Annotated in this window: 42 protein-coding genes and 1 pseudogene (2 of these 43 cut by a window edge); 26 read left to right on the top strand and 17 right to left on the bottom strand. The window is 49.1% G+C overall.

Annotated features, from left to right (window positions below):
• A protein-coding gene (locus ABWH99_RS08465; RefSeq protein WP_375585850.1) for a DUF4221 family protein crosses the window boundary here: on the bottom strand, positions 1-1,042 show its 5' portion. The gene continues 116 nt to the left of window position 1, outside the view; 1,042 of the gene's 1,158 nt are visible here — the first part of the coding sequence; its start codon is at positions 1,040-1,042; its stop codon lies beyond the left edge, outside the window.
• Positions 1,043-2,041: 999 nt separating this feature from the next.
• Here ABWH99_RS08465 and ABWH99_RS08460 point away from each other — a divergent pair.
• From ABWH99_RS08460 to ABWH99_RS08430, 7 genes are all read left to right on the top strand, one after another.
• Positions 2,042-2,230, top strand: coding sequence for a hypothetical protein (locus ABWH99_RS08460; RefSeq protein ID WP_375585849.1), 189 nt, complete (start codon positions 2,042-2,044; stop codon positions 2,228-2,230).
• A gap of 178 nt (positions 2,231-2,408) precedes the next feature.
• On the top strand, positions 2,409-3,545 hold the full coding sequence (locus ABWH99_RS08455) for an alpha/beta hydrolase family protein (RefSeq protein ID WP_375585848.1): 1,137 nt from the start codon (positions 2,409-2,411) through the stop codon (positions 3,543-3,545).
• Positions 3,546-3,695: 150 nt separating this feature from the next.
• Entirely contained in the window at positions 3,696-4,613 is a 918-nt protein-coding gene (locus ABWH99_RS08450; RefSeq protein WP_375585847.1) for an endonuclease/exonuclease/phosphatase family protein, read from the top strand.
• A gap of 498 nt (positions 4,614-5,111) precedes the next feature.
• On the top strand, positions 5,112-5,621 hold the full coding sequence (locus tag ABWH99_RS08445; RefSeq protein ID WP_375585846.1) for a tail fiber domain-containing protein: 510 nt from the start codon (positions 5,112-5,114) through the stop codon (positions 5,619-5,621).
• A gap of 1,435 nt (positions 5,622-7,056) precedes the next feature.
• Positions 7,057-7,989: a heme-binding protein gene (locus tag ABWH99_RS08440; protein ID WP_375585845.1), complete on the top strand. Its 933-nt coding sequence runs from the start codon at positions 7,057-7,059 to the stop codon at positions 7,987-7,989.
• A gap of 35 nt (positions 7,990-8,024) precedes the next feature.
• A complete protein-coding gene (locus tag ABWH99_RS08435; protein ID WP_375585844.1) occupies positions 8,025-10,052 on the top strand; it encodes a flavin monoamine oxidase family protein in 2,028 nt (675 codons plus the stop codon).
• A 141-nt stretch (positions 10,053-10,193) separates the two neighbouring features.
• Positions 10,194-11,978: an alpha-keto acid decarboxylase family protein gene (locus ABWH99_RS08430; RefSeq protein ID WP_375585843.1), complete on the top strand. Its 1,785-nt coding sequence runs from the start codon at positions 10,194-10,196 to the stop codon at positions 11,976-11,978.
• Positions 11,979-12,263: 285 nt separating this feature from the next.
• Here ABWH99_RS08430 and ABWH99_RS08425 read toward each other — a convergent pair whose 3' ends face one another.
• From ABWH99_RS08425 to ABWH99_RS08385, 9 genes and pseudogenes are all read right to left on the bottom strand, one after another.
• Positions 12,264-14,108 (bottom strand): LamG-like jellyroll fold domain-containing protein, encoded by a 1,845-nt coding sequence (locus ABWH99_RS08425; RefSeq protein ID WP_375585842.1) that lies wholly within the window; start codon positions 14,106-14,108, stop codon positions 12,264-12,266.
• Between the two features lie 585 nt (positions 14,109-14,693).
• Positions 14,694-15,308 carry a GNAT family N-acetyltransferase gene (locus ABWH99_RS08420; protein WP_375585841.1) on the bottom strand — a complete coding sequence of 205 codons (615 nt, stop codon included), beginning with the start codon at positions 15,306-15,308 and terminating at the stop codon, positions 14,694-14,696.
• A gap of 13 nt (positions 15,309-15,321) precedes the next feature.
• Positions 15,322-15,954, bottom strand: a complete 633-nt coding sequence (locus tag ABWH99_RS08415; protein ID WP_375585840.1) for an NAD(P)-dependent oxidoreductase — start codon at positions 15,952-15,954, stop codon at positions 15,322-15,324.
• A 76-nt stretch (positions 15,955-16,030) separates the two neighbouring features.
• Complete coding sequence (locus ABWH99_RS08410) at positions 16,031-16,609, bottom strand: Crp/Fnr family transcriptional regulator (RefSeq protein WP_375585839.1); 579 nt, start codon at positions 16,607-16,609, stop codon at positions 16,031-16,033.
• Between the two features lie 138 nt (positions 16,610-16,747).
• On the bottom strand, positions 16,748-16,984 hold the full coding sequence (locus tag ABWH99_RS08405; protein ID WP_375585838.1) for a hypothetical protein: 237 nt from the start codon (positions 16,982-16,984) through the stop codon (positions 16,748-16,750).
• Positions 16,985-17,078: 94 nt separating this feature from the next.
• Positions 17,079-17,186 (bottom strand): annotated as a pseudogene (locus ABWH99_RS08400) (transposase); the annotation flags it as partial.
• 292 nt (positions 17,187-17,478) lie between these two features.
• Entirely contained in the window at positions 17,479-17,868 is a 390-nt protein-coding gene (locus ABWH99_RS08395; protein ID WP_375585837.1) for a hypothetical protein, read from the bottom strand.
• Between the two features lie 28 nt (positions 17,869-17,896).
• A complete protein-coding gene (locus tag ABWH99_RS08390; protein ID WP_375585836.1) occupies positions 17,897-18,604 on the bottom strand; it encodes a CPBP family intramembrane glutamic endopeptidase in 708 nt (235 codons plus the stop codon).
• 461 nt (positions 18,605-19,065) lie between these two features.
• Positions 19,066-20,775: a glycoside hydrolase family 43 protein gene (locus ABWH99_RS08385; protein WP_375585835.1), complete on the bottom strand. Its 1,710-nt coding sequence runs from the start codon at positions 20,773-20,775 to the stop codon at positions 19,066-19,068.
• Between the two features lie 533 nt (positions 20,776-21,308).
• Between ABWH99_RS08385 and ABWH99_RS08380 the strand changes: the two genes are divergently transcribed.
• The 19 genes from ABWH99_RS08380 (at position 21,309) to ABWH99_RS08290 (ending at position 48,782) form a co-directional block, all read left to right on the top strand.
• Positions 21,309-22,907 carry a sodium/solute symporter gene (locus ABWH99_RS08380; RefSeq protein ID WP_375585834.1) on the top strand — a complete coding sequence of 533 codons (1,599 nt, stop codon included), beginning with the start codon at positions 21,309-21,311 and terminating at the stop codon, positions 22,905-22,907.
• An 8-nt stretch (positions 22,908-22,915) separates the two neighbouring features.
• Positions 22,916-24,016, top strand: a complete 1,101-nt coding sequence (locus tag ABWH99_RS08375) for a Gfo/Idh/MocA family protein (protein ID WP_375585833.1) — start codon at positions 22,916-22,918, stop codon at positions 24,014-24,016.
• Positions 24,017-24,105: 89 nt separating this feature from the next.
• The gene (locus tag ABWH99_RS08370) at positions 24,106-25,371 is read left to right on the top strand and encodes an enolase C-terminal domain-like protein (protein ID WP_375585832.1); all 1,266 of its coding nucleotides are present in this window, start codon (positions 24,106-24,108) and stop codon (positions 25,369-25,371) included.
• Positions 25,372-25,853: 482 nt separating this feature from the next.
• Positions 25,854-29,066 carry a SusC/RagA family TonB-linked outer membrane protein gene (locus ABWH99_RS08365; protein WP_375585831.1) on the top strand — a complete coding sequence of 1,071 codons (3,213 nt, stop codon included), beginning with the start codon at positions 25,854-25,856 and terminating at the stop codon, positions 29,064-29,066.
• A gap of 17 nt (positions 29,067-29,083) precedes the next feature.
• Positions 29,084-30,970, top strand: a complete 1,887-nt coding sequence (locus ABWH99_RS08360; RefSeq protein ID WP_375585830.1) for a RagB/SusD family nutrient uptake outer membrane protein — start codon at positions 29,084-29,086, stop codon at positions 30,968-30,970.
• 32 nt (positions 30,971-31,002) lie between these two features.
• Positions 31,003-31,452: a DUF5018-related domain-containing protein gene (locus tag ABWH99_RS08355; RefSeq protein WP_375585829.1), complete on the top strand. Its 450-nt coding sequence runs from the start codon at positions 31,003-31,005 to the stop codon at positions 31,450-31,452.
• Between the two features lie 157 nt (positions 31,453-31,609).
• Positions 31,610-33,382 (top strand): sialate O-acetylesterase, encoded by a 1,773-nt coding sequence (locus ABWH99_RS08350; protein WP_375585828.1) that lies wholly within the window; start codon positions 31,610-31,612, stop codon positions 33,380-33,382.
• A 146-nt stretch (positions 33,383-33,528) separates the two neighbouring features.
• Entirely contained in the window at positions 33,529-34,551 is a 1,023-nt protein-coding gene (locus ABWH99_RS08345; RefSeq protein ID WP_375585827.1) for a family 43 glycosylhydrolase, read from the top strand.
• A gap of 5 nt (positions 34,552-34,556) precedes the next feature.
• Entirely contained in the window at positions 34,557-35,642 is a 1,086-nt protein-coding gene (locus ABWH99_RS08340; protein WP_375585826.1) for an endonuclease/exonuclease/phosphatase family protein, read from the top strand.
• A gap of 22 nt (positions 35,643-35,664) precedes the next feature.
• Complete coding sequence (locus ABWH99_RS08335) at positions 35,665-37,056, top strand: alpha-L-fucosidase (RefSeq protein WP_375585825.1); 1,392 nt, start codon at positions 35,665-35,667, stop codon at positions 37,054-37,056.
• A 13-nt stretch (positions 37,057-37,069) separates the two neighbouring features.
• Complete coding sequence (locus ABWH99_RS08330; protein ID WP_375585824.1) at positions 37,070-37,291, top strand: hypothetical protein; 222 nt, start codon at positions 37,070-37,072, stop codon at positions 37,289-37,291.
• A gap of 6 nt (positions 37,292-37,297) precedes the next feature.
• A complete protein-coding gene (locus tag ABWH99_RS08325) occupies positions 37,298-38,437 on the top strand; it encodes a glycoside hydrolase family protein (protein ID WP_375585823.1) in 1,140 nt (379 codons plus the stop codon).
• Positions 38,438-38,485: 48 nt separating this feature from the next.
• A complete protein-coding gene (locus ABWH99_RS08320) occupies positions 38,486-39,211 on the top strand; it encodes a GDSL-type esterase/lipase family protein (RefSeq protein ID WP_375585822.1) in 726 nt (241 codons plus the stop codon).
• Positions 39,212-39,216: 5 nt separating this feature from the next.
• Positions 39,217-40,644, top strand: coding sequence for an alpha-L-fucosidase (locus tag ABWH99_RS08315; protein WP_375585821.1), 1,428 nt, complete (start codon positions 39,217-39,219; stop codon positions 40,642-40,644).
• Complete coding sequence (locus tag ABWH99_RS08310; RefSeq protein WP_375585820.1) at positions 40,641-42,107, top strand: sulfatase; 1,467 nt, start codon at positions 40,641-40,643, stop codon at positions 42,105-42,107. Before ABWH99_RS08315 ends, ABWH99_RS08310 begins: the two co-directional genes overlap by 4 nt.
• Positions 42,104-44,413, top strand: coding sequence for a glycoside hydrolase family 95-like protein (locus ABWH99_RS08305; protein WP_375585819.1), 2,310 nt, complete (start codon positions 42,104-42,106; stop codon positions 44,411-44,413). The genes ABWH99_RS08310 and ABWH99_RS08305 overlap by 4 nt, the downstream gene beginning before the upstream one ends.
• 1 nt (position 44,414) lies before the next feature.
• The gene (locus ABWH99_RS08300) at positions 44,415-47,135 is read left to right on the top strand and encodes a sialate O-acetylesterase (RefSeq protein WP_375585818.1); all 2,721 of its coding nucleotides are present in this window, start codon (positions 44,415-44,417) and stop codon (positions 47,133-47,135) included.
• Between the two features lie 310 nt (positions 47,136-47,445).
• Positions 47,446-48,096 (top strand): TetR/AcrR family transcriptional regulator, encoded by a 651-nt coding sequence (locus ABWH99_RS08295; RefSeq protein ID WP_375585817.1) that lies wholly within the window; start codon positions 47,446-47,448, stop codon positions 48,094-48,096.
• Positions 48,097-48,485: 389 nt separating this feature from the next.
• Positions 48,486-48,782 (top strand): ERCC4 domain-containing protein, encoded by a 297-nt coding sequence (locus tag ABWH99_RS08290; RefSeq protein ID WP_375586558.1) that lies wholly within the window; start codon positions 48,486-48,488, stop codon positions 48,780-48,782.
• 356 nt (positions 48,783-49,138) lie between these two features.
• On the opposite strand, the gene ABWH99_RS08285 is transcribed toward ABWH99_RS08290, so the two are convergent.
• The 7 genes from ABWH99_RS08285 to ABWH99_RS08255 form a co-directional block, all read right to left on the bottom strand.
• Positions 49,139-49,528, bottom strand: coding sequence for a Uma2 family endonuclease (locus ABWH99_RS08285; protein WP_375586557.1), 390 nt, complete (start codon positions 49,526-49,528; stop codon positions 49,139-49,141).
• Positions 49,529-49,559: 31 nt separating this feature from the next.
• A complete protein-coding gene (locus ABWH99_RS08280; RefSeq protein ID WP_375585816.1) occupies positions 49,560-49,700 on the bottom strand; it encodes a hypothetical protein in 141 nt (46 codons plus the stop codon).
• Between the two features lie 171 nt (positions 49,701-49,871).
• Positions 49,872-52,838, bottom strand: coding sequence for a glycosyl hydrolase (locus ABWH99_RS08275; RefSeq protein ID WP_375585815.1), 2,967 nt, complete (start codon positions 52,836-52,838; stop codon positions 49,872-49,874).
• A 30-nt stretch (positions 52,839-52,868) separates the two neighbouring features.
• A complete protein-coding gene (locus ABWH99_RS08270; RefSeq protein ID WP_375585814.1) occupies positions 52,869-54,407 on the bottom strand; it encodes a sulfatase in 1,539 nt (512 codons plus the stop codon).
• A 27-nt stretch (positions 54,408-54,434) separates the two neighbouring features.
• On the bottom strand, positions 54,435-55,928 hold the full coding sequence (locus ABWH99_RS08265; protein ID WP_375585813.1) for an arabinose isomerase: 1,494 nt from the start codon (positions 55,926-55,928) through the stop codon (positions 54,435-54,437).
• 25 nt (positions 55,929-55,953) lie between these two features.
• Positions 55,954-57,210 (bottom strand): MFS transporter, encoded by a 1,257-nt coding sequence (locus ABWH99_RS08260; RefSeq protein WP_375585812.1) that lies wholly within the window; start codon positions 57,208-57,210, stop codon positions 55,954-55,956.
• 385 nt (positions 57,211-57,595) lie between these two features.
• A protein-coding gene (locus ABWH99_RS08255; RefSeq protein ID WP_375585811.1) for a hypothetical protein crosses the window boundary here: on the bottom strand, positions 57,596-57,671 show its 3' end. It continues 854 nt past the right edge of the window; only the last 76 of its 930 coding nucleotides appear in the window; its start codon lies beyond the right edge, outside the window — the gene reads right to left on this strand; the stop codon is at positions 57,596-57,598.

Here is a 57,671-nt window from a genome sequence, read left to right as displayed (position 1 = left end):
CAATACCACCTGCTACCGCTGCCTCTTTGATCACTTCAAACGAATCATTGAGAATACTGATAAACACGTTGTGGTCATTCATTTCCAGCATCCCTTGGTCATTCATTTTTGGTAGACCTACGATTGAAATCCTGACATACTGGTTATTGGTTGAATCGCTCATTAAGGGTAAAAAGGTGACCTCTTTCCCGATCTTTAGTTTTCGACTGTTATATTCTTCTCTTGAATTGACCTCCCGGGTATAGGTACCTACTTTTTCTGGTGCCGTTAGGGTTGGTAGGCAGGAGTAATAGTTCAAGTTTTCCTCGACTAAATCATATACGGCTATTTTGCTAAACACGGGATTCGTGATCACCAGTTTATTTCCCAATCGAACAATTTCTGTATTTTGGGGAGAAACGGATGCCCCTCTGCCTTGCTGGTATCTTACCGTAAAATCTTTTGCCTTCTCAAATCCGTTTAGTTTTACTTTTCTTAAAAAATCCGTTTCCTCGTTCAAGATCGCGAAAAATATTTCTCCGGTATCGTGATTCTCCACCAAGCCAAAAATTATAGTATAATCCTTGGTAGGAATAATTTTTGAGGTGAATTGTTCGCCTTTTACTAATTGATCCCCTTCAAAATTTCGTCCTATTAAACGATACTCTTTCAGTTTTTGCTTTTTACTATTGAAAATACTTGTGGAAAAATGACTCGTCAGGATTAAATTGTTGTTGACATCAGCACTTACCCCATACACATAATCTCCAAATGCATTGGGTCCGTCCGCGTCAAAATCCATCTTTTCTTCAAACGTCAAGGTTTCCAGATTTATCCTTTCCAGGTAAGGACTGGTTCCCCCTGAATTAAAAAGGTACGTTCCATCGTTGCTAGAACCCGAAAAATAAATCCCGGAACGCAGGTTGATAAAATCCTCTCCCGTATCGATAATGACCGTATCGATTGAAACCTCCAATCCCTCCACTTTTCCCGTTCCGGATGCCGACTGATCACAGGAATACAATGAAAGTACTAGTAAAAAAAAACTAAGATGGCTTTTCACACGCCTAATTTTGAACTAAAAAAACAAATAAACAAATTTAATGATAGTAAAAACCGATTCAATCGTCTGATAAACAGCTACTATTTCACATGCTGATTGGTAAACGTAAAGCGCTTATTGTCTAGGTGAGTCTTAAACATGGATATAACGGTTTGTTTTATGCCACCCATTCCGGTTTTTGCGTGTCAGTGATTCCGGTCTAAAATGTGCCCGTCTACTGAAGTAGGTTCGGACCTAAAACGGTTCGTTTCGTCCCAGTCATATCGGCTCAAACAGGGTCACGTTGAACGATCAGGTTAAACAGGTTATCGCGCAATCAAAATGCACTATTTCCAACCAACTCGGTCCAATGTGGATATTCAGTTGATGTCAATGGTGAAAATTGCGCCATTGCGTATACTCCATCGCAGACTGAACCCGAAGATCTCGAAAATGGAGACAACGGAACATCCTTTATTACCTATCAAGATGAAAAAATAAGGAACAACGATTTTGAAGAAAAAGCGTTGAGCCAACATTCTCCGGCATGGTAAAATTCAAACCAAAAACCTACACTTACAACCTGTCAATTTTTCCTACCAGATACCGCGCCTTTGCACTTTGTTTGCACCGGAAAGATTTTTATACAAATACGGTACGGACCAAACGAGCGTACAACTTACCGTCGTTTTGAAAACAAGGGTAAAAAATCAATAAATTTACCCGTGTTGCCTCCACGGGGCAAACGTTTACCTCGTTAGCTCGTTTTGTTTGCCGCAGCCCCTTCCCAAAACGATCCCCATCTCCTCTCTCGAAACACGAACCTTAAGCCGCACCCAACCACCCTACTACCTCCGAATCTTGATCGTAGCTCAGCCCAATATGCCTGTAAGTTGGTAACGAACGAATCGTCCTTGTAAACACCGATAGCAAAAACGAAGCAAAAGAACGCGAAAACCAATTAATTCGAGCACTAGAAGAACCTTAGTTTAACAGCGATAAATGGTTTATCTGCTTTACATGTCACGAACTGCTGTAGGTATCGGGAGATTTGAAAATGCTCCTTACCAAGACCGATTTAACCGAAACGGAAACCCTGTCTCCACCAAAAAAGACCACACAGCACAGCAAGGAATACCCCTGGCAGTTGGGGTAATTCAGCAAAAGACGCAATCAGCCGCTGTAGCAGTGTTGCGTTTGCTGATTTAGCAAACAAGGTTTCCTCCATTGGAAGCCGCTTCCGCACCAACCAAACCGACAAGCGCCCGATCCGATTTCATTCCGATTCGGAACCATTCAACGCCCCCCCACCACCGTCTCGCTCGGTCCCAGGATCTTTTTTCAGGAAGACATGCGATTAACCCAAAGAATTTCCTACCTTAAAATCATGAATAAAAAGATCTGTTTCCCCAAAATAGTCTTGCTCTCATCCGGGTTGTTGATGGGAGCTTTGGCAGGGATTGCGCAAAACACAGCACTGATCGACCCGGAGGTGGAAACCGCCCGTACGAATGCCTACGAAAAGCAACTGGAAAATTACCTGCGCCATTTTCTGGTGGACGAATACGAAGCCCGTGCAGCCAGCCGCTGGAACCGGGATTACAGCAGTCCTGCCGCTCTCGAACGAAGTGTGGAGCCCAACCGCAGGCGTTGGGAAGAAGTGCTAAGTCCACCGATACTCTCCAAGAGCGGACCGCTCGAAACCAAACCCTACCCTCTGGGAGCACTACAGGCCGAATGGCTAACCCTCCCCTTGGGCCTGTTGACGGCAGAAGCGGTGCTCGCCTTTCCGGAGGGGGCAAGCAAACAGCAGCCGGTACCGCTGATCATCGTACAACACGGCATTGGCAGCTCGCCGGAAACTCCTTTTACCGCCGGGGCCTACCACGAATATGCGAAGGGATTGCTTGATGCGGGGTTTGCTGTACTGATACCCATGAACCTGCGCTCGGTGGAGCGACGCAACAACGTGGAGCGCTATGCCCGACTGGCGGGTACCAGCTTGCCCGGCATAGAATTGGTTCGGGTGCAGCATTTATTGGATGGCGTACTTGCAGACCCCCGCGTGGACGAGGCCCGCGTCGGGATGTGGGGTGTCTCCCTGGGCGGAATGGCTACGCTATTCTGGATGCCTCTGGAATCCCGGATCAAAGCGGGAGTGGTGTCGGCCTGGTTCAACGAGCGGCGGAATAAAATGGCCGTGCCGGATCCGCGCTATTCCAGCTTTTCTCCCCGGGAAGAACACGCGTTTTTCAACGGTTGGCTGACAGAATTTTCCGACGAAGACCTGGTTTCCCTGATCGTGCCCCGTCCCTTGATGATACAACACGGAAAAAAAGACAATATCGCTCACTGGCCGCAGGTAGTGGAAGCCTATGAAAAAGCAGCCCTGCACTACCAACGCCTGGACATCCCCGAAAAGGTCGACCTGGTATTGCACGAGGGAGGGCACGAGGCGATTGTGGCGGAAGGAGTGAAGTTTTTGACCGACTGGCTAGCCGCATCCAACAGAGAGAACGAATGAGTTATTCCACCATGCTTCCAGAAAAAATTAGCACCGTCCGGGTCGGCCCTTCCCACTGATGGAGCAAGCGATCGTAAGGGCCTTTGTTCGCCTCGGATGGCCAAAAAACACCTAAATCCAAATCTTGAATTGCCACCAAACCTCCTTGCTATGAAACGCTTTTTCCTACTTCTCGCGCTGCTCGTCGGGCTGCTGCCCGCAGTATTTGCCCAAAACCAATCCCTCAAGGTTATCAGCTACAATATTTGGAATGGATTTGACTGGGGGAAAGATCAGGAGCGCGAACAAGCCATGGTGCAATGGCTGAAAGAACAAGACGCAGATGTCATCGGTTTTCAGGAGCTCAATGCCTTTACCCCGGAGAAACTCGCCCGACTTGCCCGGGAATGGGGGCATCCCTATAGCCTGTTACTCAAAGAAGAGGGCTACCCCATCGGCATTACCTCGAAAACACCGCTGGAATTGAAAGGCCGCCTCCTGGGTGGATTTTGGCACGGCATGCTGCACGCCAAAACACGCGGCATCGACTTTCTGGTGGTCCACCTTAGCCCTCAGGATTGGCATTTCCGGCGGTCTGAAGCCGAAATCATTTCGACCTATATCGAAAATGTCTTGATCAAAAACGAGCAGGACCAATACATGGTTATCGGCGATTACAACGCCCATTCCCCATTTGACGCCGGATTTGACCTGGCCCATCCGGAAACCCTTCGCCGCAACCGGGAAGGGGATCGACAGCGATTCGAAGAAAAGGGTGCAGAAGCCTTCCAAACGCTCCGAAACGGCGCCTTTGACTACAGCGTCATGTCCCGGTTTTTATCCCTTCCCCTAATCGATGTGGTACAAAACCACACGGAGGAAAACCGAAAATCTTCCTTTCCTACGCCCTTGATCACAGGGGATCTATCTTCCGAAGAACGAGCCGGCTATCGGCAGCGCATCGATTATATCCTGGTCAGCCCCTTTTTCGAATTTCGCTGTACCAATGCGCGGGTAATCAACAGCGGAACACCCGATCGGCTCTCCGATCACTATCCGGTGGTCGCATCCTTTGCCTGGGAAGAATGAATGCCCATTACCCAAGGCTTTTTTTTACTCAATCCCTTCGAGGCGGGTTTGGTGACCTACCCTTTCCACGTCCCTTGCTATTCGTTTTCCGATCTGTTTCGTCAGGACGTACTTGGAATAGCTTCCGGATACTTTACTTTGTTCGGATTGTTTTTCATGGCCTTCAAAGGAAGCGCTCGTCCTCGCTTCACCCTCGGTCCGGAATTCACCGCATTGGCCTTACCCCTACCGCTATTCCATTCCATGACCTCCGGAAAGTTGATTTTCCGGAATGCACACGGCTTTCAAGGCATTTTGTCTTCGGCTACCGTTTGGAGTATTCTTCGTACGTACGTTATTATCGAAACAGAAATACACAGGGATTTTTGCAGCCGGTGTAAGGGGTGTACCAGTTGCCAGGGATAGTTTATTTGGTTTTTTTGGATAACGGACCCCATCTTTTATGATGACATTTTTTGTATATTGTCGATGATAGGTAGAAAGAAAAACAACTCAAGTATGAAAACCAACATTCAATTTGCGCTGCTTTTAAGTGCTGGCATGGCCTTCTTTGCATGCTCCGTAAGCGATGACGATCAGGATCCCCGTGTTGAAATTTGTAACAACGGTATCGATGACGATGGCGATGGGCAAGCCGATTGTGACGACGGAGATTGCCTCGAAGACAATGCCTGTATGCAAATAGGCTCAGATTACCGCATAAAAGATAATATTGCTGCGGTTCCCTACGGGCTTAACGAGGCCCTGCAACTGCACGCAAAAATCTACACCTACAAAGCCGACGAGTCCGCAGAAAAGCGGATAGGCTTTATGGCCCAGGATGTTCAAGCGATCATGCCGGAATTGGTCAGCGTAGACAAATCCGACCAACACCTGAAACTAAAATACATGGACCTGGTGCCTGTATTGGTCAATGCCATCAAAGAACAGCAGCAAATTATCGAAGCGAACCAGCAACAACTGGAACTGCTCAGGTGTGAACTTGAAATGCAACGGCAATCTGACTAAAGGGCCTTCCGCTTCTCTGTCCTTTCCGAAAGTGCGATGCGAAGCACTTTCGGAAAGGCCTTGTTTGGAAAAACAATTTAGCTGCAATCTGACCCATTTCCGAAAGATTTTGAAAGTGACAACGGAAAGAAAAACCATCTTTTTATCGCCTGATCCGCCGGCTTCCGGTTATTGGATCGGCCAGCGTACAGTGCTGTACCATTAACTGGTAGTAAAGGAACATGTAGCGTGAATAAATACAGGGTATTTGACTGTATGGGCTGCAAGAGCAGATCGTTCGCAGGCGAACATGTGGTCAATAATTTTCATACGCCTGTAACCCGATGGCCTGGTGATCTATCTTTGTAGTAATCGGAGATTTTTTTACCGCGACAGGATGAGTTTGTAATCACCTATCACTGTATTCAGCAGGGAACAGCCGAGGGGGTGTATGAACCGACCCGGTACAATTTGCAGAGCAGGATTCGCCCTCTGGTTTGACCGGGTGCTATTCTTCTGTTTGCAATTTTCACCCTCAGCGACACGGATTACATTAAAATCGGGCACTTCCCCCCAGACTTCCACTTCCCTTCAGGTACCGTACGGGACATTGAACCTATATTTCGCCCATTTTTTTCAATTTCTTCAAGTAAATAGCCTTTTCACTGTTCCGAATTTCCCAAATCCCATCGCCCGGAGGTACCCTGGAGACAAGGATACACCCCTGATAGGTGCGGCCAAAAAAGACCTCCAATCGGTTTACCAATTCATCCCCGCCGTTGAAAACCGGATGTACATGGGGCCTGTTCCCTTGGCCCCCTGGCGCATCGCAGCGTTCTCGTGTCAAATCTGTGGGCGATTCCCAGGGAAAACGCATACCCTTCGACCTTGCAAGGAAACGGGATGGAAGCGGACGATTGCTTGACCCGCCTCCCCGCGGGGAAAGCTGCTGGAAAAATTACAAAAAGTCGAAGACTACCAAAAAGGGAAAAACAGGCTCTTTGTTCCGAGCTGGGGCGAGCGATCCAACGATAGGGTTTTCTTAGCACACGGTTTTTCTATTGAAGCAAACAAATAACTGTAAAAAAGGAAACTAACGATATAATATATGTTGTTTTTGGGGAAAAAGCATGCGTATTAAATATAATTTTGTACATTTAAAGAATGTAGGGCTAATACTGTGTAAAAAGGGCTCCGAAAACGTCCACTACACCCAATCCTGGACGTCCTGTATGGTTTTAAAAACAATACCTCTGCCATCCGTCTGTGGAAGTCGTCGGTTTAGCCACCTAATGGGGCAATAGCTCGCTGAAAAAGATCGAAACTTAAAACCACTCGTAAAAAGGTGGTCGCTGAAAAGCCAACCTCAAAACCAGAGAAGGAAAATTACCCGTTACCCGACACTTGGGAAAACCAAGTAAAACTATTGCCTCATTTACTTTAAACACACACTTTTATGCTAACCACAGAAAAATTCAAGAAAATGCTCGCGCAGGGTAGAACCTTAACGCATGCTCCGGTTGACGAGGATGCGCTAGGCCCTCTTAAACAACTAACGGGCGTTTGGACAAACCTGCCAAACCTACCCGGTAGGGGTTGGAACATGATCGCGCTTCCGTTCATCAGGGAAGGGTCTTCGCTTAACTACAGGCTGCTGCTTAACCAGTACAACGAGAAACACCAGTTTGGTCTGGTGGATAAAGGCGTTCCCAACAGAGGCGTGGACCTCAATGAACCGGAAAATACGGATCAATTTGTCGCCACGCTGGACTACGATCAGTCCATCACCCAAATCGCGGCGATGGATTTTCCGGAAAGCGGGGAAGCTGGCCCCTCAGACCTCCCCATACACCACGAGCCCGGTTTGTTTTTACACATGACGAACCTGACAACCACTGGTTTCGACCTGGCAAGACTTGCTTCCATCCCCCATGGAAATTCCGTATTGGCTTTGGGAAAGGCTCGCACCAGTAAGGGTGCCCCGACGATTCCTGAGGAAAGCGGCTTACCGGTAGGCTTCCAAAAGCTCGACAATCCCTACCTGGCTCCGTACAAGCATTTTCATGAAAACCTTTTCCAGGGTGTTTTCGACCCTACCGTTCCGAACGACTTGCTTGTGAAAGCCAACGAGGCTGTCACGATTGTGAAAACCACCGAGCTGACATTTGATTCTACCATTGCGTCCGGTGGTATTTCCAATATCCCTTTTATCAAAAAGCAGGCAGACGCCACCAGGATGACTGCCAGGTTTTGGATTCAGGAATTAGCCGAAAAGGATTCGAACGGGGACCCGGTTTTACGGCTTCAATATACCCAGACGGTCATTCTCAAGTTCTTTGGTATTGACTGGCCTCATGTCAGCATCAATACCTTACAAAAGGTAGTATAATCCACTATATTTTTAAAAACCCAAATCACAAAAAAATGGCACACTTTAAAGTTCAGAATTTAAAACATCCTGAGGGTCACCAGGTACCAAAAACAGCCCCGGTGGTGATTGTAGGAGCCGGTATGGCAGGTCTATATACGGCCTGGCGCTTAATCAATGAGAAGGGGTATTCACCGGACGAAGTCGTAATTCTTGAAAAACTTAACCGTACCGGAGGTAGACTGGACTCTGACCTGATCAAATTTGAGGGTGCCACGGTCAAAGAGGAGGAAGGCGGCATGCGCTTTACTTTTGATAGTATGGATAATCTGATGGCGCTGTTTATGACGCTACCCACCGCCAACGAGCAGGGAGAACCCCATCCGGCACAGGAGCTTATCGCCCGGCAAATCGTTCCTTTTCCCATGCAAAGTGGCGGAAACAATAAATTATACTTCAGAGGAGTTCCCTTCAAACAAAGCGAAGCGAAAAGTACCTGGCCACAACTCTATAATCTTACCGACCAGGAGATTGCACTGAGCCCCTCTGAGATTATCAATAGTGTGTACAATCAGATATTGGCTGCCAATCCCGATTTTACGGCCAAATACCCAACAGCAGAAGATCGTAAGGGGCCCGACTATTGGCAAGACTTCCGCATCGCCTGCCAATGGGAAGGGGTGATCATGAAGGACTGGTCGCTATGGAACCTTTTTGCCGACATGGGCTACAGCAATGAAGCCATTACGATGGTGTATCAATCATCCGGGTTCAATGGCACATTCCTTTCTCAAATGAACGGCGGCGTTGCCTACCAATTGTTGAAAGAGTTTCCGGCCGATCCACAATTTCGAACCTTGAGTGAAGGCTTCAGCACGCTACCGAATGCCCTTGCGGCACAGATTGGCAAAAACTCCATTTTCCTGAATACGACGGTTACTCGTATGAACCAATCCGGAGAGGAGGGGTATGTGCTTGATTATACGATTTCCAATGGACGCGACGAGCAGGAAAAAAAGGGACAGATACATGGAGCCAAGGTGATTCTGGCGCTACCCAGGCTGGCTTTGGAGACGCTTTTCATCCGATCCAATACTTTTAATGCACTGGATAAAAGCAAGTCGGATACATTGTGGAATACGCTTCAAACCGCCACCAACCAGCCCCTGCTCAAGATCAATCTGTATTACCCAAAAGCCTGGTGGAGTAGCGAGACGCTGGTAGAAAAAGGAGCGATCGAATTCGGTCCCAATTTTGCCGATTTACCCGTAGGCTCCATTTATCCATTTTATGCGGTGGACGATGCGTTGGCTGCTGCCCTGGAATACCAGCAATACATGAGCGAGCACAATCAATCCATTCCGGAAGCTATTCAGAAAAAGATCGATGAAATCAATCGGCGTAAATCTCAGAAACCGGCGGCGCTGACCATTTACTGCGATTACATGAATATCAACTACTGGTTGGCCTTGCAAAAAAACGGCCCTCTTTTTACCTCGGATATGCAGGACCAAGAAAACAATAGAGAGAATCAGGTGGTCTTTGCCGCTTCGCAAAAGGTGGTAGAAAAGGCGACTGAGTTTTTCAGGAAAGTGTTTAATGTGACCTACATTCCTGAGCCTGTCTTGACCAGCGCCCGAATTTGGGCCGGAAGTACCGTTATCGACACAGAAGCCAGCGAAAGATTCGGGTATGGTGTTCACCAGTGGGCCTTGCATGCAGAGGACGATAAAACCCAGGAACTACTCAGGGAACCGTTACCGAATGTATACACCTGCAATGAAGCCTATTCGGATTACCAGGGTTGGGTAGAAGGTTCGCTGCGTTCGGCTAACCTCATGCTGAAAAAATGGGAACTACCCCCGTACAGCGAGGTATTCCAGGCGAAATACGGGAAACCAGAAGAAGCCGTACGTAGTTTCTACAACAAAAACATCCTGGAACAAATAAAAGCGTATATCGATCCGAACTTTAACCCGTTCAAAGAAATCTCTGCTTCAAAAGCTCGCGAGAATGTTCGGCAAAAGCTCAAATCAGATGGTGTTTCGCATGGCCTGATATTGACGCATTACGACCTACCCTAAGCGTGCCGAAACGGTCTCAAAAACCATTCATTTCCTGAGTCCCGGAACGCTAATGGCGACCATCCAGAGCAGCAATCAGGAGCGATAGCCGGTTTTTGAGACCGTATCCTTTTTTTATCACCTAATAACCAGATCAGGAACATGAAAACCGAAATGACGGTGGCGGGTTACCTAAAATCCCGTATGGAAGAGCTTGGAATAGCGTATATGTTTGGTGTCGCCGGAAATTATACCGCACCCCTGCTTGACACCATCATCGCCGATACCGATTCACCCATTAAAATTATCAATAACTCCAATGAGATCACCGCGGGATTTGCCGCGGATGGCTACGCCCGTGTCAAAGGAAAGCCGAGTGCCGTATATGTGACTTATAGCGTGGGCCCATTTACCGCACTCAACACCATTGCAGGAAGCTTCGTTGAAAAGGTGCCCATCCTGATGATCAACGGTGCGCCCACAAATAAGGAGGATAGTAATGAAAAAAATGTGGGGCTTCTGTATTCGCATACTACGGGCTATGACCTTGTGGACATTCACATGTTCAGATCGATCACCGTGGCTGCCGAGCGCATCACCAATGCGGCCCAGGCACCCTTTCAAATAGACTCGGTACTGACTGCCTTGCTTACGCACGGACGACCCGTGTACCTGGAAGTGACCGAAGACGTGTGGCGGGCAACCTGCCAATCACCGGAAGGATCTTTGAGCTCCGGGAAAGGACGCATCGTGACCGTGAGTGAAGTAGGCAAAGTCGTACAGGCGGCGATGAAGGTCATCAGAAGCCGGCCAAAATCCATATTCTGGGCTGGAATTGAGTTGCAACGCATGGGCTTGCAAGAAGAATTTCTTGAGCTTCTCAAAGTCACCAACGACCAACATGCCCAAAGCAATGAGCGGATTCACTTTGTTACCTCGGCACTAGGCAAGTCTTGTATCGCCGAAGACAATCCCTATTTTGACGGCTGTGTTACGCTTACAAAAGATCAAATCAATGAGCTGGTCGGGGACGACGGTGTGGTCATTGGCATCGGTGCCTGGACCATCGGCAAGGATACCGAAAACCAGAATATCAGGAGTGACAGAACCATTATGGCAGCGCATGACGGGGTGTTTGTAGGTTCGGAGTTTTTTCCTTTGGTGGATTTAAAAACGTTTATCGTAGCGCTTACCGAGGCATTTAAAACCTCGCCTACATTGAATTTGAAGGGCATCCATCCACCACTAAAGCGGCTGGCCCAGGTTGAGACGAGCGAAAAGAGCATGGGCTACACGCCGTTTTTCAAAGAATTGGAGAGCTACATCAAAAAAGAGAAAGATACCGTTCTCGTCGTAGATGCCGGGTTTCCCTTGATCGGGGCACAAGGTGTAACCATCCCGGAGAGAAACGGCTTTGTGGCCCAGGCTGCCTGGTTGGCAATAGGCTACTCCGTCGCGGCGGCAACAGGGGTGAAGTTTGCGGTACCCCACAAACGGGTGATGGTGGCGGTAGGAGACGGGGCCTTTCATGAGACCTGCCAGGCTGTAGCGGAGCACCACGCAAACGGTCAAAACACGGTGGTATTCGTTCTGGCGAATGGGATTTACGGGATCGAACAATACCTGGTGAACCCCAACCCCTTTCGAAAACCGCCGGTCGATTATTCCAATAATTTATTGGATGCGACCTATTCGTACAACGAGATCCCCCGATGGAACTACAGTAAACTACCCGATGCGATGGGTGGTATCGGCAGAAAAGCCGGTACAATCGATGAGCTACGGACCGTACTGGAGGAAATCAGGCAGACGCCCCATGAGAATTTTGTCGTCGAGGTCAGCATCCCCTCCAAAGATACTCCGGAGGTCTTATGGCCCCACCTGAGTAGCGCCATCGGAGAAGACGAAACAGAAAATCCCAATTGGCCACCAGAATCCAAGTACTAGTTTCTGATCTTTTGCTGCACGGAACTCCCGGTCAATAGCGAATCGGATAGCGCTCAATGAGCGGCATTCCTAATCTCGGTCAGGAGGTTCCTGTAGACAGGTTTATTTCCCGGCGTCCCCACTAAGAACAAGGGGCGGCCAATGGCAGAAATTAAGACCGGTTTTGCCGCTGAAAAACTGTTTTTCTAAGTGGACACAGGGTACCGGAGGTCTTGCAGGTCGGACCTGTATCTAATTCCGGATCAGGCTATGGCAAATTACGCACGATGGATAAAAACTATGAGTTCACCGGTCCTCGTACAGGGTCCGTACTTCATTTGGGCTCAATGCTCTCGCGTATAGATATACTTCATCAAGTTTTCCGCTAAAGTTGTTTTTGCTCATGGCATTGCAGCCCAAAAGAACCGGTGCAGAGGAGCTGGGAAAAGGCCAAAGTTCATGCACCTCACCTACCCATTCGCCGTTTAGGTAGTACCTGACCCTTCCCTGCGATTGGTCCGCTACCACGCATAGGTGCATCCAAGTTTTGCTTGGAAAGGGTCGGTTGATCCAATAGTCCTTCCAGCTGTTGTTGAAGGTCGATAGTCCCCATTGCAAATCACCGACCGGACCGAGTCCAAATTGCCAAACCGGACGCTGCCCATCCTCTGCCGGCTTGCCCAAGAGCCGATCAAAATTCCGGTGTTCGTCTATCCAAACCCATGCAGCAAAAGAAAATGAACCGGCATGCCCGTTTAATACGGCATTATCCAGCGTAATCGTACTGTTATTCCCTGAAAAATAAGCGGCATTGCCTCGCTTACCCTCTCCCAATTCCACCCCTGAAAAGACAACTTCTTCATCCCTCCGGTCAAAAGAAAGGTAGGCCGCCAGACCCCTGTCCAGTGAAACCATTGGCCCATAACTATTGACAAACGGGCTTTGAATACCCGCGTCCTTGCCCGCAGCCAATGCCTGCAAAGCCCGCTCCCCAGGAAATCGGGCAAGGGCAGCACGCGCCAATGCCCGCGCTGCCTGCTGTTCCCCCGTAACGTTCCAGTAGGCGCAAGTACTCAGCACTTCGTCTGCTGTATTGATGTATTTTTTCTCGAGGTCTGCCAAATAGACGCGCGCCTGTGCTTCAATAAGCTCCGCCGGTAACCCCAACAATTTTTGCAAATCTTGACCGACAGATACCGGAGGTAAGTCCATGCCTATGGGATCATAGCCATACTTTTTTACCAATGCTTTCTGCCGGCTACGCCAGCCTTCGATTCCACCGTTCGGTAGCATGGTGGTAAGCCGGATATCTTCAAACAAATGGCTAAGACCCTTGGAAATAGTAGCTTTCATGATGCCGGCATTGGTTTCCTGCTGTATCATCTCAAACCGGTAACTCATCGGCCTCTCCAAGGAATGCGATTGCATAAGCCGGGCAAATTTCATCGTCTCCATCATGGGCTCCTGATCACCCCAGCCTACCGTTAGGTAAACGGACGCACTGAAATCCATATTCCCGACCAAAAACCGACGGTATTCGCGTTCTGGTTCTGCAAGCCGGTAGACCGTGGGCGCAGCGGCCAGATAGGCATGGAATAGTCGGGGACGGTATAACATGGTAGACATCGTAAAAAATCCTCCCTCACCCCTGCCCGCTAATATGCGATAGGGCGCAATAGGGTATTTGGATGCCAATCCAGGGAACAGGTCATTTTCGATCCATTCCCAGAGTGACTCTCCTTCCATTTGCGAGGGCGTAAACCGTTCCTTATACGTTAACTGTGGGAAGTAAGCACTTGCGGGGTTTTTGACCGCAATGCTTGCTACGATAAGTGACAGTCCACGGCCTTGGCGATGCAGGTCACGAGCGATCTCAGCCGCAAGTTGTCCGTATTTATCTCCTTCCAATACACAAAGCAGGGGATACTGCTTTCCGGCTTCCGGAAAATTTTCCGGAAGTAGTACCTTCACCTCATAGTCGGTGGAGGAAACGGAAGAAACCTGCTGACAAAAGAGCGGATTGTAAAAGCCCGACAGCACGCAAAAAATCGCTGTGCAGGCCCGTATGAGCATGCCAGTCGTTGTAAAGCTCAGCTTACTACCAACGAAAGTAGCGGTCCTGTTGGCCAGGCAATTGATGGTGTGTTTCATTTGATAGCCTGTAACGATAGAAACTACAGAAGGTAACCTAGAAGGCAATACCCCGCCTTTTTAGACCGCTCCGAGAACGCGATCCGAGGCATTTTTGAAATGGATTTGTTTGAAAGAGCAATTTAACGGTAATCCGGCCAACTTCCGAATGATTTTGAAAAAGGCAATCGGCAGAAAAATCGCTTGCCCCGCTATCATTTCGGCTACTCTATTCCGGAAGAAAATCCCGGTACGCACCTCCCGGCGGCTCTGTGGCAGGAATATCTGACCCCTGGTACCTTTAGCCAGCCAAGCATGCAGGGATAAACCAATTTCCCAAATAGGTACAAGCCGGGTTACCCCCGCTGCTTTCGGCATGTATTTTTGAGCGGTATGAACAAAGATTCGGCTCCCCATACGCTATCCCATGGCTTCGCAAATCCGCTACCTACCACACCTACAGGCGGGCCTTTACCAGGCAATAAATGGCGATCTTACCCCTCGCCGGCACGGCAATAACCAATCTTCAAACCCTGGCCAACATGCCTCACCCTTTCCGGGGAAAGCAGGGTCGGGGAAGTACGAATCGTTTATGATTCCATCGGTTTACGTTGTATGGCCTGCTTTTTTCGGATTCCTGACCATCAAATGAATGGTAACCGGATCAGCACCCCTCAGGTCCAGGGTACCATAGCTGGTGAAACCCTTTCCATTGTATATCGGAATATTGTTCGGGTTGGCCGTTTCCAGATAAGTCGAAACTCCTTTTGCATCGGATTCGGCCAAAACCTTGTTTACAAGCAGGCTACTCAGGCCCTTGCCCCGCCCTTCCTTTGATGTTCCGATAATAAAAAGGTAGTGATAGGGTTCATTTGAGGGGTAACCGGCCTGAAGCCTTTTGTCCAAGTCTCCTATCGCCTTTACTTTTTTCAACCCGAAATGAGCAATAAATCGGATGTTTTCCCAAAATTGCCGAAGAGTGAAACCTTTTTTCGGGGAATTTCGCCAAATGGCTGCTGACTGTTTGTCTGCCGTCAGGTACACGTCTCCCCGTAACAGGGCTGACTCAAACGCATGGGACATCATGGTGGCTATTCGTTTCCTTTTTTTAGGTCCATTGCCGGTAAACCAAATAATGTGTGGATCATTCCAGAAGGCTTCTACCAATAGTTCGATGATTCTGCCCTTATCTGACCTACTTGCTTTAATAACACGTTCCATTTCTATTCGAAGTTTAGTTGCTGATGGAAGGGCTTTTGTACCAGAGGCTTTTATCTTCCAACTGAGCCACTATAAAATTCGCGCAATCTTCGAGGCTAATGCCAAATGACAACCCTTTTCCATCCGCGGAGATGCGGATTCTATTCCTCGATTTTCTGTTTTCTATTTTCGGAAAGCGAAGAATGGTCCAATTCAGGCCACTTTGCCGGATCATGGATTCCATTTTATTCTTGTCCTCAATCAATAATTGGAGCCACTTTAAGATGGTGGACAACAATACGACGCGGAACAGCCAGGGCTGGTTTTTGAAACTATCCCCTGCGCCCACGTTACTGAGTGCAACCAGGCGAAGTACATGATTCTCTTTCATGGACCGGATGATCCGGGAGGTCATGCTGGAAATCAGGTCAGGTTCGCTTCCCTTATTTTTACCGATGCAATTGACCACGGCATCCTGATCCACCATTGCCTGGGAAATGAGTTTTTGATTCGTAACATCGCCTTCCACCACCCGCAGATTTGGATGGATCGTGTCAATCCGTTTTTTGGAGCGCACCAAAGCCGTAACCTGGTGGTCTTTAGCCAGTAATTCGCGGAGCACGGCCTTACCTGTGAAGCCGGTTGCGCCAACTAATAGTACTTTCATCGTTTTCATCTTTTGGTTTGGACAAAAGTACCGGCTTGGATGCAGTGCTTACCTGACACCTATGTTACAAAATACGTCAGGATATGTATTTTCTAATCCTGCTCAAAGACGCTCTCCGGATACCGAGAAATGAGGACAATTGGGTCAGCGAAATTCGCTGAAAAAGATCGGGATTGGCTTGGATGTATTTCAAATAGCGTTCTTCAGCGGAAAGAAAATGAAAATCATCTATGCGGTCCTGAAGCTGTATGAGCACATTTTCGGCAATCAATCTACCAAAGCGCTCAAAGGCCGGGAACGCTTCATAGGATTCCAGAATTGCTTCCCGGGGAATAAGAATCAGTTCGCATGTTTCCAGGCACCTAAAAGTATTCTTCGTTGGCGTATTTCGAATAAAAGACGGATAGTCCGTGACGAAGCTATTCTCCCGAAAAAACCAAACGGTATGTTCGTTTCCCTCTTTATCGATCAGGTATTCGCGAACAAGACCCTGGTTAATGAACCCAATGTAGCCCTGAAGCTGTCCCGCTTCGAACAGACAGTCTTTTCTTTTCAATTCTTTCTGAAGGAGACATTTTTCAAGAAAAACCCATTCTCTTTCAGATATTTGGGGATTTAACCCTTTAAATGCGGATTTTAATGGGGCTGTGTTCATTATTTTGGCACAAGTGAACGCATGCGGTTTCAATAGACAAATGGGACCAGGCGCTTGCTAGTGACCTACCTGCTTTGCAACCATACAACAGTGGATTTTACGCATTTGCATGGCTGCCCGGCTGCTTTGTTGCACCAGTCAGGTCAGCTGGTTTCTGCCTTTTCGGCCACAGCCCATTTCCTGCTCAATCAGCCGTTCAACCTGCGCATCCGTTGCTGGCATTTTCTTTTGGCAATACGTAATGGTTCCGGATAGCGATACCCTGCTGTATGCCCATGGCCGGGACACCTGCCAGGCATATTCAGAATTGGTCAGCCGTTCTGCTTTTGCATGAGCATTAACCCAAGTTTGACAAGAGACTTTTGATCCTGCCAATCTCGAGGCTTTGCCTGGCCATTATTTTCTTCAAACGACTGTTTTCCTCCTCCAGACACCTGACACGGCGGAGTTCGCGCACATCCATGCCGGCCTACTTATTCCGCCAGCTGTAAAACGTGACAGAACTGATGCCGTGCTTGCGGCATATCTCTTCTACGTTGAGCCCATTCTCTTCCTGTTTAAGGATGTTGAGGACCTGCTCTTCGGTAAGATTGCTCTTTTTTCATACGCACTAAGATAAAACTTTTAGAATAAATCGGTTAAAAAAACAGCCGGAAACCGGTTAGCGACCGAACAGAATAAAGCCGATCTTCATTAGCCAACGATATTGGTAATGCCGTGAAGCAAGTTCACTTATTGTATGGGTTTGCCAATCATACGGACTTGTCGCGAAAACATGAGCAGTTAACATCATTCCTACAAAAAGTCCCACACTTGTCCCATTCTATTTTGTTGGCAGGTCAGCCATTTTTGATGTCCGATAATTGTGTTCATTTCGACCTGTTCGCCATTTTCGCCAGGATGAATGCAGCGCCAAATACTTCCAGGATGCTTAACGGAATGGCAAATGGTAGTATTCCAAATGGTAATACGTTCATATTGCCCGTTACAAGCCACATAAGCAGGAAACCAAGGAACCAAGACAGGAGGATGGTTTGAACCAATGAAAATTTTAATGAGATAACATACATGCCAATGGCAAAGCACAAAGACCAAATCCCCCAAACGGCTCCGTTGATAGGTTCCGACGGAAAGATCAAACCCAAGTTTTCATAATGATCTGTCCAATCAGATTTGAGGATAAACTCGTTTCTGACAAATTCTGAAATACTTATCCAAACAGTAGCTAGCAAAACTGGTAAAATGCTTTTTTTTATCATTGTTATTTATCTGGTTTTTCGATTGGCTTTATCCGTACATGGTCTTATTCATGAGGTAGAGTGATCCAATGATGACAAGGTCTTGCAAAAAGTGAATCAACCATGCCCAAAAGAAACCCTGGGTTTCAAAAACCGATTTGGCTAAAACAAAACCTAGAATTCCAGCTAAGGCTATCCCAATGATACCACTGGGCATGCCGTTTATATGGGCCAGTCCAAAAATTACTGCCGAGATTAGAAATAACTTGGTTGGCGTTAAGAGCCCTTGCAGTGGAGAAACAAGGCCCATTCGATAAATCATTTCTTCACCAAAGGAATTGGTCAATGAAAAAAGCACTATCCAAAAAATTCCATTTGGCAAAATGGACCAATCAACATCTGTCTTCTTTAGCTGGAAATACATGAATACGACAGTCACCCCTGTAATCACCACGCAAAGCGATAGTCCTGTTTTCAGCCAGCTATCCCCTTGCTTGATTCCAAAAACTTTAAGCTCGTTTCCTGGAATCGAAATTTGCCCAAATGAGAAGTACGTCAGAAAGTTTTCCCGGTTTAAAATGTAGGTCGTCAACAAAGATACTCCTGTGATTAGAAGCAATATAACCTGATACGTGACTTGTCGATTCACAAAGGAGTTTCCCGATACTTCCAGTCCTATTATTCTTGACAGGCCTCCTGCAAGCAATAGGGCTGCAGTGTAAACCACGGTCAATATAATGGGGATGGCGATTTTCATTAGTCTCGTTCGTTGTTGCTGCAGGTAGGTGGTTTACAGAAAGTATGTCTACCGGTTGGCAAAATTGAGATGAGTCAATTTTGAGAGGTGTAACTCTCTTCTTTTCGTCTGGTCAACTTGCTTTTGCACGGTTTACTTTGCTTTTTTCCAACCGCAATCCTTTGAGTAAGCTTTCCTTTTAGCTACTGGAAAACAGCCTTTTAAAGATAGAGAAATTCCAGGAAAATTCAACCAGCTGTTTTATATCTATACCGCCTGGCCAACCAATCCCCCGTAGAAGCGATCTCTCCCGACTGCTTGCTGTTCCTAAGGGTGCATGCCCCCGGGGACCATCGGGAATTGGGACCCATTATCAAAGCCGAAATAGGGCAGCTCCGCTGTTGGCAGGTAAAAGTGACCTATCCGCCGCCACAATCCTTGCCCGTAAAGAATAAAGAAACCTAAAAAAAGACAAACCGGATTTACTCCGGCCGGATATCGTTGGCAGAAGTGGCATACAGACCGATCAGGTTGCCGGTAAATCCTCCGGCCACATTGGTCGAAAGGATATCACCGGATACCGTTCCGCCCAGATTTACGAATGCTTCGCCCGGCAGTGCATAGCTAAAACGGTACCCATCCCCCTCGGCACTCACCCGGAGCTGCAGGGGCCCGTCTACCGGCAGCTCCTCACTGCCGATCACCGTGGACGCACCGTTTTCGGTACGTTCCAACACCAGCCGGTAGCCGCTTCCCGCCCGGGTCAATCCGAAAACATAATGGAATTTTTCACTCTGCAGACAGGTAATTCCCGCCAGTTCCGTTTCAGAAGCAGGAAGGTAATCCATATGAGCAGTGAAGGTGAAATTTTGGTGCTGCTGCCGGTAAAACAAGGCAGCTATCGGTGCCTGCTCCTTGGTAGTCACCGGAAAAGGCTTAATTTTCAGCCCTTCCTCCGTGATTGATATAAAATCCTCCCGCGGGCCCCTCAATCCGATCCAGCGATAGTCCAGCGGCCCCGAACCAAACGTTTCCGTATAGGTGAAGTTGCCATTCGGAAAAAAACCTTCCTGCCCGGTCCTGTTTTTTACCCCCTCCGGAAGGCTGAGTTTAGGCTGCATGGGGATCAGCCCATTCTCGAATACCGGAAAATCACCGGACCAGTCCACCGGCAAGATAAAGGTCTCCCGGCCGGTAGTTACCCGGTCTTTTTCATTGGGACGGATACCCAGAAAAACCCCGTAATATTGCCCCTCCGGAGTCTGTACCAGGTCCGCATGTCCGGCCCAGTCCACCTTGTTTTTGCGGTCTTTGGCCAGGTAGCGCTGCGAAAGGATGGGATTTCCGGGCGCAGGCAGGTAGGGGCCCCTGGGCTGATCGCTCACAAAAATCACCTCGCTGTGCCAGTCGCCGGTACCGCCCTCCGCACACATTAGGTAGTAGCGACCATCCTTCTTGTAGATATGGGGTGCTTCTATCCAGATGGGCTGCTGGCTGATGTCCACACCCCCGTCCACGATCACCTGCTCGGTGCCGGCAATCACCTGATCTGCTTCCAGATCATAATCCCATATCTTGATGACCCGATGTCCTTCGTAAAGCGCTGCTTCGGGAGCATCGTTGTGCACCACATAAGCTTTGCCGTCCTCATCAAAAAACAATGCCGGATCGATCCCGTTGAAATTCAGTTTGACCGGATCGGACCATCCCTGTTTGGGGTCGCGGGTCTTGACCACCATGTTGCCGAACCCACCGGCAAATTGGGTGGTGATCATGTAAAAGGTGTCGTTATTCGGATTGTACAGGATATCCGGGGCATAAATACCCGCACTGATCCCTGCCCTGCTGACCTTCAGCTGGGATTTGCGATCCAGCACATGTCCGATTTGGGTCCAGTTGACCAGGTCCCTGGAATGAAACAGAGGTACCCCCGGGAACATGGCAAAGGAAGAAGCCACCAGGTAATAATCCTCTCCCTTCCGGGTGATGGATGGATCGGGGAAACAACCCTGTAATATGGGATTGTAGAACTCCCCTTCAGACAGAGGATTATCCTCGTAAATGGCATCGTTTCCCTGATAGCTCACCTTGGAAAAAACGGGAGCATTTTCAGGCGCCTGCCTGCCAAGGCTACGGCCGGTGAAACACATATGAAACGTGCAAAGGAGAAGGATGGTGTGAAATTTTTTCATGCCTGAGCAAAGGTTATGGTCAACGGGTTTTATTCGAATTTACAGCTGCTGAAACAATGTGCGGTTCGGCGATCTTGGGCCCGGTAAGCATACTGGTACGCTGCTGGTGTCGCAAAAGCAGCTATCAAACCCAAGGGCTTGCTGCTATAGAAACGCGCCGATTTACCCTTCCGGCGCTTTCAAATATAAAATGTTCCGCATACACTTTATAGCCCGGAAGCATATATTTTATGGAAAATGCTTGCCGGACAATCGCCTGCCGGACGGAAAAGAAGGATGGTTGCTCAGCAGCAGGGGTTCTTCTGCGATTTCCGGTCCTCGTCAATTGCGCGAGCAGCTCATTCCTCCGAATTAAAAATTAATTAGGTCTTATGCCCTATTTTTTATAGCTTTGATGCGATTGGTTTTATAAGGTATACGAGTATGCAAGCATCTGCTCCCTGGAAAGGTAGTTTTTTTTTCTCGGCAGTAAAGCGGACCGGATTAGCGTCACCGGGGCTTCCCCTGCTGTCATCCGGTAGAAATTTCAGGCCATGAACACCATTGAAGCCATCGACCTGGTGGTCATCGCGGGCTACCTGCTGGGGATCGTGGGCGTTGGATTGTATTCCGTCCGGAAGAGAAAACAGACCAGTGAAGGCTATTTTCTTGCCGGCAAGTCCCTTTCCTGGGCGGTGATTGGTGCCTCCCTCTTTGCTTCCAATATTTCTACGGTACACCTGGTAGGTCTGGCTGAGTCCGGCTTCACAGACGGTATCGTTTGGGGCAACTTCGAATGGTTTTCGGGCATCGAACTTATCATTCTCGCCTTTGTATTCATCCCGTTCTACCTGCGAACCAAAATCACCACCCTACCCCAGTTTCTGGAAAAACGCTACGATTCCCGGTCCCGGGTGGTATTGGCTATATTCAGCATTCTTGCGGCGCTTTTCATGCACATAGGGGTGAGTTTGTACGCAGGAGCGGTGGTGTTTGAGAATGTATTCGGGCTGAGTATTTTGGTTTCTATCCTTATCGTTGCTCTGGCAACGGGAGTTTATACGATTGTGGGGGGATTGACTTCCGTAGTGATCACAGAGGCGGTTCAAACCGTGATCCTGATCGCGGGGTCCATCACCATTACGGTACTGGCCCTCTACCGATTGCCAGAAATGGGCATCGGTTCCTACGAGGAACTCAAGGCCGCGGTAGACCCCGATCGATTCAGGGTGGTCGGTTTTGATTCGGCAGAAAAGGGATTTACTTTTACCGACATGCTCTTCGGACACCTGGTTTTAGGGATCTGGTATTGGTGCACCGACCAGACCATCGTGCAACGGGTACTGGGGGCCAGGTCGGAAAAGCAGGCCAAATTGGGTGCTCTTTTCGCCGGTTTCCTGAAAATTCTACCCGTTTTCATCATGGTCGTTCCCGGAATACTGGCCTTCGCCTTGTTTCGGGAGCAAATCGGAGAGGATACCAAAAGCGTGTTGCCAGTCCTAATCAGTAACCTGATGCCGGTAGGGCTAAAGGGGCTTATGGTGGCGGCGCTGCTTGCCGCGGTCATGAGCAGTGTGGCTGCGGCTATCAATAGCTGCTCCACGTTGATCGTTTACGATGTTTTTGACAAATTGAAACCCAACTTGACGGATGGCCGGAAAATCTTTATCGGCCGACTCACCGGTCTGATCGTTTTGGTTTCGGCAGTGATTTGGTCGCCCTTTTTGGGAAACCTGGGGACCCTTTTCGAATTGATCAACCAAATGTTTTCCATATTTGCCCCATCTATTGTAGCGGTATTTCTCCTGGGCATCCTTTCCTCCAGGGGAACAGCAAATGCTTCGTTTTACACGCTACTGGTAGGCAGTTTGTTCGCTGCCTCGGTATTCGTTGTCGAAAAATACCTGACGGTGGGTGGAATCCCCCATTACCTATCCAGTACCGATGGATTGGGCATCAACTGGCTGCAGCAAACTTCCCTCTTCTTCCTGTTCGCTGTCCTGCTATACGCGGTGATTTCTTATTTCGACCAACAAGAGCAGGTTATTTTCCCCGGTTTCTACCTGAAAGTAAGGAATTCCTCCCGGCTGGTCAATTGGCTGACTGCCCTTTTAGTACTTACCCTATTGGTCCTGTACTGGACGTTTTATTGATTACAACGATGAAGAATATAGATGATGAAAATTTATTGCAAACGATGCAGGTCAGCCAAAGCCCGGTAATTCCCGAAAAACCGCGTCCCATTCTGCTCATCGGAGCGGGAGGCATTGTACGGGATGCCCATCTCCCGGCATATGCCAAAGCTGCATTTCCCGTCGCCGGTATTTATGACCCTATTGCCGGAAAAGCAAAGCCATTGGCAGCAGCCTACGGCATGGTGCATGGGGCCTTTGATTCACTGGAGCTGTTGATCCAAAAGTCAACGGAAATAAACGGCGTATTCGACCTGGCAGTACCCGCGGATCAGATCCTTGAAATCTTACGCCAGCTGCCCGACCGGTCGGCTGTATTGATACAAAAACCGATGGGTGAGAACCTGAAGGAGGCGGGAGAAATTCTGAATCTTTGCCGTAAAAAGTCCCTGGTAGCAGGGGTCAACTTTCAACTCCGCCATGCCCCCTTCATGCTGGCTGCCAACGAGCTGATCCGGCAAGGGCTGATTGGCGAAGTTTTCGATGTGGAGTTCAAGGTTTGCGTACATACGCCCTGGGAACGTTGGGAATTCCTGAAAACCAAACCCCGATTGGAAATTCTCTACCACAGCATCCATTACCTGGATACGATTCGGAGTCTTCTGGGGAATCCGGAAAAGGTGTTTGCCCGTACCATCAAACACCCCCTCAACGATTCGCTGGCTGCCACCCGAAGCACCATTGTTCTGGACTATAAACGTTTGACACAAGCCCGCATCCTTACCCATCACGGACACGATTTCGGACCGAAATACCAGGAATCGTACCTGAAAATCGAAGGAACAAAGGGTGCCATCCGGATTCAAATCGGCGTTTCCTTCGATTATCCCAAAGGCAGGCCTTCCCGATTGGAATATTTCAGCAAAGAAAACAGCGGAAAGGGTTGGCAGGAACTTCCGCTTGAGGGAGATTGGTTTCCGGATGCCTTTATTGGCCCCATGGCTTCCCTGCAAAATCACCTGGTAAATCCGTCCAACCCTTTTCCGAACGATGTGGAAGATGCCTACCAGACGATGCGCCTGGTAGAAAAACTGTATGAATCAAACAACCTGGGGGGACTTGACTTTTAATTAAGAATTAAGCGAAAAAGAAAATACAACGGTCGCAAACCTCCATACAAGCGAATGCAGCTTTGCGGCGAAGCAGAAACGTAAAATCGATGAAGCAATCTATACTTATTCAATCCGGAAGTTCTCGGGATATCCAGTTTACGCTGGAAAATGGCGCCGGTTCCGACGCTGTTCATACCACACCGGTGTACGCGTATGCGGTGTGCGCCTTGCAAACGGACAGCCGTCTGGAAGGAATTGGACTGGCCTTAACCCTTGGCGCGGGCAATAAACTGGTCTGTGATGCCATCGACTACCTGGTGCGGCACGTCGAAGGCCGGGAAATCAACGAACTCATGGCCGACTTTGGGAGCACGTACAAAAAGATGGCCGACGACCCCAATCTCCGGTGGTTGGGTCCGCACAAGGGTGTGGTCCACCTGGCCCTGGCCTCGGTGGTAAATGCCTGCTTTGACCTTTGGGCCAAATCCAGGTGTCAGCCGCTGTGGCAGTTGCTGATCGATCTTTCTCCGGAAGAGCTGATTGCTACCCTCGACTTTTCTTACTATGAAGACATCCTGCCCCGGGAGGAAGCCCTATCACTGATAAAAAGTCAGGCTGCCGGGAAGGAGAGTCGCCTGGGTATCCTTAAAGACGGTTATCCGGGATACGACACCTCTATCGGCTGGTTCAATTATACTGATGAGCAGGTAATCACAAACATAAAGAAGTCGATCGACCTAGGATTTACCGCACTCAAACTAAAAGTTGGCTCCGCGAATGCAGATCGCGACATCCGCAGGGCAGAACTGGTTCGTAACGCTGCGGGACCGCAAGCAAGGATCATGCTGGATGCCAACCAACAATGGAATCTTCCAAAAGCCATCGCCATCTGCAAAAAACTCATGGCAATCGACCCCTTCTTTGTCGAGGAGCCCACGCATCCGGACGATATACTTGCCCACCTACACCTTTCAAAAGAAATGTCCATTCCGATCGCACTTGGAGAACACGTGCCCAACAAGATCATGTTTAAAAACTTTATCCAATCGGGCTGCATGTCCTACAATCAGGTGGATGCAGTCAGGGTGGGTGGCGTGTCTGAATTTTTGCTCATCAGTCTGCTTTCCAGAAAATTCAACATTCCGGTGCTGCCTCATGTGGGAGATATGGGGCAGATCCACCAGCACCTGGTGCTCTACAATCACATTTCCCTGGGCCATCCGGCCATTCTCCTCGAACACATTCCTCATCTAAAGGAGTATTTCAAATTTCCAGCCCGGGTACTGGGAGGAAGGTACAAAACTCCCCAAGACCCGGGGGCAAGCACCGATTTCAAGGAGTTTGTACTGGAAAAAATGGCTCTCTACCATTGATTTTTTAACGGGAATCAAGGTCCGTAAAATTTTGAAGCGAATATTTTGGTAAAAATTAGGTCGTTTGTCCTAATTTGATTATTATTGGGGCGAATGCCCTAAATTACAACTGCCTGCGCGCTTGCACCCTAGGGCCGGGTCTCCCCTGTCTCAGTTTAAAAAATAATACGGGTTCCGGGCTCAGGTTTGACAGGTTTTGAAGGACCAGAAAAGGCTGGAATGGAAGCAGCAATGGAGCAAAAATGCCGGTCACCGGGCTCATCGCTCGGTTGTTTGAGATCTTGAATAACCGGAAGCGGAAATGATTTTGGAATCACACCTAACATTTAAAATGATAGCAGCAACGAACCCGAATATATCCTAACCCTCCGGAGGAAACTCCCTCCCGAGGGTGGCCAACGCAATAGTGATTCAGTCCGGATTACGAAAGGCCTGTCCAAGCATCCCAAAACACAATTATTATAAACCTAATAGTCAAAATTATGCACGTAAGATTACTAAAGAAGGGCCAAGTCCTGGCCCGGAATTTCATTTACGGGTTGGCCGCATCCTGGCTGATTTTTCAAACCTCGGTAGCATCCGGGGCCGTTGAAAAAATCGAAAGCGATGCGCTCTACAGCAACATCGGCGATATGTCCCGTATCGATGCTCTTGTGGAAGGAAAAGTCATCGATGAGGAAGGAAACCCTATCCCGGGAGCGGCAATTCTTGTAAAAGGCACCACTTCGGGTACTTCCACGGATATCGACGGTAACTTTTCTCTGGATGTGTCCGAAGATGCGGTACTGGTGGTATCCTTTCTGGGCTTTATTACCCAGGAGATCCAGGTGGGTAATCGGACGGAATTGGAAATCATCCTGGTCGAAGATATCGCTCAGATGGATGAAGTCGTCGTGGTCGGCTTTGGCACCCAAAAGAAATCACACCTCACCGCAGCCGTGGAGCAGATCGGTAGTGAATTGATAGAAAACCGACCTATCAACCGGTTATCCGAAGCGCTCCAGGGTGCGGTGGCCGGTTTGTACGTGACCCCGGTAAACGGGGGGCCTGCACAGGAATCAAATTTCAATATCCGGGGTTACACCGGATTCGGCCAGAAAGGTGGCCCGCTGGTTTTGGTAGACGGGATCGAACGTACGATGAGTGATGTCAACCCAAATGATGTAGAATCGGTAACCGTCTTGAAAGATGCTGCTGCTTCCGCCATTTATGGGTCAAGGGCGCCGTCAGGGGTCATTCTCATTACCACCAAGTCTGGTTCGAAAGGGGAGAAAATGCAGGTCAATTACAGCGGGAGTTACCGCATCGGCTCGCCCATAGGCATGCCCGAATGGGCCAATTCCTGGGAATATGCAGAGAAGATAAACGAACAATACCGAAACTCCCTGCAGGCCCCTATCTACACGGAAGAAGCCATCCAACGAATGAGGGATCATGGAGCGGGATTAATCCCAAACAACATCGTTACCGGAAATGGTACCTATGGTGCGCATTGGGACATGAATGGAAACAGCAATTGGTTTGACATCATGTACAAAAGCATCATCCCCAGTCAACAGCACAATGCCAGCGTCTCGGGGGGAAGCAATAATACCGGATATTATGTTGGCCTTGGGTACAACGAATCGATGGGGATCATCAAAGGTTCAGACGACCAGTTGAACCGCTACAATGCGCTGTTGAAGGTGAATTCGGATGTAACCGATTGGCTGAACCTCCGCATGAGCATGAACTATGTCAGAACAGACGAACAGGCTCCCAATTACAGAGGCGGAGGTCCGAATTATGGGGATATCTGGCAAAACGCATCCGCATCGCTTCCCAATTGGAACGATTTAAACCCGAATGGCAGTCCTTCCTTTTTGAGCAGCGGCCCATCGCTTCGTGGGGAAGGTGGGACACAGTCCGATCAACGGAACGAGACCACGCTTTCCGGTGGGTTCACCCTGAAGCCATTTAAAGATTTCAATATACGTGGTAATTACTACTGGAGAAATCTCACCTCTCACCTGGAGCGCAACACGTTTGTGATTTTGGTGGAGGAAGCAGATGGTAGCGTACGAAACTCCGCCAGGTCCGCCCAGCAGAGCAGTGTTCTTCGTCAAATGAACTTCACCAATTATCATACGGCAGACATCGTGGCTGACTACGATACACAAATTGGTCGCCATTCGATCAATGCGTTGGTTGGCTACCAGGAAGAATACAACAATTTTTCCCGCCTTGCAGGGATAGGCAGGGACCTGTATACCAATTCGGTACCCAGTATCAGCACTACCTTCAATCCGAACCCAACGGTGAACGATATGCTTACCCATTGGGCTACTCAAGGCGTATTTGGGCGGTTGGCATACAATTATGCCGAAAAATACTTTATTGAATTCAATGGCAGGTACGATGCCCACTCCAAATTCCCTGCCGCGATCCGCTGGTCTTTTTTCCCGTCTGTCTCGGGTGCCTGGAACATTGCCGAAGAAAATTTTTGGTCGGTTAATCAAATAAATGCATTCAAAATCCGGGCTGCGTACACCTCCTCCGGTGACCCCGGAAACGGAAATTACCTCTATCTACCCACCATGGGTACCGGTATTGGGGTTGGAGACGTGCTGCTTGGCGGCGTCAAACCCAACATGGTATTCATGCCCCCTCTTGTAAGTTCGGACCTTACCTGGTCCTCTCCACAGACGCTGGGCTTTGGACTTGATGTAGTGGCCATAGAAAACAGATTGGAGATGACGTACGACTGGTACCAGCGAACGATCTACAACCAACCCGGCCCGGCCAAAATCCTTCCCGAAACAATAGGTACCGGCTTGCCCAGTGTAAACAATGCGGTGAGCGAGACCAGGGGATGGGAATTTTCGTTGAAGTGGAGAAATTCGGGAAGAATTGCCGGAAAACCGTTTAATTATTCTGCAAGATTTAACATTGCCGATTACATAGGCTATGTGGTGGAATACGATGAAAATCCAAACGGCCAAAGAAACGGCACCTGGACGCCTGGGGAGGTGTTTGGACAGATCTGGCTGTACGAATCAAACGGTGTAGCGCAGGATGTATCCGATGTGGAAGCAAATGTACCACAGGGAGGCGGCTGGTATTATCCGGGAGATTTGATGATAAATGATAGAAACGGGGATGGACAGATCAATGCGGGAGAAGGCGGCCGCTGGTATGCCCGAGGCGACCAGTACATGGCCGGCTATAACTACGGACGGTACCGCTATGGTATGAATTTTCAGGCCAACTGGAATGGAATAGACCTTTCGGTAACCTTCACAGGTGTACCCAAATGGATTACCTATACCAATAATTTCCATGTCATTCCGGCCGGAATCAATATCTGGAATTCAAAATGGTTTACCCGCCACCAGGAGCTTGGCACCTGGTCACCCGAAACACCGGATAATTATTTCCCCAGGCATTCTTTTAAAACCTATGGAGCGAACGACCAATACGTAGAAAATCTGGCGCATTTGAGGGTTCAGAATTTACGTGTCGGCTACAACCTCCCTGAAACGCTGCTCGACCGGATTAAACTGAGAAAGGTATATGTCTATACAAGTGCCGAAAATCTGGGAATGATTTACTACAAGTCCAATTTCAGGTACGAACCTGAAATCATGTCCAGATACGGCGGCAATGGCTATCCGCCACAGCGTCAAATCTCATTCGGCGTAAACATAGGTATATAATTTTAAACTAGTTCACCATGAATCATACACTGAAATATATAAGGACATTGATCATCATGATCACCCTGTCACTTTTTGGCTGCGTTGAGGACTTCCTGGAAAGGTACCCCCTGGATGCCATGACGGATGCAACGTACTTTACTTCACCCAATGATTTAAAAGTAATGGCCAACGGCTTTTACAGACTATTGCCGCGGTATCATTTTCAAGGACGGGGCAACGGTGCCCAAAATAACAACCTGGATGCCAATACGGATATACAGGTAGGTACCGGCCCCTCGGGATTTCTGTTCCAGCGCGGGGCTTCCGGGCAAGCGCCTCCTACAGACGGAACCTGGAACGGCAATTTTACCTGGATCCGCCAAATCAATTACATGATAAACAATGCCAGACGTGTTGAAGTCAGCACCGAAGCGAACCAATACGTCGGAGAAGCTTATTTCTTCCGGGCCTGGGTATATCTGAACATGCTGGAGCGGTATGGCGACGTACCCATCTATACGGAGGTGCTGGACACAGACAGCGAAGCATTGTACAGGGAAAGGTCTTCCAGGTACGATGTGGCAAAATTTATCATCCAGGACCTGGACTCCGCTATCGTCAATATGGGTTGGAAAAATTCGACCTTTGTTACTCCCGGACGGGTTACCAAAGAAGCAGCCCTGGTCATGAAAGCACGCACGGCTTTATTTGAAGGCTCCTGGGAGCGGTACCACGGCACGAAGAATACGCCTTTCGCGGTACAGGGACAGGACGGTACCGAATTCCTCCAGATGGTGGAGCCCACGATCCAACAACTCATTGATCATCAGGGATCCAATGTATACAGGGAAGGCGGTCCGTTTAATGAAGCCTACAACCAGCTTTTTTCCCAGCAGGATGCATCGTCTTCTGCCGGCGTATTTTTGTACCGCATTTACGATGTGAACGAAATAGTGGGCCATAATTTCTACGATCTGGTCGTGGACAATGCTCAGGCGGTTACCTGGAAACTGGTCAACAGCTACCTGGACAAAGACGGTATGCCCCAGGAACTCTCCCCCCTGCCGATCGATTATACGAGCTTGAATAATCTGGGTGAACACCTCGATCCACGGTTCAGGCAATCCATCTGGACTCCCGATAGAGGACCCCACCAGCAAATTCCAGGGTACGGGACCACCCCCACTCCCCTGCCATTGCGGTATCCGCAGTTGAACAATGTTTTCTCTGCAAATTATACGTCAACCGGACTCAGAAGATGGAAAGGAGCCATTATGGACAATAACGAATGGCGAAACGGCTCAACCGATGAAGTATTGATACGCTATGCCGAAGGTTTATTGGCCCTGGCAGAAGCAAAAGCCATTTTGGGAACCATCACTCAGGGAGATTTGGACAAAACCGTCAACGTACTCCGGGAAAGGGTGGGAATGGCACCCATGTCACTGGCCGAGATAACTACCTGGCCCATATCCTATGCGTTGGAGAATGCCTTTGACCCTTCCGAATCAACTATTGTAAATGAAATCCGCAGGGAACGGCTGGTGGAACTTGCATTCGAAGGCCACCGTCAAAATGACTTGAAGAGATGGGCGGTTTTCCATCACGTGGTTAACGACTGGAAGCCCAAAGGCGCCCATTTCCAGGAATATGTGAATTACTACAACGATCCATCCAAATTGGCAGCCGACGGCGTCAATCCAGACAACACAAGCATTTGGACCCTTACCCGTGGCGAGGATTATGATATCTTCAATGATGGGCACATCAATCCCTTTTTCCGAAATCCGGATTTCCAGGAGAACGGAGAGGGTTATTTTATCGAACCCGGACGTGCCTACCTGGCACCCATACCGAGGAATGAAATAGAAGTCTATGCGGATGCCGGTTATCAATTGACCCAAAATCCCGGATGGTTTTAATTAAAAAAATGGACTATTAAAAAAAGTATCCCATGAAAAAACAATCAATGTTACTGTATATATTGGTGCTTGCAGGAATTCTTTCTTCCTGCGAACCCCGAATAGATTTTGATGAAGCGCAGTGGGGAGACACTGCCTTTATAACCAACGTGAATGTCTTTACCTTGCAGGTCGCCGAGCACGAACTTCAGGAGTTTTATGAAAGTGGGGAACTGACTCCGGCGCGAAGACGGCTCATTCTATCCACCGGAAATGCGGAAATCGAAAATGAAAATTTTACCGCTACCGTCCGGGTACCCGCAAGCGCTGACCTTACCCGGGCAGGGATCATTATCAATCACCAAAGTATGCGGGTAGAACCCGTAGGTGATACGCCGGTTGCAGGTATTATTTCGGATCTATCTGAAAAAAACTTCGTCTATAAGCTGGTTTCAGCCGATGGAACGACTCACGATTGGCTGGTTCGAATCGTGCAGGAGTAACAAAAATGCTAAAAAAGATGGCCCGCAGGACTTGCAGGCAATAATGAATTTCGAGCGGTCAGGCAAAACCTGACTGCTCGCTTTTGAATTACCCGCATTGGCCCCGGGCGGGCGGCATTTCTTTGATCAGGACATCGATGTGTAATAAACCGAGACCATGAAAACGGTAACCATTTCCGCGCCATTTCTTCTGCTTCCATTGCTCCTTGCAGCGCAAAATAGCCTGGATCTATTTATCTGGGCAGGACAGTCCAATGCGCAGGGCTATACCGGCGACGCCGCCAAGTATCCGGAAGACGGCGAAGATCTCGACAAAGACATCTTATTGAATTATACCGTATTCGGCAAAGCGAGTTCCGATGGGAAATGGGTACCGATGCAGCCCCAAAAAGGAAGGTATCCTGCCGGTCACTTTGGACCAGAACTGAGTTTTGCCCGGGAATTAACGAAAGCTGGTTATCGTCCTGGTATTTTCAAATACATCCGAGGAGGCACAGGCCTGGAAAAAGATTGGAAAGGCCCCGGAGACGGGGGCATCTACGATTCGATGGTAGTCGGACTCAAAGCGGCCATCCTGCAATTAGAAGAAACCGGATACCCTGTCCAGGTACGCGGATTCATCTGGATTCAGGGAGAAACAGATGCCGGAGATGAAAAGGCCGCCAATACCTACGAGAGAAATCTAATGGAAATGATCGCGCATTTACGGTCCGAGGTCGTGAAAAACGACACCCTGGAAGTGATTCTGGGGGTAGACGAGCAACAGTATTTGCTGGAGGAACGACCCATTATCAGGGAAGCCCAGCAAACAATCGCGCAGCGGGATCAACACATCATATACACCACCATGTATGGCCTGCCGAAGGCCGATCGGACCCATTTGACACCAGCGGGACTCGTCACTCATGGTCAACGAATCTACAAGGCCTATACACTTGCAGCAAACAGCCGCCCTGCTGAATCCGGACAAACATCGTTTGCTGACAGATGGGAGTACATTGGCAGTGCTGTTTCCGAACCGGGACAGGTAGTATGGGGCACTTCGCCTGTCATCGGAGAGGACGGAAAAACGCACCTGTATGCGGCCCGCTGGCCGGGAAGTCGGGTAGAGCCGGGCTTGCGTTCCCATAGCGAAATCGCCCATTATGTGGGTAATGGTCCGGAGGGTCCGTTTGTTTTTTCGGATATCGCATTGAAAGGGAGCGGCAAAGACACCTGGGACAGGTATGGAATGCATAACCCAACAATCCATCGAATAAACGATCAATATGTCCTTTTGTACATTGCGAATGACAATTACCAGCAACCGCCCCATCCTTCCAATCAAAAGATAGGAATGGCCCTATCCAACACACCCTATGGCCCTTGGAATAAGGTGCATGGGGATGGATTGCTGCTGGAAGTTCCCAACAACCCAAGGTATTGGAATTTCAACGCCAGCAACGGTATGAACAATCCGGCACTTTTGGAGCATCCGAACGGCAGGTTTTACCTTTATCTCAAATCGGAAAAAGCAAGAATGGGGCTGGCTGTGTCAGACAAGTTAACCGGACCCTATGTCCAAATGCCTTTCCCCGTGACAAAAAACGAGCAGGCCATCGAAGAGGGTACTGCCTTTAGGATGGACGATAGGTTTTGCCTGCTAACGACGGTCAATCACGGGCTTGTCGAAAAAGGGGGAGGTATACGCTGGCAATCCATCGACGGAATCAACTTCGAACAGAAAGAACAGGGTTTTTACCCTGCCGAAGGTTATCTGGGCAAGGAAAAGTTGGCCAATGCCATCAACCGCTATGCCGGCGAGCTCATAAAATTTGAACGTCATCAGCTTTTGATGGAACACGGAAAGCCCCGCTACCTGTATGTAACCTCAGGATACCCTTGGTTTGGGGGTGAAGCACCTGTTAGCTATAGTTTCAAATACAACTAATTTCCATTGGAAAACCCAAGCGGAAATGCCTTTTTTACAATGGTCTTGGTTACGGGCTATTCGTAAAAAAACAACCCGACAGGCGGGGCGAAACGAGCCTCCGTATCAAGTAGTATGAAAAAAGTTAGTAAAAAAATGCATGCACCATGAGAAAAAACTTTCCTACCTATTGGCTCTTACTGTTTTTAATGGGGACAAATTTCGTCCTGGCCCAGGATATGCAAGCCCATTTCAAGGGTATTGAATACAAATTTACCGAGGCTAAGGGCATAGGCTTCGAAAAAGGGGTCACCCGCAGGGATCCCAGCGATGTTATAAAAGTTGGTCAAACCTACTACGTGTATTACACAAAAATCCCCGATGCCCAGCCGGAATATTGGGGAGCGGGCTATTGGGGCGCCAGTGTATGGTGTGCCAAATCGGAGGATGAGGGCTTTTCCTGGACGGAAGTGGGGCAGATGCTGGATGTGGGAGCAACGGGTCAGTGGGATTCCCAGGCAGTTTTCACCCCAAACATCTTGTTTGCGGCAGGCAAATATTACCTCTATTATACCGGAGTAAAACCCACTCCCGGAAATGCCAAAGGAGAATTTGAGAACAACAATATCAGCGATATTACCGCCATCGGTGTCGCGGTTGCTGATTCCCCGGAAGGGCCCTTCAAGCGAATTAACCAGACACCTATTTTGAAAGTAAGCGTGGAACCGGAGAAGTTTGACAGCTACCGGGTAGACGATGCATCCCTGCTGTACCGAAATGGATTGTACTGGTTGTACTATAAGGGTCGGTCCTTGCTTGGGGGACAAGGTGGCCCCGCTCATACAGCCATGGGTGTGGCCTACGCAAAAAACCCGGAAGGCCCGTACACCAAATTTGGAGATGAGATACTTGAAAGAAGCCATGAGGTACTGATATGGCCACAGGGCACCGGCGTGGCCGCCTTTGCCTCTCTATCGGAGACGTTCGAGTATGCGCCCGACGGTATCGATTTTATGTCCAATAAACTGAATGCAAAAGTAGACAAGCGTGCCGTTGCACCCGGTGCTTTTCGCCCGGACCTCACCCACCCGGTGGTAGTGGGAGAAGGACTACAATGGGGAATATCCATGATTCCAAACCAACACGAATGTTACCTGGTACGGTTTGAATTGACTTTAAAACACCGGTAAAGCATGTGCGCAAATTCAACCCCTCGGTTGACCCATCTGCCTTCCGGCTAATCGTGACTCATTCCATGAACCCTCTTTTCAGATATACCTGTCTTTGTTTCGCAGTAATTTCCCTGTTTTCCCGATGCAAGAATGGTAGCAGGCAGGAAGATGCGCCCACAGGCCTGTCCGTGCTCACCTTTAACATTCTTCAGGTCGGACACGATGCCGCAACTATGGGTTTTCAGAACAGTCGTTTTGGGGGTTCCCGGTTCGACGATCTTGCAAGGATCATTTCAAGGACAAATCCTGATAGTTTGGGCATTCAGGAAGACACCCCGACGGATAGCCTACTGCTGGCCCTGGGGGAAGGCTGGAACCGTTGCTACAACATGTATTCAAAACTTAAATTGTCCCCGCTTGAAACAAACGGAGATTTGCTGAACGCCTGTAGGGTACATTTGCCAAATGGGGATTCCCTTGTTTTTGTAAATTGCCATTGGCTGCCAACAGGAGGCTATGGCCCCGGGATAATCCAACAGAGAATGCTGAATGCCACTATACCGGCTGATCCTGGCGTTTTTGAAAAGGAAATTCTGGATGCCACCAGGCAGATTGCGGATGGTCCACGTGGCTATCAAGCGACGGTTGATTTGGTTCAACCCTATCTACAAGCCAATGAAAAAGTCATCCTGGTGGGCGATTTTAATGAGCCTTCCCATTTGGACTGGACGGCTCGCTATGCCCGAATGGGCAGCGATCGATGGGTAGAGAATCCCACCGCAACTCCGCTACGCTTCGCCATCAGCTGGCAAGGATCAAAAGCGCTTGAGGATAGTGGCCTATCCGATGCCTACCGAACCATCCACACCGATGAAGTAGCGAATCCGGGAGTCACCTGGACTCCGCCGTATCCAAAAAACACTCCCGGGAGACAGGAGTACAACAATCAGGTATTGGTTCGCGTCGATCGGATCTACTTTTCCCGAAGGGGATTGGTATGCAAGTCGGCGTCCCGCATAACCGGCAAAATAGGCAACGGAGACATTGCCTTGGAAGCAGATTGGCCCTCCGACCATTGGGCAGTATTAGCGGAATTTGAACTACATTGATTAACTTAATGCACCCAATCGTATGAAAGAAAATTTTAGAACATTTTTGATCGCCTGCCTGATGGTATTTTGTATTGACAGTTGGGCACAAACCCAAGTACCAATACCTACCCAGGCCCAGTTGGACTGGCAAAATGCAGAGCTGGTAGCGGTATTCCATTACGACCTACACGTATTTGATGGGAAGCCCTATAACCAGGCAAAAAACCGGATCACGCCGATTCCTGATTACAACATTTTTAACCCCACAAAGCTCGACACCGATCAATGGGTCAAAGCGGCCAAAGATGCCGGGTGTAAGATAGCCATCCTGACGGCAACCCATGAGACCGGTTTCGCCCTGTACCAAAGTCAGGTCAATCCCTATTCATTGAAAGCGGTAAAATGGAAAGAAGGAAAAGGGGATGTCGTTCGGGATTTTGTAAATTCCTGCCGCAAATACGGCATCTCCCCGGGTATTTACATCGGAATACGCTGGAATTCTTTTTTCGGCGTGCACGATTTCAAAGTGAACGGAGACAACGAATTTGCGGCAAATCGGCAAGCGTTTTACAATAAAATGTGTGAAGGAATGGTGGAGGAATTGACCTCCCAATACGGGGATCTGGCCATCATCTGGTTTGATGGAGGAGCGCATGGCCCCGAGAAAGGAGGACCGGACGTACTGTCCATTTTTGAAAAGAATCAACCCAACGGTATTTTCTACCACAATACCCAACGCGCCGACATCCGCTGGGGAGGAAGTGAAAGCGGAACGGTCCCCTACCCCAGTTGGGGCACCTATCCGTTTCCCTATTCGCATTCGGCCAATACCGAAGTCATCTATAAAAACAATTTTCAATTGCTGAAAGAAGGGGATCCAAATGGCAAATACTACATGCCGGCCATGAGCGATGCCCCCTTACGTGGATACAATGGCGGGCACGAGTGGTTCTGGGAGCCCGATGACGAAAAGCATATTTATCCACTGGAGCACCTGATGGACATGTATTACCGAAGCGTGGGTCATAATACCTCTCTGATTGTGGGATTGACACCGAATGCAGAAGGATTGCTGCCACAAGCAGATGCAATGCGTCTGAAAGAATGGGGAGCGGAAATCCACCGGAGATTTGACCAGCCCCTGGCCGAAACATCCGGAAATGGAAAAAAGCTCAAGCTCAAACTAGGGGGCCGGTCGAAGGTAAATCATGTTATTTTACAGGAAGATATTGCACAAGGGGAAAGGGTAAGAAAATTTGTCCTGGAAGGTAAAACCAAAAAGGGCTGGCAGGTGATTGTTGAGGGATCGGTTATCGGCCACAAATTTATTCATCCGTTTGAGGACCTGGAGCTGAGCGCCGTGAGGCTCCGGATCGATGAAGCCATGGGTGAACCAAAAATCAAAAATTTATCCCTTTATCAGGTTGAATAAAACGATCCGGCCTATGCATATACGATCCGTCCCTTGTTTTTTCATCCTTGCGCCCTGCTCACAGGTGAACAGGGAAAAACCCGCGAAACCGACCAATAGCATTCTATTTCTGGTAGATGACCTGGCTTGGCAGGACACCTCGGTACCTTTCTGGAAAGCAAAGACCGAATGGAACGAACGGTACCAAATGCCCGCGATGGAAGGTACCGCCGCTGATGGAATACTGTTTAACTGAGAAAAAATGACGAAGAAACGATTTATCATCGCTGTGGCAGCCGGGATGCTGATGGGCATGCACCTTGCCGCACAAACCGATACGGATCCATTGGTTTTCAACGATCGGTTACGGCCCTTGACGGAAGACAATATCTTCAAATCCGAAGATTATTTCAACTGGTGCTCCTCCATCCTACAGGCAGAAGACGGAAAATACCACCTGTTTTACTCCCGCTGGCCAAAAAAGTACACGTTTTTTTCCTGGCTGACGCATTCCGAAATCGCCCATGCAGTAGCAGATCATCCCGCCGGCCCCTGGAAATTTAAAGAAACGGTACTGCAAGGTCGAGGACAGGGCCACTGGGATGCCATCACTGCACACAATCCGAAAATCAAGAAATTTGGTGACACCTACTACCTGTACTACGTCTCTACAAATCTGGGCGACCAGAGCTATACCGAGGAAGAATTGATCGAAACTGCACGGGTGGGATACAGCCATCCCAACTGGAAAACGCAGCTTCGCCCCAACCAGCGGACCGGGGTAGCCGTGGCAAATTCGATCAACGGGCCCTGGACACGCCTGGACCAACCGCTCATCGAGCCGTCCGGACCCATCACTACCTTGACGGTAAATCCGGCCATTGCGCAGGGCGAAGACGGTACGTACTACCTGATCGTGAAAGGTGATAAACCCAACGATACCGGGTTTACCCGCAACCAGGCAGTCGCCGTATCCAGCGCACCAACAGGACCTTTCCAAATGCAGCCCAAAGCCGTGATTGACGACATGGATACGGAAGACATGTCCATCTGGTTCGACTCCCGGCGAAACCTGTTTTATGGCTTATTCCACGCCCACCGTTTTATTGGTATGATCCAGTCTGCAGATGGAATCAATTGGAAGAAGGCACCCACCTTTGAAATAATGGAAAAGCGGATACCCCTGGCAGACGGTTCGGTGCTGCTTCCAGACCGCATGGAACGCCCGTTCTTGTACCAGGAAGCCGGCAACCCACGGGTGTTAAGTCTGGCTGTCAAGAAGGGGAACGAGGCGTACATTGTATTTGTACCGGTGGCGGAGGATGCGGAGGAACCCCTGAAAACCAAAATTCCAGTAGAACCAACAATCGGTCCGAGGGTGGCAGCCCAGCGAAAACAGTAAGCCATTTTAAAAAATTTACAAAGGCATCCATACACCAATTAAAACCCTATGAAACAGAAAATAAGCTACCGTCCCCTCCTGCTGGTACTTTTCGGCGCACTGGTACTGAGCTCGCTCGCAAGTTCCTATTTTGCCCGGAAACCAATAAAAGTAGCCTGTGTGGGGGATAGCATAACCTACGGGGCGCGGCTCGATGATCGGGAAAAAGACGCGTATCCTGCGCGATTGCAAGCGCTGTTGGGAGATCGGTATCTGGTTGAAAATTTTGGAGAAAGCAGCTTAACCCTTATCAGAAAAGGCGTACCTACCGTATGGAATGTGCTACCAAGGATAAAGGAGTCGAACCCAGACATCATCATCATCAGCCTTGGAACCAACGATACCTGCGGATTTGGCACTTGTGGAGATAGGAAGTGCTGGGAGTACAAGGACGAGTTCGGTCCCGATTACCGCGACCTCGTCGATGAACTTTCACGACTTCCCTCCCATCCCCAAATTTTCCTGTGTGCCCCTACCCCCATGGTTCTGGAGACACCCGGCCTTGATGCCGAAAGGATAGCCGGCCTTAGCGTTCGCAAACCACGCCTTCAGGAACTCATTGATACTGTAGAAAGAATAGCTGCCGAGAAAAACGTGCATTTCATCGACCTCAACGAACCGCTGGACCACCGGCCGGAGCTGTTCACCAAGACCGATGGGGTACATCCCAATAAGGAGGGGTACGCAGCCATTGCAGCACTAGTAAAAAAACAAATTGAACACCTGGAAAAATAACCCGCATGAAGTATTTCCCTACCAATAATAAAAAACTACCCTACCCTAAGGTATTGATAACCCTGTGCGTATGTCTGGCTCCCTGGCTGAATACAATAGCCCAACACGGGATCCCCATTCCTACACCTGCTCAATTGCAATGGCAGGAGGCCGAACTAGCGGCACTGGTTTGTTGGGACCTGCACGTATTTGATGGAGAATTCTACGTTCAGCCCAAGGTGAGAATTACGCCGGTGGAAGACTACAATACCTTCCATCCGGAAAAATACGATATGGATCAGTGGATCCGCTCGCTGAAATCGGCAGGATTTAAAATTGCGATCTTTACCGTCAGCCACGAAACCGGTTTCTTTTTTCACCAAAGCGATGCGACACCTTATTCCATGAAAGCGTTGGACTGGCAGCAGGGCAAGGGAGACATTCTCCGGGATTTTAAAGCAGCATGCGAAAAACACGGAATACTTCCGGCAGTGTATATCGGCACCCGCTGGAATGCCTATTATGGCGTCTACGACTTTAAGGTTCAGGGAGACAACGAGTTTGCCGACAACCGGCAGCAACATTACAATCAAATGATCGAAAAGATTGTGGAAGAAATATTTACCAACTATGGCGACTGGGCAATGGTATGGTTTGATGGGGGTGCACACGGTCCCGAGCAAGGAGGTCCGGATGTGCTCTCGGTATTTGAACAGCACCAGCCAAATGCGATTTTTTACCACAACTTACAGCGGGCGGACATCCGCTGGGGCGGAAGCGAAACGGGTACCGTACCCTATCCCAGTTGGGGAACTTTTCCCTACCCGGCCATAGGCGCCGGGGAAAGCGCCCGAAAGGAAATCAGCGCCAATAATTTCCAACTTTTGAAAACCGGTGACCCCAACGGCAGCTACTACATGCCTGCGATGAGCGATGCTCCGCTTCGCGGAAATGAAGGACACGATTGGTTTTGGGAACCCAACCGAGCTCATACAATCTATCCGCTGGAAAAGTTGGTAGACATGTATTACAGATCCGTCGGGCACAACACCACATTGATCCTGGGTGTAACTCCCAATCCGGACGGACGGTTACCCGAACCGGACGTAAAACGGCTCAAAGAATTTGGCAATGAAATTGACCGGAGGTTTTCCCATCCCCTGGCCAGCGTTTCAGGAACGGGCAATACCGTTCCTTTGGTTTTGAAGGAGGCACAAAACATCGATCAGATCGTCTTACAAGAGGACATTTCCAAGGGTGAACGGGTACGAGAATTCGAGTTGGAGGCAGAAATAAACGGAAAATGGACCAGTATTTACGAAGGATCCGCTATCGGGCACAAACATATCGTAACCATCGATCCGGTACTTACGCGTAAAATCCGCGTCGTAGCCCTTTCTGCCGTCGGTGAACCCCAGATAAAAAACCTGTCCGTTTACAAACCGCTGCAATGAAACGATCTTTTAACCTGTTTTTCTTTTTCCTCTTCCTGCTCCCCCAATTCATTTGGGCGCAGGTCAGGGAAGGAAGCCCCCCAAACGTTTTGTTTATCCTGGTAGACGATTTGGGGTATCAGGACCTGGGATTCACCGGGAGTCGCTTTTACGAAACACCGAACATCGATAAGCTGGCGTCCGAAGGCATGGTCTTTACCAATGCCTATGCGGCCAGCCCGATTTGCTCGCCTTCCCGGGCGGCCATCCTGACCGGGAAATACCCGGCAAGATTAAATCTGACGGACTACATACCGGGCAATCGTCACTACGGCCCCCATCCTAACCAGCAACTGGCGTCCCATCCCTTTAAGCTATTTCTGGACCCTGAGGAGACCAGCATGGCAGAAGCCTTTCGGGCGACCGGCTATGCAACCTTTTTCGCTGGAAAATGGCATCTGGGTGAAACCGAAGAATATTATCCGGAAAATCAGGGTTTTGAAATAAATAGGGGAGGCAACCATACCGGTCATCCCGCCGGAGGGTATTTTTCTCCTTACAACAACCCCCAACTGCCGGATGGTCCGGAAGGAGAATACCTCACCGACCGGCTAACTGCAGAAACCATCCGGTTCATTTCGGAAAAAAAGGATGCACCCTTCTTCGCGTTCCTTTCCTTCTACACGGTACACTTACCCCTTCAGGGAAAAGCGGAGAAAGTAAAAAAATACGAGGAAAAACGCCGTACATCGAAATACGAGGGACCCGCCTTCGACCAGCAAAACGGCACCTTTTTTAAGAATCATCAGGACCGCCCGGACTATGCAGCCATGGTGGAAAGCCTGGACGAAAATATCGGAAGGCTCATGCATGCCCTTGCCAAGGAGGGTCTGGACCAAAATACCCTGGTCGTATTCACTTCCGATAACGGAGGCATGGCCAGCAGCAACCTCGCCGGGCAAATCCCCACCTCAAATGCTCCCCTTCGGACTGGAAAAGGCTATCTGTACGAAGGAGGCATCCGTGTGCCGCTGATCTTTCGATGGCCGAATAACATCGAACCCGGCAGCAGTTCTACTTTTCCGGTAACCGGAACCGACCTGTATCCAACCGTGCCGGACATGGCAGGCAGCAAGCTCCGGCCTATGCAACACCTGGATGGGATCAGCTTGAAACCGGTGCTGACTGGCGAAAAATTGGACGTACGTCCCTTATTTTGGTATTTTCCCCATTACAGCGGAGGCCTGGGTGGGCGGCCATCGGCAGCCATCAGGGAAGGCCAGTATAAACTGATCCATTTTTTTGAAACAAACGAAAGTGAGCTATATAATTTGGAAAAGGACCCGGAGGAAAACTCCGACATCGGCAAGTCCTTACCAAAGATAAAAAGCCGATTGGCTAATACACTACATCAATGGATAGCGGAAATGGCGGTAAAATTACCATTTCCCAATCCGTCCTATCAACCCGAAGAGAAACGATGATGAAAAATTTTAACTACTATTGCCTTGTCCTGTTAGGTACGATGGTCTCAGCAGCCTGCAGCCTGCAGGAAACCAAGAAATCGGCGCCATATTACATGGAACGTAGTTTTCCGGACCTTGCCCTTACCTGGGACGAAGGTATTCCCCTGGGCAATGCCATGCTGGGAGCACTGGTCTGGGAAAAGGAGGGCAAACTGCGGCTATCACTAGACCGGGCAGACCTTTGGGATTTACGAGGCATGGAAAACCTTGACTTTGATAACTACGATTTCAAATGGGTGACCAACCGCTGGAAAGCAAAGGAATACGGAGAGGTACAAAGGCAGTTTGACCTCCCCTACGATACCCTTGCCGGTCCGTCCAAAATCCCTGGTGCGGCACTTGAATTTGACATTGCAACATGGGGGGAAGTCGAGTTCGTAAAGTTGGACCTGCAAAAAGCCAGTTGTACGGTCAAATGGCAAAATGGCGTGGTATTGCATACCTTCGTACACGCCACCGAGCCCATGGGCTGGTACCGGTTTGAAAACCTGGAAACACCCATTTTGCCCACAATCGTGCCGCCTCCATATGTAGGCGAGGGGACTGCAGGCCTGGACAATCCGGTTAGTGGTCAGGACCTGCGAAGACTGGGCTACCCGGCCGGAGAACTCGCTCGTGGAGAAAACAACATGACCTACGAGCAGGAAGGCTGGAACAACTTCCGCTTTCAAGTATCTACGAGGTGGAAAGAAGCCGGAGGTCAACTGGAAGGATCCTGGAGCATCAGCTCTGGTAAAAAAAATCAGAACACAGGGAATACCGCGACTCAGGTCACCGAAAGCGCTCTTGCAAAAGGAATGGATTCTTACGAGGAAACGCATCAGGCCTGGTGGGATACCTACTGGAAAGCCTCCTCCGTAGACCTTCCCGATAGTCTGTTGCAACACCAGTATTACATGGACATGTACAAATTGGGAGCTGCTGCAAGGCAAGGGGCGCCTCCCATTTCCCTGCAGAGTGTCTGGACCGCCGATAATGGCAAACTGCCGCCATGGAAAGGAGATTTCCACCACGACCTCAATACCCAATTGAGCTACTGGCCCACGTATACCGGAAATCACCTCGCCCTGGAACAGGGCTTTATTGACTGGCTCAATCAACACAAACCTACCTTCAAAAAGTATACCCGTGCCTATTTTGGTGCAGATGGGTTGAACGTGCCCGGGGTCACCACCCTGGAAGGAGACCCCATGGGAGGCTGGATACAGTATGCATTCGGTCCCACCGTAAGTGCCTGGTTGGGACATCATTTCTATTTGCATTGGAGGTATTCAATGGATAGGGAATTTTTGGAAAAGGAGGCGTATCCCTGGATACGAGAGGTGGCCCTGTTTCTGGAGGAAATTTCCACAATCGATGAAGCGGGAAATAGAAAACTCCCCCTGTCATCCAGTCCAGAAATTCATAACAACGAAGCCCGCGCCTGGTACGACCAAATGAGCAATTACGACCTGGCCCTTATCCGTTGGACCTATACCACTGCCGCCGAACTGGCGAGGGAACTTGGCTACACAGCGGAGGCAGAGGAATGGGCCGGTGCCTTAAAGGAATGGCCCGACTATGCCACCGACGAAACCGGATTGATGGTGGCGCCCGGCCAGCCCCTGGAGGAATCCCACCGGCATTTGTCACAGGTGATGGCAATTCATCCACTAAGCCTGATCGATTCCTCCCATGGAGAGAATGACCGCAAAATCATTGAAAACACCCTTGCCCATTTGGATAACCTGGGATCATCGAATTGGACCGGCTATTCGTTCGCCTGGCTGGGAAACCTAAAGGCCAGAGCGGGAGATGGAGAAGGCGCTGCCCAAGCCTTACGGGATTTTGCTTCCTCTTTTGTCTTGCCAAATAGCTTCCATGTGAACGGTGACCAATCCGGAACTGGAAAGTCCAACTTCACCTACCGCCCGTTTACTTTGGAAGGCAATTTCGCATTTGCGGCCGGAATACAGGAAATGTTGATTCAGAGCCATACGGGGTTGGTACGCTTGTTTCCGGCCATTCCAGCAGACTGGCAGGACGTTTCCTTTACCAACTTGCGCACCCAGGGTGCCTTACTGGTGGCTGCAAGCAGGTCAAATGGAAACGTTAATCGGGTGGAAATCACCGCCGAAAAGGGAGGAAAACTAAGGATCGAAAACCCGTTTGGCACCGACGTCTTTACCGCTGACAAAACCTACGAAACGGAAGGTATGCAGCTGATGCTTGATCTTGCTGAAGGAGAGAAAGTAGTTTTTACCCGCAAAGAAGAGGAGCGTTGACATGAAGTATTTTCCCTCAATTACCGGTATTATCCTGCACCTTTTGGTGTTGCTCCCGTTTGCTGCATCCGCACAAAAGGCACTGGATCTTTTCGTTTGGGCCGGCCAGTCAAACGCACAAGGATGGATGGGAGATGCTGCGAAATACCCGAATGAAGGAAGTGAACTGGATGAATCGATTCTGTTGAACTGGACCTTTGTCGATAACGAAAGTTCCGGCGGAGAATGGGTGACCATGCAACCCCAGGAGGGAAGATTTCCCAGCGGACACTTCGGTCCGGAGGTCAGTTTCGCGCGGGAACTAAAAAAATCAGGATACAGCCCTGCATTGTTCAAGTATACCAAGGGAGCAACCGGCCTTGCGCGCGACTGGAAAGCTCCCGGAGAAGGAGGTATCTACGATCGAATGACCGCAGCGTTGAAAATAGCCATACAAGATCTGGAACAGCAGGGATTTGAGGTCAGCCTGCGAGGCTTTGTTTGGATTCAGGGAGAAAGCGATGCTGCCGATGAGGCGACTGCTCAGGCCTATTACGCCCACTTGAAGCAACTGATTCTCGATTTGCGTCAAAACGTACTCCATGCTCCGAATCTGAAGGTTATTCTTGGAGTGGACGAAGAACATCCCTTTGTAAAAGAACGCCCGGCGGTGGTAGAAGCCCAACGACAATTAGCCGCAGAAGATGCAGCGGTTGCCTTTACCAGCATGCTGGAACTTCCAAAAGCAGATGCGACGCATCTTACTCCCGAAGGATTAGTGCTGCATGGTGAACGAATTTTTAACGCGTATCTATCGCTACTTTCCGAAAACGAAAAATCACAACTCACGACCTTTCCGGGAGAAAAAAAGGTATGGAACGATTTTGTGCGGTATACCTTTCGATTCGAAGGCAGGTATGCCCATGTCACCTTACCGGAAAAGCCGCTTCCGGGCAATCCCTGGGTTTGGCGGGCACGCTTTCCGGGTTGGCACACGGAGATGGACCAATTACTGCTTTCCGAAGGCTTTCATCTGGCCTATGTCAACACGGACGATATGTATGGCAGTCCCACTGCGGTGGCGGTTTGGGACCGTTTCTACCAGTTCCTGACCACCAAATGGAAGCTCCACCCGAAAGTTTCGCTGGAAGGGGTAAGCCGTGGAGGATTATTTATTTACAACTGGGCAACGCGCAATCCCGAAAAAGTGAACTGCCTGTATGCGGAAGCGCCGGTCTGCGATTTTAAAAGCTGGCCGGGAGGTTTTGGCGCGGGCCAGGGAAGCCAGGCGGACTGGGAACGGCTAAAAAAGGCCTATGATTTTGCTTCGGACGAAGAGGCCCTGGCTTACGAAAATAATCCGATCGATAACCTCGAAACCCTGGCATCGGCAAAGATACCCATCCTGCATATGATTGGATTGGACGATCAGGTGGTTCCTCCGGAGGAAAACACCTTTGTCCTGCTAGATCGCTACATTAAACTCGGTGGTCCGGCAACGGTTATTCCCTGTACCGAAGGAAAGCAGGCGTTGTTCGGGCACCATTTTCCGATTGAAACGCCCCGACTGGGTGCGGATTTTATTAGGTATCATACTGAATTACCCCAACCGCTCCTCTCTTCCGAAAACTACCACAGGCATCGACAGGGCATTCGAAACAGTCTTATCAGGTTTCAGCGGAATAAAACGGGCCGGGTTGCTTTCCTCGGCGGATCCATTACCTACAATACTGGCTGGCGTGACAGCATTTCCAACTACCTCCAAACGCGCTTCCCGGATACCGAATTCCAATTTATCAATGCGGGCATTCCTTCCATGGGATCCACTCCCGCCGCTTTCCGGCTGGAACGGGATGTCACGGGCGAAGGCGCCGTGGATCTGCTTTTTGTGGAGGCTGCCGTAAACGATGCTGCAAACGGCAGAAGCCCTGAGGAGCAGGTACGGGCCATGGAAGGAATCGTCAGGCACGTTCGGCATCCTAATCCGGCCTCCGATATCGTCATGATGCATTTTGTGGATCCTGGGAAGATGGATACCTACCGATCCGGACAAGTGCCTGACGTAATCAAAAACCATGAAAAAGTAGCCGCACATTATCAGGTAGGAACTATAAATCTGGCAAAAGAAGTAACCGAACGCATCGATGCGGGCGAATTTTCCTGGGAAGAAGACTTTAAAAATCTCCATCCTTCTCCATTTGGGCAGGGTGTTTATTTCCGGTCCATGAAAGTCTTTCTGGATAATGCCTGGGCTGTAGCGGTGGATACAGATGAAAAAATCCAGCTTTATGATTTGCCCGAACCCATTGATCCGGCGAATTACACAGAGGGGGTATTGATTGAACCACATAAGGCCCGCCTAGTTGCTGGCTGGCAGATGGTGGAAAACTGGAAACCGGATGATGGGAAGGGAACACGTGCCAATTACGTGGATGTTCCCATGCTTATTGCCAGAGAAGCAGGTGCTACACTGGATTTTACCTTTCGTGGGAATGCAGTCGGTATAGCCATTGCATCCGGACCCGATGCCGGAATTATTGAATACCGCATAGACAATCGGAATTGGCAAAAGCAAGATCTATTCACACCGTGGAGCCAACAGCTGCACCTTCCCTGGTATTACACGTTGGCGGCCGGATTGACGGACGGTAAGCATGTGCTGCAACTAAGAACGGTCGGGGAAAAGAACCCAAAAAGTAGCGGAAATGCGTGCCGGATAAGGTATTTCTTTGTCAACCGATAAGTGTTCAACGTGAAGAATATCGTTTTATACCAGTCGTGATCTGTGGGTATACTGTACCACCAATTAGCAACTATTCCATGTAGTCATCTTAAAGAAGCCTGGGAAAACCGGTAGCGGAAGGGTATCGCTTTATCTCCCCCATCCGAACCACTTGGACCCAGACTTTTTCAAAAAGAGGTGTCGATTTACTCCCAGTTAGCGATTAAAGCACACTCAGAGGGCGAACAGACCTGGAATATGGTGGGCATCCATGATTTTTTTTTACTTTTACCCCTGGGATCGGTTAGATGAACAGGCAACATCTCAAACGATGAAGAAAAAAACAAAAATAGACACCAAGCAACGCATAATGGACACCGCTATATTGCTTTTCAATAGAGATGGCGTTCAAAGTGTTACCAGCCGGCATATTGCCAAAGAAATGGGCATCAGCAACGGTAATCTGGACTACCATTTTAGGAATAAAGAAGCCTTGCTTCTGGCCATATACGAACAGATGCGTGCAGAAATGTCTGATTCTTACAGGGCTACCGATACCGTTGGAGAGAGTTTTGAGCAAATTCACCGGCTGCTACTACACCTGGAATCCTTTCAATACAAGTTTCGGTTTTTTAACCTCGACGTTCTGGTGATTGCACGGACGTACCCGCAAATCAACCGTCTATTAAAGCACACCATACAGATCCGAAAAGAACAGATGGCCGATATGCTCCAGCAGGCCATCGCCGATGGTTTTTTTATTCAAGCGACCGAGGAAAACATCCGGCAACTTCTATTGTCGATCCGGATTATCATCACGTTTTGGCTGTCTCATGAAGAACTGGTTTCCGATTCCGGCCCGAAAAAACAGAATACGGGCATGTCCAAACATATTTGGCAGCTGCTTGTTCCTTACATGACAGAAAAAGGCAAAGCGATGTACAACAACCTTGTCGAAAATGCAGATTTGATTAAAAAATAAATCGTGTGCCTACATGCCGCAAGCATCGGCCTGCATCCAACCGGGTTTGCGCCTCAGGCATCGCATCGGGTAGCCTTAGAGAATGTGGAAAGGACCTATCGGGTAAGGTCCTGTATTGCCGGGTGTCGAGACCAGTATTGCCAGAAAACAGTGCGTAGGCCGAATTAAATACGCTGACCCAAACGCCTGCAGAAATTCGCTTCGGTAGTAAAGTAGGGTATGAATTGCTGATGTTTCCAGGTCCCGGCTACTGAAATCTTCCTATTTTTTGCTTTTCAGATCACCGTATACACGCAAATCAACCGCACGAGAGGAGGTCTTACGGATAAAGGGAAACCCGATCGCCCAACGCCAGACCTTGTTGGCAGGAGACTAATTTTTAGACCAGGATCTGCTGGTGGAAAGGAAAACCTTCCCTTGATTTCTGCAAATCCATCAAAGATGGTCGATTGCTCCATAAAGCCAACAAACCGGTAAAAAGCGAGGTGCCGGCCCGCCTCATTCTGGAGGGAAGAAATGGGGATTTTAAGGAAACAGACTTTTTACCACAGACCATTCACGGCATTTTGCTAACCATTTCTTTGTATTTCCGAATCCCGATTTTGAGAACCAGAAATACCGAGGAGTCGGCAGCCGTGATGCTGCAATGCTTCAAACAACGTACCAATGACAAGCCGGACAAATAGCGGGTTTACCCTCGCCCTGTACCTTTCAAACGGAAGCGACAGGCTTGGCATAGGCAACAAATTCACATTCTGGAAGGCTTTCCGGGGATAGTCGTGGATCCTGCGGAAAGGCTGTTGACGAAATTCGGAAATCTGCACGCGGTGTTTTCGGCAGGACAGGAGGAACTCCTTGAGGTACCTGATTTAGGGAAAAGGACGGTCGAACGGTTCATAGAAATATTGAAGAAATAAAAATAGGTAATGGGATCTATTCGTCCAGTCAGTTACCTTTTACTAGAAATTGTTCGACTAAATTCGTGATATTTAGGATACATGGGGAAATTCCCATTTGGTTTTTCCTATGCGGTCAAATCAATTCAATCTGAAATAAGCACCTCGTTCACAGAAAGTGTTTGCGCCATCAGGGGAATTTCCTCGCCGGGAAGGTATCGTTGGATGCTGGTATAGGTTCCTTCTTTTGGATTGGTATAAACTTCTATCCGATTGCTTTCCAGGCCGATCATCCAGTATTCCAAAATGCCGTGTGAGGCATAAAGGGGCAACTTTACTTCCTCATCGAACCGAATAGATGCATCTGACACTTCGATAATTGCCAGCACATCGACAGGGACCGGATGCGCGGAAGCATAAAAGTCCGTCCGATATATTAATAGGGAAATGTCCGGTTCGGGCTCATTCGTGTCATCCATTTGAACTGGATTTTGAATACCGATGACTGCCTTATTTTTGGACAGTCCATTCAGCAAGCTAGTCAATTTATTGAGGATGCCTGCATGCTTACTTCCAATAGGGCTTCTCTCGTATATTTATTTCACCGTGTATCAGTTCCAAACGGTCATCTGGCTTTAAAATGCCCATCTCCCCCATTTGGTGGTACTCATCTATACTGATCCACCGCTTTACGACTTCAGTTGCCATACTATTTCGCTTATTCTGTGTTTATGGTAGTCAATTTCCGATTTAAATGCCTGTGGGTTTGATACCGTAAGAAGACGAGATTTTCGAACCATACATTCGCGTAAAATGCCGGATTTGTTCGTAGACTTGGTGAGGTCTAATTAGCTGATTTCTTCTTAAGAATCCGGTCAATTAGGGCAAGGGTACTGGTACCAGGGTACGAAGCGTGACCGGCCCAAACAATCCGGACGGAATCAAGGGTACTTCCGCCCAGGGTACCCGGATATGGCTGATCCCTTTGATATTGGTTTCCTCGATATGCGTTTGGGTAAAGTTTCCCCCGGTAATGGCGTCGCCGGTAATCCGGTTGGACCAGGTATTGGCTACTTCAATGCGCAGGCTATTGATCCCCGGACGGAGCAGATCGGTCACGTCGAAACGGTAAGGTTTGGCCCATGTAATGCCCAGGTGCTCATCGTTCAGCCAGACCTCCGCCACATGCGAAAGGTCTCCCAGATCCAGATAGGTTCTGGCTCCGCCATGGTCTGAGGAGTGCAGGGGCTGTACAAATTGCTTTTCATAACGCGCTGTGCCGGAAAAATAGTTAATCCCCTCCACACCGGATGTTGTCCAGGATGTCAGCTCGGGAAAAACTGCCTTTTCCGGAGCTCCCCAGCCTTCGGGGAAAAAAACCTCCCAAGACCCGTCCAGCACGGTTTTCCGGATGCTGTTGTGAATTTCCCGCGCCCCCTCTTCTTCATACAAAACGAAGATCCCCTCGTCCCATATCTCGATTCCATCCGGCACATAGCTTATTTTTGGAGGGTGCAGACCGGCTCCAGCGATTTGCGTAAAATGGGCGGTACTTTTTCCGGGAGCAAAAACAACAAACTTGCTTTCGTAAGGAGCCAGTGTCAGCGGTACGACAATTCCCTGCTCCTTTTGTTCGTAAATGGTTGCGGCGGCTACCTGCCCCGAAACCGGATCCCAGATTTCTGGAACCTTCCCCTGTTGGCGAAATGTCAGGCTTCGGGAAACCCAATCTCCCGTGGTATTGACGACAAAATAAAAATCCAGGTCTCCCTTTTGGTAATGGGTGTAGTCCAGGGTATAGAAATGCTTGTCCGCATAATCGAGATCTGGCGGAATTCCCATCCTCTGCATCATTCCTGTCGGGTCTGCATCCTGATAAATCACTGATGCCCCGGCCGAGATTTCCTTTGGTTTATCCGCCTGCCAAAGTTCATCCAGCCATCCTTGCATCTCAGGCATGTCAGATTTTAATTTTCTGCGGGCAATCTCTTTCGGTCGGGGCCCGATGATTACCGCACCATTTTCTGCCATTTCTTTTAGTTTGAGCAATACCTCCGGATGGATTTCATGTTCTTCGGCCAGTGCCAACACGCTGAATTTCGCTCCATTGATGGGATTAATGATCTTGCCTTCCTGCACTTCCAGCCCAAGGAGTATCTCCGTATTGAGCAGTTCGTAATCATACCCTGCCCCCGGGGAAAATCTGCCTCGCTTGTGTCCACCATAGTTGGGTATGGTATCTCCATAGTAATAAAGAAAATCAGCTTGGAAATCAGCTTCCTGAAGAATATAGGAAACCCTGGCCAGGTATTCGTTGAAAGGTCGGATTTTCGGCCACCATACCCTTTTGTCGTTGTAATGAGTGCCGGCATGGTACACGATACCCGGCACACCTGTTCCCCCCGGGTTGTGGGTAGACCCGTGGACGACCACTTTATTCATCCCTTCCGCAAAGGCACGGTCACCGACGGGCTTCATCTCAAAAGGCCCTTCCTGCCAATGTTGAAAGGAAGTAAAAGCTTCCATTTCCACAATTCCCAGACCATAGCTATGGGAGGCCGAGGAGACTTCCTTCACCACCCGCAAAATATCCATCCCGTCTTCGTTGTAGCGACCGTGATTGATCCAGAACTCACCCCTGGGAATATCCAGTCCTTTACCCAGGGCTTTTAGCGGTTCCACGGGAACGTTGTGCAAGGGAAGGCCAGGTCCTCCGGCCTCACTGTTGTTTTTGAGGCCATGGGCATTGCAGACTTCTTTGGATTTCATGTAAAAATTATGAATCATCAGTTCGGACAAGGTGCGCTGAAAATCAGCCCGAAAATTGGCTGTTGTTTCGGCTGAAAATTCCGCTTCCTCAAATAGGATGGGCAATAGTTTCTTGACCTGGTATCCATTGATCTCTTCAAATTTCTCCGGAAGCGTGGGAGTCCAGGTAAAGCCCCGGGCCTCGTAACTGGCCATGTAAAGGCTTTTCAGCGCTGTTTGCCGCAGATCTCCCAGTACCGATTGCAGTCGCTCGATGATATAATTGAAATGAAAAGCGGTAGCGTCTGCATCGTAATGATCTACTATGGGGCCGGCGGAATATTTGCTGGGCAAAACCAGGTTTTCACCGGAATTGGAGCAGACGTATCGTACAATTTTCCAGTCTCCTTCCGGAACCTCCCAATCCAGCAGCTCTGTTTCCGGATTGAAGAATTCGGAGATATCCAGAATTTTACTGGTATCGGCCAGACTATTGCCAGAAAATTCAGGAATCGCCAGTAGGGCGATTTCCTCCGCGTAGACCGGTTTTCCATCCATTCCGAATTCGATCATCCGCTTTCTGCCCCTCGGATCCGTTTCCGGTATTTCGGGAAAGGGAATGGTAACTTCCTGCCGTTTGCCACCCGAAAGATTGACCTTAGATTGATAAATAGATTTGGCGGCGTGTTCGGGGGTCAGCCAATTGCCGCCTGCATTCCAGCTACTGGCTGTATTCAAGCCAACATCCAAGCCCAATTTCCCAGCTTCCTCCACCGCAAATTGTATGGTTTTCAGGGATTCTTCCCCTAAAAACTCCGGACCAGTACCCACTAGTACCGTATCTCGTGATCCGATTTCGAACATGGTAAAACCCGACACGCCGGCTTCTTTGAATGCATGGATTTCCTCCTTCAACCGTAAGCTATCTACATGCCCTCCCAGCCACCAATGGTAGACAACAGGGCGGGCAGCAGCAGGCGGGGATTGAAACTCCCTTTGGAAATCATCGTAATCCTGGCCATTTTGTCCGAAACCAGGCAACGCAAGTCCGGCGAAATGAATTGTTAGGTAAAGAAGGTAATTGATTTTTGTGTTCATGGTCTGGAGATTTTGGGGTTTCACTAGAAATTACCGGCTAAGAGAGCTCCCTTCAGGCAAGGGATGCCAATCCAGAAATGGATCGCCGCTCTCCCTGATCCATGTTGACAATGCAGTCTTCAGCTCATCCTTCACAGGCAGATAACTTTCTTTGTAAGCCAGATTGTCAGTTTCGCCAGGATCCTCCCACAAATCAAACAATTGCTCATTCCGTTCTCCCTGATTGTACAGGTTATATTTATATCGCCGGTTTCGAATCAATCGTGCATGTCTGCTGGAATCCAGCTTATCGTCGGCTAACTGCACAACTACGTAATCCCGTAATTTCTTTCGGGGATCTTCCAATACCGGCTTCAGGCTTTTACCGGTAAACTGAACATTATTTTCGACCCGGGCATAATCCAGTAAGGTGGGCGCCAGGTCCATACCGGAGACCAACTGGTCCCGGTTTATCCTTCCGGAGGGAATTTGTCCCGTCCAGCGAATGATAAAGGGAACCGTAGCTGCCTCATCGTATAAACTCAACTTGGCCGCCCAGCGATGGGCAGCAGCGCCATCCCCATGTTCGCTGGTCAGGACGACAATTGTGTTATCATCCAGGCCTTTGGATTTCAATGCCTGCATTACTTTTCCTATTTCCCTATCGACCATTTCTGTAAATCGGTAATAATGATACAGGTAGGCCTGCCAGTCTTCGGGAGTGTAGTCTTTTGTTAACAACAGTTCATCTCCATAATGATCCATCAACCGCTTTTCCGCAAGAAATTCTGGTTCATCTTCAGCGATTTCGAAGTTGGTGGGCAGGGGAGGAAGTGACTCCAATTCGTCCGCACGGGCATACTCACCTGGCCGTCTGGGCACATGACAAATGTCGTGGGGATTGTGAAGAGAAACGGCCAGAAGAAAGGGGGCTTCGCCCTTGTAATCCCTAATATAATTTACTGCCGCATCGGCAATGGGACCATCCGTGTCGGCACCCAGGTCCCAGGCCTCATCCAGGGATTGAAAGGGGATCACCCGAAAACCAGCCACCGAATCCATTTTCGTTTTGGCAGGATAGGCTTGGGGAAGGTGCCATTTCCCTACCCATGCTGTCTGGTATCCCGCATCTTGAAAAAGATGGCCAATCGTAGGCAGCGAGGAATCAATATGCGTGGAATTCCAGACCACGCCTGTTTCGTGCGGCATCCTTCCGGTAATCAGGCTGCTTCTGGCAGGCCCGCACACCGGACTGGTACAGTAAGATTCAGTGAAATACGTACCCTCTGCCGCCAATTGATCCATGGCGGGAGTGGCCAAATGAGGGTTGCCTAGATAACTGATGGCATCATTGGTATGCTGATCCGTCAACAGGATCAGGATATTTGGCTTTGTATTTTCCGCCTCTTTCTGGGAGCAGCGGGTAAAAAACAGTAGCGCGGCTAGCAGTAGCAGCGAATAGGCGGGGATACACAGGTTCTTAAAAAGCCGAAATCCGCCCCGTTGGCCATATCCGATGGGAAGACCGTGCAAGCCCCAGTTGGATTTCAATCGGGTAAGCAAGAAGTCGGGATTAAAGGTATTTTTCATTCGCGTTTGTATAGGTTTGGAGCTCGATTAGGACACAATCACCGATTCGATCTGCAGGTAATTGGCAATTTTCTGAATGCTGCTGGCATGGTGGCCAATTCCCAGGGCAAAATGGTGAGTAGGCCCTTCTTTGATCCATTTCGTGAGAAAGGTGCGCACATCCGGCTTAAAGAAACCCCGGGTATTGGTATTCCCGGTTGGTGGGATGGGGCCTTCCACCGATTCTCCTTCGGCAATGACAAATTTGAATTTTCCTTCGAAGGTAGAGCTTATGCTTAGCATCGTAATGGGCCCTTCCTTGATCTTAAATTCCACGCCAGCACCAAATCCAGGCTTGCCATGGTATTTCTTTAAACTTCTCAGCACCGGCTTCCCCTGTGCGATGGAGATATTATGCGGACCGTCATGTCCTACCAGTACAAAGTTTTCCTTAAAATCCACCGGATGAAACTCCGCAAAGCTTCCTCCTATTCCCAGGCGATCCATGATCAACATGGCCAGACAGGTCTTTAGGTCAGATTCTCCACACATGGGAAACCCGGAACTGGTCAGTAGGGAATTGCCTACGATCAGATTGGACATGACCAGTTGGGTAGCACTATTATCCTCACCATTGTAATAGTAGGCCAAGCCATCCAGCGCTTCCCTGGCAATGAATTTCTTAAGTGCCAGGGAAGCCTTGGCCGCCACGCTTAAATCAGCTGGCTTTAACTTTTCGGAAATGGGGTCGGAAACCGGATCCGGGGTATCAAAAAAGGAAAGGATACGCTTTTCTTCCTCCGCTACTTCCGCATCGCTCACCTGATGAACATACTGGTGTACAATTTGATTGGCTTCACACTGCACCACATGCACACCGAAATGCGCAGTAAGCATGGTGGCATCCGTGTGCATGTCCAGCATGGCTTCAATTGGATGGCCGATATGGCCTATCCGGGCTGTTTTTAGCGCATGCAATACCTTCGCAATCCTGCAATACTCCCCAATAAGGGCATCCGCCTGCGGATCATCATGCAAGGTGCCAATGATCACGTCCGGAACCTGCTTGCCAAGCCGTACGGCCACCCCGGCAAATTCCGGAAGGGAACAGATGTCGTCGTTATACAACTGCATATAGGTGGATGCGCGGCTATAATCCATGGCCTTGTCCGGCTGCAGGGCCACCAAAACGATGGGAACTTCCATATTTTTGATAACTGCTCCAAAGGTGCTGGAAGTAGCATAAGTGAGCATGTCACAAAAAATCAAATCCAGATTGGCCGCCTTGAGTTTGGGCACCAGGGCATAAGCGGATTGGGCATCGTCCACGAGACCAAAATCCACGACTTCGACCTGATGAGTTCCCAGCTTCTCCAGGAAGACCGCCTGCTTTTTCATCAGATCCTCCAGTAAGCCCTCAAACTGAGACCAGTATTTGAAGTACCCTACTCCAAAAACCCCTATTCTGGGTTTCGACTCCATGCGCCGCTCGAGTTGATGGGTTTCAGCTCCTCGATTCCTATCTTTTGTCGGCTTGTTCATTTTCTTATCGTTAAAAATTCAACTATTATTCCCTGTTTGTTTGCGGCAAGGGTACCTCACTGTCAAAGGCGATTGCGCTAATGCGGGGTACAAAAACCAGCAATATGATAAATGCAAGCGGGTACATGATTCCGGAGATGAGCCAAAGGGGTCCGTAAGCGTAATTTTGGGCTACCCAGCCGATTACGGGATTCAGGATCATACCGGAAATTGCCCCGGCGGTACCCGATAGCCCCACTACCGTAGAAGTTGCGTATTTACCGAAAACATCGGTAATCGCTGTAATGTAATTGGTGATCCAGAAACCATGGGCAAGCATCATCAGTGACATGAGCAGAATGGCCACTTCTACTGAGGATACGGTGGAGATGAAAGGTGCTACCAAAGTGACCGCAGCAGCAAAGCCCATGACCCACTTTCTGGCAGCGTTGATAGACAGATTACGGGCAATCAATTTGTCCGAAAACCAGCCTCCCAGGATATTGGACAGTCCGAGGGCCAGAAAAGGTATCCAAAACAGTTCTCCTATCCTTTCAAAGGACAGGTCCCGCTCCTGATTGAGGTATTTGGGCACCCAAAACATCAAAAAGTAAAACACGGGATCCAATAAAAACCGGATCAGTATAAAAATCCATACCGTACGGATTTTAAGCAGACTTGAAAGAGAAAGCTGTTGGCTTTGCCCGGTCTGAACGGATTTTTTCCTATTCAGGTTCTGTAGACTTTTTTTCCAGGATGTGGAAAACCAAGCGATCACCCAAATGATCCCAAAAATGCCCGGAAGAATAAATGCCCATCGCCAACCATACTGGCCGGATATCACAATGGTCAATGGAGGAGCTACCACCGCGCCGATCGCAGCACCACCGATGGCAACTCCATTGGCCAGTGCCCGCTCCTTTTCACCAAACCATTCGTACACCGTTTTGGCTGCTCCGGGGAAACAGCCCCCCTCTCCCATGCCCAGAAGAAACCGGAATCCCAGCAAATGGTAAAAATTGCTCATTGCCCCATGAAGTGCACTGGCCAGCGACCAAAGTCCCACGGACAATCCCAGACCCAACTTTCCACCCACGTTGTCTATCAGGCGACCTCCAACTGTAAACATCAGCGCATAACTGATCAAAAATCCGGTATTCACCCAGCCGTATTCCACATCGGAGATATTCAGCTCCTCCTGGATCTTGATGATGGTCATGGACAATACCTGCCTGTCCAGAAAATTAAGGCCGGTGGCAATAAATACCAGGGCCAGTATGTACCAGCGGATTTTTGGGCTCATTTACTTAACGCTCCAATTTGTAACGAATGTATTTTTAATGCTAAAAACAGGTGCCAACTAGCAATTTGCAAGATAATTGTGATAAAACGACTTTTAACACAATTTTAATCTATAATTTACTCTATCATAAACACCAATCTAACAAACTAAGTGAAAAAATGATAGGTAAAGAAGGTTTTGTTAATCCACTTGTTAACAAAAGGCCGGTGTTGGCCTGTGCCCGTTAGCATCACTCGCTGTAGGTGTGAGGTGTCCAAAAATAAATTAAAAAGGTTCAAACACCATACCAGGAATAAACAATATGACCTGGTGCCCCCATGCCCCCTTCTACTAATTCAATTGGGCAGATTTATGATAAAAACAGTTTCAAGTAACATGCAGAGGGTTATTTCTTCGCTAAAAGAAGTTTATAAAATGTGATGTATTCTTGCTCCTCACCGACAAAGTCATCATCTCTTAGG

Origin of the sequence: Cyclobacterium xiamenense, assembly GCF_042140265.1 — a bacterium.
Lineage (GTDB): Bacteria > Bacteroidota > Bacteroidia > Cytophagales > Cyclobacteriaceae > Cyclobacterium > Cyclobacterium xiamenense_A.
The sequence above is the reverse complement of the archived record's forward strand: the minus strand, read 5'-3'. Positions and strand labels throughout refer to the sequence as shown.

Coding starts and splice junctions, on each gene's coding strand:
- ABWH99_RS08460 (WP_375585849.1), top strand. CDS start 2,042: ATGTCACGAACTGCTGTAGGTATCGGGAGATTTGAAAATGCTCCTTAC.
- ABWH99_RS08455 (WP_375585848.1), top strand. CDS start 2,409: ATGAATAAAAAGATCTGTTTCCCCAAAATAGTCTTGCTCTCATCCGGG.
- ABWH99_RS08450 (WP_375585847.1), top strand. CDS start 3,696: ATGAAACGCTTTTTCCTACTTCTCGCGCTGCTCGTCGGGCTGCTGCCC.
- ABWH99_RS08445 (WP_375585846.1), top strand. CDS start 5,112: ATGAAAACCAACATTCAATTTGCGCTGCTTTTAAGTGCTGGCATGGCC.
- ABWH99_RS08440 (WP_375585845.1), top strand. CDS start 7,057: ATGCTAACCACAGAAAAATTCAAGAAAATGCTCGCGCAGGGTAGAACC.
- ABWH99_RS08435 (WP_375585844.1), top strand. CDS start 8,025: ATGGCACACTTTAAAGTTCAGAATTTAAAACATCCTGAGGGTCACCAG.
- ABWH99_RS08430 (WP_375585843.1), top strand. CDS start 10,194: ATGAAAACCGAAATGACGGTGGCGGGTTACCTAAAATCCCGTATGGAA.
- ABWH99_RS08425 (WP_375585842.1), bottom strand. CDS start 14,108: ATGAAACACACCATCAATTGCCTGGCCAACAGGACCGCTACTTTCGTT.
- ABWH99_RS08420 (WP_375585841.1), bottom strand. CDS start 15,308: ATGGAACGTGTTATTAAAGCAAGTAGGTCAGATAAGGGCAGAATCATC.
- ABWH99_RS08415 (WP_375585840.1), bottom strand. CDS start 15,954: ATGAAAGTACTATTAGTTGGCGCAACCGGCTTCACAGGTAAGGCCGTG.
- ABWH99_RS08410 (WP_375585839.1), bottom strand. CDS start 16,609: ATGAACACAGCCCCATTAAAATCCGCATTTAAAGGGTTAAATCCCCAA.
- ABWH99_RS08395 (WP_375585837.1), bottom strand. CDS start 17,868: ATGATAAAAAAAAGCATTTTACCAGTTTTGCTAGCTACTGTTTGGATA.
- ABWH99_RS08390 (WP_375585836.1), bottom strand. CDS start 18,604: ATGAAAATCGCCATCCCCATTATATTGACCGTGGTTTACACTGCAGCC.
- ABWH99_RS08385 (WP_375585835.1), bottom strand. CDS start 20,775: ATGAAAAAATTTCACACCATCCTTCTCCTTTGCACGTTTCATATGTGT.
- ABWH99_RS08380 (WP_375585834.1), top strand. CDS start 21,309: ATGAACACCATTGAAGCCATCGACCTGGTGGTCATCGCGGGCTACCTG.
- ABWH99_RS08375 (WP_375585833.1), top strand. CDS start 22,916: ATGAAGAATATAGATGATGAAAATTTATTGCAAACGATGCAGGTCAGC.
- ABWH99_RS08370 (WP_375585832.1), top strand. CDS start 24,106: ATGAAGCAATCTATACTTATTCAATCCGGAAGTTCTCGGGATATCCAG.
- ABWH99_RS08365 (WP_375585831.1), top strand. CDS start 25,854: ATGCACGTAAGATTACTAAAGAAGGGCCAAGTCCTGGCCCGGAATTTC.
- ABWH99_RS08360 (WP_375585830.1), top strand. CDS start 29,084: ATGAATCATACACTGAAATATATAAGGACATTGATCATCATGATCACC.
- ABWH99_RS08355 (WP_375585829.1), top strand. CDS start 31,003: ATGAAAAAACAATCAATGTTACTGTATATATTGGTGCTTGCAGGAATT.
- ABWH99_RS08350 (WP_375585828.1), top strand. CDS start 31,610: ATGAAAACGGTAACCATTTCCGCGCCATTTCTTCTGCTTCCATTGCTC.
- ABWH99_RS08345 (WP_375585827.1), top strand. CDS start 33,529: ATGAGAAAAAACTTTCCTACCTATTGGCTCTTACTGTTTTTAATGGGG.
- ABWH99_RS08335 (WP_375585825.1), top strand. CDS start 35,665: ATGAAAGAAAATTTTAGAACATTTTTGATCGCCTGCCTGATGGTATTT.
- ABWH99_RS08330 (WP_375585824.1), top strand. CDS start 37,070: ATGCATATACGATCCGTCCCTTGTTTTTTCATCCTTGCGCCCTGCTCA.
- ABWH99_RS08325 (WP_375585823.1), top strand. CDS start 37,298: ATGACGAAGAAACGATTTATCATCGCTGTGGCAGCCGGGATGCTGATG.
- ABWH99_RS08320 (WP_375585822.1), top strand. CDS start 38,486: ATGAAACAGAAAATAAGCTACCGTCCCCTCCTGCTGGTACTTTTCGGC.
- ABWH99_RS08315 (WP_375585821.1), top strand. CDS start 39,217: ATGAAGTATTTCCCTACCAATAATAAAAAACTACCCTACCCTAAGGTA.
- ABWH99_RS08310 (WP_375585820.1), top strand. CDS start 40,641: ATGAAACGATCTTTTAACCTGTTTTTCTTTTTCCTCTTCCTGCTCCCC.
- ABWH99_RS08305 (WP_375585819.1), top strand. CDS start 42,104: ATGATGAAAAATTTTAACTACTATTGCCTTGTCCTGTTAGGTACGATG.
- ABWH99_RS08300 (WP_375585818.1), top strand. CDS start 44,415: ATGAAGTATTTTCCCTCAATTACCGGTATTATCCTGCACCTTTTGGTG.
- ABWH99_RS08295 (WP_375585817.1), top strand. CDS start 47,446: ATGAAGAAAAAAACAAAAATAGACACCAAGCAACGCATAATGGACACC.
- ABWH99_RS08280 (WP_375585816.1), bottom strand. CDS start 49,700: ATGGCAACTGAAGTCGTAAAGCGGTGGATCAGTATAGATGAGTACCAC.
- ABWH99_RS08275 (WP_375585815.1), bottom strand. CDS start 52,838: ATGAACACAAAAATCAATTACCTTCTTTACCTAACAATTCATTTCGCC.
- ABWH99_RS08270 (WP_375585814.1), bottom strand. CDS start 54,407: ATGAAAAATACCTTTAATCCCGACTTCTTGCTTACCCGATTGAAATCC.
- ABWH99_RS08265 (WP_375585813.1), bottom strand. CDS start 55,928: ATGAACAAGCCGACAAAAGATAGGAATCGAGGAGCTGAAACCCATCAA.
- ABWH99_RS08260 (WP_375585812.1), bottom strand. CDS start 57,210: ATGAGCCCAAAAATCCGCTGGTACATACTGGCCCTGGTATTTATTGCC.